We start from the raw sequence: 57,208 nt of genomic DNA, 5'->3' as shown, positions 1-57,208 counted from the left end.
CAAGGTCAACGCCCTGTTGACCCCGGCCCAGCGCGCCTTGGCGCAGAAGCTGGAGCCGCCGCAGGGTCCCCCCCCGGCCCAGCCTCCCCTGTAAGCAGCGGATGAATCTTAAGGCAGGATATCGGCCGCCCCCCTGTAGGAGCGGCATTCTTGTCGCGATTTCCCGGGAGCAGCGGCAAATATGCCGTTTCTGGCATCACTGCCGGCGACTCCTTTTCCCTCTGTGGGAGCGCTATTCCTGGCGCGATCGGTCGCAGGCGGCGATCTCTAATCGCGGTCAATCGCACCGGGAAAGGCGCTCCCACCGGGTAAGTACGCGCCTCACTCCGAAGGAAGGACCCTCCTTGCTCCCCCCCTTTGCCAAAGGGGAGCGGAGGGATTTGCTTCTGAGATTGCGACCTTCGTTTCCGGGGGATCATTCCGCTACGGTACCGGGAGCGCACCTCCCCTGTCATTGCTAACGCCCATACATGAAAAAGGATGACGGGCAAGCCGACAAAAAAGCTCTGAAAACGATAAAGGCGCATCCCCGGGTTTCCCCGTCCCGGGTGATGCGCCTTTATCCGTTTTTTGATGATGCCGTGCAGCGTAAGGCAAGCCTTACGGGAGTTGGAAGCGCCGCACCAGGTCCTGCAGCTCGACGGAAAGACGCGACAGCTGCGAGGAAGAATCGGACGCCTCCTGGGAGCTGCGCGCACCGACCTCGACGGTTTCGGAAATCCGCTGCAGGTTGTTGCTGATCTCCCGGGTAGTCGCGGTCTGTTCCTCCGCGGCCGTGGCGATCTGGTTCACCTGCATGGTCACCTCGTTGATCTGGCGCAAGATCTCCTCCAGTGCCTCGCCGCTGCGGGCAGCCCCGACGGTGCCGGCCTCCGCCTCCTGTACCCCTTCTTCCATCGCGGCCACCGCCTGCTGCGTCTCATCCTGGATGCTCCGGATCATCTCCGAAATCTCCCGGGTCGCGGTGGTAGTCCGTTCCGCAAGGGCGCGCACCTCGTCGGCTACGACCGCGAAGCCGCGTCCCTGCTCACCGGCACGGGCCGCTTCGATGGCAGCGTTGAGCGCCAGGAGATTGGTCTGGTCGGCGATGTCCTGGATGGTACCGACGATCTCGCCGATCTGCTCCGAGCGCTTCCCGAGCTGTTCGACGACCCCCGCCGAATTGCGCACTTTTGCCGCGATGCGGTGCATCCCCTGCACGGTTTCCCGGACGATGTCGGCACCGTCGTTGGCGGTGGTACTGGCCCGGTTGGAGCTCTCGGCGACCCGGTGGCAGCTGTTCGCAATATCCGAGCTGGTTGCCGACATCTCTTCGGTTGCGGTAGCGACGGTAGCCGCCTGGCTCACCACTTCCAGAGCGCCGTCGGCGGTGTCCTGGGCATGCGAGTGGAGTTGCTTGGCCGATGCCGAGACCTCCCAGGAGCTGTGGTTCACCTTCTCGATCACCTGGCGCAGCGAATCGATCATCGCCCGGAGCGCCTCGTAAATCCCGGAACCTTTCTCCAGTTTCAAGGTAAGGTCCCCGTCGGCCACCCGGCGCACCAGATCCTCCATCTCCGCCGGTTCCCCGCCGATGTAGCGCAGCAGCCGCCCGGTGACGACGAAGACCATCACGCAGACCGCGGCCAGGATGGCCAAGGAGACCCCGAGGGCGAGCAGCGAGCCGTTGATCATCCGCTGGCGGTTCGCTTCGGACGCCTTGGCGACCAGGGCGTCCAGGTCGTCGATGTAGTTGCCGGTGCCGATCACCCAATCAAAGGGCTTGAACAGCAGGGAATAACTCCGCTTGGGCAGCGGCTTGTCCGAATCGGCACGCGGGAACCAGTAATCGGTGAATCCGCCCCCCTCCCGGCCCCCGGCATTGATGATTTCCCGGATGAAGAACTTCCCCTTGACGTCCTGCTTGTCGAAGCGGCTTTTCCCCTCCACCTCTTCCTTGCCGAGCATGGCGACGTTCACCCCTTCGCGGGTGTCCGCCCAGAGATAGCCGTCCTTGCCGTAGCGCATGCCGCGCAGCAGGTCGGCGCCGGCCGCCTTTGCCTCATCCAGGGTCATCTCCCCCCGCTGTTGCCGATCGGAGATGCGCTGCAGCATGCTGACCGCCAGCTCTACCTCGGCTTTGGCCTTGGCGTCGAAATCGGCGTAGAGGGCGCTGCGATAGGAATCAACAAAGGCATTGTGGCTGTCGTGGAACTGTTTCAGCGCAATGCCGCCCATCGGTACACTCAGGGCAAAGCAGCAGGACAGCACGAGGAGAAGAATTTTTCCTTTGAAGGAAATCCGAGAAAAAAGCGAATCCATGCAACCACTCCTTCAATCAGCCTCAATGAGCGCTAGGGAATAGACGTATAAAGCAATGCCGACACGGAAACGAGGGCGCTGCTGAATGCGGAAATGACGATATTGGATAAACCGAAATGGGAGGAGTTTATGGCAGGAAAGCGTGCTGGATGAAATAAAGCGAGCTGACCATCTAACACCAAATGCACGAGCTGTTCAGATACCCTCACCTTACCGACCTGTACAAAAAACCCAATAACGGCTGATACAATGTAACAGCTCGAAATTAAATATCAATGAAATAAATAGCAACAGGGTTTTGCCGTGATGCGGGAAATAAGAAGGAACAACAGGATCAGACCAGCGGGAGTTCTCGTTATGCCAGTTAATGAACAGTTCATAGGCGTAGACAACAAGATAAAACCGTTTTTGTTTCCTTTTTACAAGCTTCGAAATTTACCGGGGTGTCGTGATGGGAAAAGCGGGGTGCGAACAGGAAAGGATAAGCATTCCGGCAAGAACTGCCGGGAACCAACGAGTAGGAGCGACATTCCTGTCGCGATTCACCCTCTCTGAACAGGCAAGAACAGCCGCCTACCCGGTGGGAGCGCCTTTCCAGGCGCGATTGCCATGTGGGCCCCAAGGACACCCTCGGCGTTTCAGGGCAAGGCTGGCATCCCCTGTAGGAGCGACATGCCTGTCGCGATCGAGTCTCCTTGAATGGGCAAGACAGCCGCCTACCCGGTGGGAGCGCCATTCTTGGCGCGATCCGCCGAAGGCGGGGACCCCATTGGGAGTATTCGCGACTGGAAAGGCGCTCCCACGGGAAAAAATGCCTCCACCAGCCGATTGACGCTCCACCCCTTCCGGCTCAGCCCCACCCCGATGGAAACGCTTACCGGGACAGGGACCATAACCTACTTCTCCGTCAGCCGCACCACCTTCTCCGGGTCGCAGTCAGTGAACACCGCCCGCTCCCCGGCCGCCAGCGGAGCCACCGAGTACATCCCTACCGGCGTATCCTTCCCCTTCACGATCACCCGTTCCAGCCCGGTGATCGACACCCCGGTCAGCGACCCGGCGGCAATTTCGCCGCGCAGTTTCGCCACCGTGTACTCGGTCATCAGGATCGGCGTCTCGTAGCGCCGGGTGAGCCCTTCCACCCGCGCCCCCAGGTTCACGTGGTCCCCGATGACGGTGTAATCCATCTTCTTACCCTCGGCACCGATGTTGCCGACGATGGCCTCCCCGGTGTTGATGCCGATGCCGGAGTCGAGCGGCGCCCGCCCCTCCGCCTCCCATTTCCGGCGCAGTTCGGCCAGCCTTTCCTGCATGGCCAGCGCGCAGCCGACCGCACGCCGGGCGTGGTCCTCCTGGAGCATCGGCGCCCCCCAGAAGACGACGATGGCGTCGCCGATGAACTTGTCCAGGATCCCGTCCCAGGCAAGGATCACCTCCGTCATCGCCCCGAGGTACTCGTTGAGGATGGCGACGACCTCCTCCGGTTCATGGCTTTCCGAGTAGCTGGTGAACCCCTTCACGTCCGAGAAAAGGACCGTCACCTCCCGCTTCTCCCCCCCCAGCCGCGCCATCTCCGGATTCCTGATCATCTCGTCCACCAGCCGCTCGGTGACGTAGCTCGAGAACATGGCGCGGATCCTCCGGGCGCTCGCCTCCTCCATGAATAGGCGGCTGATCGAGCCGGCGGTGAGGATCACCGTCATCGCCACCCCCGGATAGACCAGGTTCACCCAGATCTCACGGTACGCCAGGAGATAGAAGCTCAGCAGCGCATAGCAGAGGATGACGCCGAAGCCGGCCGCGACGCCACGTCGGGCGCTCAAGCGGGGAAGGAATACGATGAGGATCAGGCAGGCCGCAACCATCATGGCCGCGTCGAGGACCATCGGGCACTTGCGGATGAAGTTGTTGAGGATGATGTTCTGGACGACGTTGGCGTTTTTCTCCACCCCGGTCAGGTCGGCGGAAAGCGGGGAGACCTTCTGGTCGTAGGTGGCCAGCGCCGAGGTGCCGATCAGGACGATCTTGTCCCTGAGCAGCGACGGGGCGAGGCGCCCCTGCATCAGGTCGGCCGCGCTTAAATGGGGAAAGCTGTGCTCCGGGCCGCGGTAGTTTATGATGGCCCGCCCGTTGAGGTCGGTGGGGATGAAACGGCTCCCCAGCTGCACGCCGCTCCCTCCCTGGAGGATCATCTCCTTCATCGGGATCCCCAGCGCAATCCGGGCCACCTGCAGCGGCATCGACGGATAGCAGTCGTCGCCGTAGTTGACCGAAAGCGCCTCCCGGCGCAAAACGCCGTCCATGTCGGGATGGGTGGTGACGCTTCCCAAAACGCCGCTGCGGCCGATCTCGTCGACCGGCGGGTTCACCTGGTCGGTGTGGACGGCAAGCTGCTTCCAGGCGATCCCCGGGACGCTCTTCACTTCCATGAAGGCCGAATCCCACAGAAAATCGGGGGCCGCCTTCTGCCGCGCCGGTTGTCCCTTCTCCTTTTCCATGAACAGGGTCGCCAGGACGACGTTCCCCGCCTCCTTGACCGCCCGTCCGAAATCCGCGTCCGCCCCGGGGTTCTCCCGCTCGCTCAGCATGATATCGACGCCGACCGCCTTGGGCTTTCCTTCCGAGACCTTGCGCAAAAGGCGCGCCTGCTCGTGCCGCGACCAGGGCCAGCGCCCGATGGCGGCGACGCTCGCCTCGTCGATGGCGACGATGGCGATTTCCTTCACCAGGGGCTGGGGCAGGAGCCGGTCGCGCAGGTGCAGGCGCAGGTCGTAGCTCTTGCTCTCGACGTGGTCCCGGATCAGCTGCGGATCGAGCACCTCCAAAAGCGTGAAGAGCACGAGCGCCAGGAAGGAGACGGCATAGAAGACGCGGTTTTGCTTCATGCTACCGGGCGCCGGTCGGGATGGTGATATTCACGTTCACCTTGGTCGGAGTCGCCGGTGGCGGTGGCGGCGGTGGCGGCGGGAGAGTTACCGGATTGTCGCTCCCGGTCCCGGTCCCGGTACTGGACCCGGCACTGCTTCCACCGCTGCTGCCACCGTCCCCGGAGGTACCGCTTTGCGAGGTCGCCTGCCGGGCGTTATCCAGCTCGCTCTTCGGCGCCGGGGCCGGTGGAGGCGGCGCCTCCCCTCCCTTCACGACCACCATGTGCCCCGGAGTCAGCAGCACGCTCCCGGTGATGCCGGGAAGGATGCTGCGGACCTCGACCTTCCCCTCCAGGCAGATGATTTTGGAAAAGGCCTGGTTGTTGTGCTGGCCGACATCGAAAAAGATGATGGTGCCGCGCGCCGAGGCGACCGCGGTTGGCGTCTTCACCTCGAACTTGGTCTTGCCGACCACCGAGCGCATCTTTCCGTCGAGCAAGTTATAGATCGAAGTCCCGATCTTCCCCTTCTCGTGGATGAATTCCTGGACCACGAGTTGCGACTTCTCCCCGAGAGTGAGCACGCTGTCGTCGATGAACAAAAGCTTCGCCCGCGCCGCCGCGCCGGTCTTCACCGTGTCATGGGCCAGGATCGGGCTCTTCACCTTCGCCTCGACCGAGGAGCCGCCCCGGGCGATGGTCACCCCGCCCCGCAGCGCCACCACCTTCCCCGCCTCCGGGTCCGCCGCCAGCGCTATCCCGGCGCTCAAGCCGAGCATCAAAATGGCAGTCGCAACTTTTCCGAGCGCCTTACCCAGGCGTCCCCTCCCCTTCAAGGACCGCGTGCGAAAGCACGAGCTTGCGGCGGACAGCTTGCCCGCGGAAGCTTCCGCGAAGGCGGGGGTGAGGATGGGGGTCGCCGGCCGTACCCGTCCGTTGCCAGTCAGAATCTTCATCAGAACCTCGCGTTAACCATGAGGGTGGTGACCCACCGCGTGTAATCGAAGCTGTCCATGTTCGACTTGTTCCGGGTGTACGTCTCGTCCAGGGTGACCGACCACCGCTCCCCGAACTTTCTCCAGAGAAGAACCGTTCCGGCGTACTCGTTTTCGATCCTCGCTATGGCCGGATAACCGTTGTTGCCGGTTTCGTACTCCCGGTGATGGATCTTCGCGGAAAGGTCCGCACCCAGTCCCAGCGGAAGCCCCAGCCGCATCCCGATCGCCCCCTTGTTCCCGCTGTAGTCCCAGAAGCTTTGCCGGGACCGTTCCTCGTCGTGGGCGTAGAGCCCCCACACCGAAAGCCGCTCCGACACCGGGTAGAGCTGGCTGAGGGTCCCCGATTGGTTCCAGCCGGTACGGTCGGAGTTGGCGGGGAGTCGGGTGGAGCTGCGGAAGGAGACGTCGCGGTAGCAGTATTCCACGGTGGTAGTCCCCCACTTTTCCGATTGATAGCTCAAAGAAGGGGTGACGTTATGGGCGGAATCGAAGGGGTCGTCCCCCATCAGCACGTACTCGTAGTTGTAGGACAGGGCCGTCGAAAATTTGGGGGTGAACGCGTAGTGGCCGGCAAGCTCGACGATCCCCTGCGTCACGTCGTAGTCATGCAGCGAGCCGTGAACGTTGCGGAAGGCGTTCGCCCCCACGGTGATGTCCCACTGTTCCCGTTTCACCGGGGTGTAGAGCGCGCGGAGGTTGAAAAGCCCGGCGTAGTCCGACTGGTGCGAAATTCCCTGGGGAGTAGCCAGATTCCCCCCCAGGAGAATGACATTGCTGTCGTACTGAAACCCTGCGGTCGCGGTCAACAGCCACGCCTTCTCCTTTTTCTGCACCGCCATCTTTTCCAGGTACTGACGCGCGGTTGCCGCGAGATCGCTCGTCGGCGCGAGAGTGATCGTTGTTTCGAAGTAATCCTGCGCCTCGGCGAAGGCCTCCTTGTTGAAATAGTGCACGCCGAGTTCGAGGTTCACGTTCGGGTTCTCCGGATCCTGGCGCAGCGCCTGTTTCAGCCAGGACTCGGCCTCCTTGCCGCCGCCGTTGCGGTTCAGCGCCATCCCGAGATAGAGCGCCGCCTGGGGGTCTTCGGGGGCCTGCTCCAGAGCCTTGCGCAAAATCGGCTCCGCCGCGGCAAAGTTCCCGTCGCGCACCAGGGCCTTTCCGTCCGAGAGGTACGGTTCCGGCGAACCTGCGGCGAGGGCCGTCCCGGCCATAAAGAGACCGCAGGCAAGACCCGCCAAGTGAATCAGTATTTTCATGCGCTTCTCCGTTTCAGATGCGTTTAGCTGTAGGAGCGGCATTCCTGCCGCGATCCAAATATCCCTTCTTCGAGTTGGCCCCGAAAAAAGCTTGTTGCTGCGTAACCTGTGGGAGCGCCTTTCCAGGCGCGATTAACCGCAACCGTTGTCACCGCCTCCGGCGGATCGTTTAGCTGCAGGAACGGCATTCCTGCCGCGATCAGATTTTTCTTCGAGTTGGCCCCGAAATAAGCATATTGCTGCGTACCCTGTGGGAGCGCCATTCCTGGCGCGATCCGCCGGAGGCGGCGACGGTTGCGGTTTATCGCCTGGAAAGGCGCCTCCAGGATGCTGCGCCAGCAAAGACCGCTGCAGGGTATCCCTACTCGAAACTCACCGTGTAATCCTGGTTGTAGACCATCGGAATCACGACCGTCTGGTACGAGCCGTCCTTATATACCAGCCCGAGATAGGGGATGCTGAAGTCGGCCGGGTTGGGCGCCACCCCCGCCCCGACGTCGAGCTGCACGTCGATCTCCTGTCCGGGCGTGAATCCCTGTGGGTTCACCACTTCGAACTTGAACTTGGCCGGGTCGGTACCGTTGGCCGGGAGGTAGCTCCCCCCGACCATGGTGCCGGTCCCCCCCCAGTTCCCGACCAGCGTCACCGGGGCGCCGGTCCCGGAGAACTGGGCGGGTTCGGTGCCGCTGATGCCGGGGACGGTGACCCCGGTGGGAAGATTGATTTCGACGTCGACCGCGCCCAGCAGCGGCCCGGAGTAGTTGCTGAAGCTCACCATCTTCATGGCGGCAACCGCCTTGCGGTGGGTCGAGCCCCCCTGGTCCCCGCACCCGCTAAAAGCGGCCGCTACCGCCAACGTCCCCAGCAGCAAAAAAATCCTTTTCAACATGCGCTATCCTCGCTGATCCCGTCCGGGATCCTCATGATCCATCACCCAACTTCAACCAACCGCATCGTAGGGCGGGCACCCCGTGCCCGGCGAAACTCCTGGAACGCCCCCCTTTGACAAAGGATGTTCGGGGAGTCCGACCAACTACCGTAAATTTCCACCGAGGTCTGCAGGACACCCGTCGTCCCCACAAAGGGGGGTCAGGGGGGATTTGCCTCCACCCATGCCCCGCGTGGACGGGGTGAGTCGGCCACGCCGGCAGCCCCTCTCCTCCATCTATGCAAGGAACCCTTTGGCCCCTTCAGGAACCAGGCTGCCTGTTACGTCCCCCCCTTTGACAAAGGGGGGGCAGGGGGGATTTGCCTCTAACCATGCCCCGGAAACGCAGGGGGCACCCACCCTGCGTCGGCCATCCCGTCCTACTTCCCCTTCCTGGCCACCTTGGGCACGCCACCATTTCCAACCGTGATCGGCGAGGTCTGGTTCACCGCCTTCCACAACACGAACAACACATCCCCCACATCAACCACCCCGTTGGGTGCCGACGCCAGGTTGAACACCGGGGCAACGTCCGCGTGCGCAAGCTGCGCCGCCGTCCACTTCTTGCTGAGCGACAGCTTCATCGTCAGCCAGGCGTCGGCCACGGTGGGAATGCCGGTGGTGTTGGTCGGATCCAGGACCCCGTCCGGGACCACCGCTGTGCCGCCGATGGTGAGCGCCTGGGTGATCGCCCCCGCGCTGAAGGTATAGCTGTAGCTGTTGTTGCTGTTTCGGACCGCCTTGCCGTAGACGGTGCCGTCGATCACCGATTTGCCGTTCACCGTGATGTCGGCAACGCTGGTGCCCGCCGCCGGCGTGAAGGTGTAGGTCGTCACCGCGCCGTGGTCCACCTGGGTGGGGCCGCTGATCTGCACGTTCACCGCGTTGGGATCCAGCGTGATCTGATAGCTGTTGACCGCGAAATTCGCGGTGTAGGTCACGTCGGCGGTGACGTTGCTGACGATGAGCGGGTTACTCGTGGAAATGGAGTCGTTGCTCCCGGTCCAGCTCACGAAGTGATAGCCGGTATTCGCGGTGGCGGTAACCGCGCCGGTGCTCCCGTTGTAGTTGACCGTCGCCGAGGTGGCGCTGACCTTGCCCCCCGTTCCGGCGGCGAAGGTGACCCGGTAGCTGTTCGGGGCGAAGTTGGCGGTGGCGATCAGGTCGGCGTTGACGTTACTGATGGTGATGCTCTGGGTCGTGACGGTCTGGCCGCCGGAGACAGTCCAGCTGACGAAGTGGTAGCCCGGGTCCGGGGTTGCCTGCACCGGGCCGGCGGCGGCATTCGGGGTAACGGTAAGCGACGGCTGGCTCACCGAACCGCCGCTGCCGGCCACGAAGGTGACCGTGTAGCTCGACGGGGTACTGAGGGCAAAGACCGCCGTCAGTGCCAAGTTTCCGGTGACCGGGGCGACGGTGAGCGGGTTCGCGGTGCTGGTGAAGCCGCCGGTGCCGGTCCATCCCACCAGGTGGTAGCCGGTGTTCGGATAGGCATAGAAAGGACCTGCGCTGCCGTTGGCGGCGACGGAGACCGAGCCGCTCGGGGAGACCGTGCCGCCGCTCCCCGCCGTTACGCTGACCGTGTAGCCGCCGGAGGTGTTCCCGCTCAGGGCGAGGTTAGTTGCCGCCGCCCCGTTGAGGGTCCAGTAGGTTCCCTTGGGAAGGGTGGCGGAGACGTTCACCGGCCCCGCCGCCTGGGGATAGAAGATGAGGGAAAGGGTGCAGCTCCCCCCCGGCTGCAGATCGGTGGTGCAGGTATTGCTCGCCGGAATGAAGTTGTTTCCCGCCACGATCGACGAGGTAGTCAGCGCGAAGTCGAACACCGAGAAGGGGGCCGAACCGTTGTTGGCAAAGGTTATCGTCTTGGGCGCGGAGAAGGAGCCGACCGGGGTATCGGGGAAGGAAAGCCCGTCCGGTGCGCTGATATCGACCCGCGGCGCCACGTCGATGATGCGCGCCTCGCTCGGAATCCCGTCCCTGGTGACGGTGACCCGGTAGCTCCCCCGCGCCAGGCCGTCGGGGAGCTTCACCCCGTAAGAGGTGGCGCTCCAGGCCGAGCCGGCACCCAGTGCCAGCGGGACGACCTGCTCGTTGTCCACCCGCTGCAGCTGGGCCACCGGGTAGTTGCTCGCCGAGCTTGCCGTGCTCCCGCTCCCCCCCTCGCTCCCGCCGGCAAACTTGGTGCCGGTGAGCAGCGGCTTGACCGCCGGGAAGGGAACCGGGTCCAGGGTCGGCCGCCGGGTGAAATCGACGTCGGCCTTGTAGTAATACTCCGGCATGGTGGCCGAGGTGCCGCCGACGATAAGCATCGCGTCGGGGCCGACCAGCACTGCGCGGTGGCCGGAGCGCCCGGTGAGCATCGGCTCCGAGGAGGAGAAGCTCCGCAGGACCGGGTCGTAGACCTCCACCGAACTCAGCGCACCGAGGCTGCCGGTCCCGCCGGAGATCACGATGATACCCGAGGGGAGCAGGACGGCGCTGTGGAAGGCGCGCGGCTCGAGCAAGTCCCCGGCGTAGGAAAAGCTCGCCGAGACCGGATCGAAGATTTCGCAGCTGGTAAGGGGGACCCCGTTCGCACCGAAACCTCCGGAGATGAGCACCCTCCCGTCCGGAAGCAGGGTCGCGGCGTGCCCGGAGCGTGCGACGTTCATCGAGCCCGAGCCGGTGAAGCTCCCGGTGCTGTTCGCGCTGCTGGTATCGGGGACGAAGATCTCGGCGGTGGCGGTGGCCGCGTTGTCCCCTCCCCCCGCAATGAGGACCCGGCCGTCGGCAAGGAGGGTGCTGGTATGCCCCTCCCGAGGGATGCTCAGCGCCGGCCCGGGGATGAAAGCGCCCAGCGGCCGGATATAGATCTCGGTGGTGGAAAGGGTGGCGGTGTCGTTCTTGCCGCCGCTGATCAACACCCGGCCGTCTTTGAGCGCGGTGGCCCGGTGCAGGCGGCGCGGCTCGGAGAGCACCCCGGCAGGGGCCCAGGTGTTGGTGCCGAAGTCGTAGGTGGAGAAGGTCTGCTGGGTGGAGGCTTTCGTGGCATCGTAGCCGCCGACGATGAGCGCCGTCGTGGGATCGAGCGCGGTCGCGGTGTGCTCGATGAGGTCACGGGGGTCCCCGGTGACGATGACCGCCGAGCCGGTGGTCAGCTCGGACCAGACCGGGTTGCCGGAAAAGGGATTGAGGCGATAGCTGTTCACCCCGCCGTAAATCAGGACCTGCGGCACCCCGCCGGCCGACCCGACCGCCAGGGCCGGATGCACCGGCGCGGCGGTGAGCGCGGTCACCCACGCCGCCCCGCCGCGCCCGACGCTGAAGAGGTCCGCGCTGTCCAGGGTGACGGTGCCGTCGATCCCGCCGGCGATCAGGACGCTCCCGTCGGCGAGCTGCGTGGCGGTGTGCCCGGAGCGAAGCGGGCTGGAGGGGGTCTGCTTCGCGGTGAAAGCCTTCGCGGCCGGATCGTAGATTTCCGGAGTCCCCCCGCCGCCGAAGACAAAAACGGTGCCGTCGGTAAGCAGGGTCGCCGACGGCGCGCCGTGCTGCTGCGCCGGCTGCCCGTAGGGAGTGAAGCTCGGCCCGGCCGGATTGAAGACCTCCGCGCTGGTCGCCGATGCCGCATCCCCGCTCCCCCCGACGATGAGCACGGTGCCGTCGGGAAGCAGCGTCGCACTGTGGGCGGACCGGGGGTGGGTCATTATGGCGGCAACCGGGGAAAAGACACCGGTGGCCGGATCGTAGATCTCGGCGCTGTTCAGCGTCCCGTTGCTGCCGTTGCCGCCGACGATGAGCACCCTCCCGTCGGCAAGCAGGGTAGCGGTGTGTCCGTAGCGCGCCGCGGTCATCGTGGCGTTGAGTGTGGTGAAGGTGCCGTCGGCCGGATGAAACAGTTCCGCGCTGGCAACCGGGCTGCCGACGGAGGGACCGTTCAGCCCGCCGGCGATGAGAACGGTTCCGTCGTTGAGCAGGGTCGCCGTATGGTTGTAACGCGACGTGCTCAGGGAACCGGCCGCAGCGGTGAAGGCGCCCGTCGCGGGATCGTAGAGCTCGGCGCTGGAGATGCTTCCCACCCCTCCGGTTCCGCCGACGACCAGCACGGTGCCGTTTTGCAACAAGGTGGCGGAGTGCCTCGACCGCGCGGACGCGAGGGAGGCACCGGCAACGCTGAAAGTCTGGGTGACCGGATTGTAGATTTCCGCACTGGCGGTAGCGCCCTGGGAAGAGCTCCCGCCGACGAGGAGGACCTTGCCGTCGTTGAGCAGCGTCGCGGTGTGAGCGGTGCGCGGAACGGTCATGGAAAAGATCGGTATCGTGGCGAAATTTGCGGTGCAGTTGAGCGGGGCCGAGACGGTGGGAGTGATGCTGATGGTGGTCCCGAAGCTGGAGCAGTCGCCGCCCCACCCGGTAAAGTTCGATCCGGGCGAGGACTGGGCGGAGAGGTTGATGTTCCCCCCGGAAGTAACCTGCGTGGTGCAGAAGTTGCCGCAGTTGAGACCGCTGGGGCTGGTAACGACACCGGAGCCGGTGCCGAGCCGGGTGATGGTGACGTTGTAGTAGTTGGCGGTGGTGAAGCTCCAGCTGAAGTCGGCAGGCAGCGGGCTTCCCGAGAGGTCCTTGACGGCGGTAGTCAGGGTCGCCGTGTAGTTGGTGCCTGAAGTCAGGGCTGCGGTCGGGGTCCAAGTGGCGGTAAGAGAGGTCGAGTTGTAGACCACCGAGCCAGGCATCACCGCCTGGGTGGTGCTGTCCTTGACGCTGAAGCTCGTGGAATTGATCGTGGTGACGTCAACGGCGGCGGAGAAGACGGCGAGCACCTGACCACCGGGAGCAACCCCGGTCGCGCCGGAGAGCGGCACCGTCGTCGAGACGACCGGGGCAGCCAGCGCCGCCGCCGGTAAGAGGAAAAGCCCTGCGAGCAGCAAGGAGACCAACAACAGCGAGGCAGTGGAAGAGAGCGAGAAAAGAGGCTGCTTTACCATGACATTCCCCTGGAAAGAACGATTGCAAAAAATGGCAGTAAGGAGGTGGACGCAGGCTTCGGAAGGAAGTACCCCGCCGGCAAGGCAAGTTGAGCGTAGCCGGATCGGAAAACCGGAGAAGCGGACTGTCTTAGCGTCCCTTAGTGAGGAAAATTGTGGTCGCCATTGTAATGACGGCAAGGACTTTGTCAACAGCTATTTCAGTGAGTTGCAAGATTTTTGCGCCGTCAGGTTAGCAATTTCCAATAGCGTATACACATAGTCGTTTCAGTAACAGTCACCAATGGAGGTCTGAGAGCAAACAGGAATGAGTGTAACAAATAAATTAGAGGCCACAATCAATACTGATCCATTTATGACAGTAAGAAGTGCCCTTGAACTCCCCCCTTTGACAAAGGGGGGACGGGGGGGATTTGCCTCTGAGGGATTTCGGCTCTCAAAGAAAAAAGCGCCGGCGGGCATCGAGCCCACCGGCGCTTATCATGTCGCAGCGATTGATTGGAGGGGAAGAGCTACCCCTTCCCCAGGAAATCCTTCAGAAGCTGCATCGCCCTTCCCCGGTGGCTGATGGCGTTTTTGATCTCCATCGGCAGCTCGGAGAAGGTCTGCCCGTACTCGGGGACCATGAAGAGCGGATCGTACCCGAAGCCGCCGCTGCCGCGGGGAGCGTCGAGGATGACGCCGGGGAGCGCCCCGTCGAAGCTATGGCAGGTCCCGTCCGGATAGCAAAGCGCGATCACGCAATGAAAAGCCGCGGTCCGTTGCTCCGCAGGCACCCCCGCCAACTCCTCAAGCAGACGCGCGTTGTTCTTCGCGTCGTTCGCCCCCTCGCCGGCAAAACGCGCCGAGTAGACTCCCGGGCGCCCCTCCAGGAAGTCGACGCAGAGCCCGGAGTCGTCGGCAAGCACCGGAAGCCCGGTGAACTGGGCCGCCGAGCGCGCCTTCTTGATGGCGTTTTCCTCGAAGGTAGCCCCGTCCTCGACGACATCGGGGAGCCCGGGGAAATCAGCCGGGGAGAGAACCCGTTCCACCACGCCCTTCAGAAGCTCGGCGAACTCTTTCAGCTTTCCCTTGTTGCCGGAAGCGACCAGAAGATCCTTCATCCGCGCAGCGCCTCCTGCTGGATGTCGAAGAGCTGCTTCAAACCGCCCATGGCATGGGCCCGCATGGCATCCATCTGCTCGAGGGTGAACGGTTCGGCCTCCGCGGTCCCCTGCACCTCCACGAAGCGCAGCGACGAGGTCATCACGAAGTTCATGTCCACCTCGGCCCCGGAGTCTTCCGGATAGTCGAGATCGAGCAGCGTCTGCCCTTCAACGATCCCGACGCTCACCGCGGCGACCGCCTCCCGCAGCGGGTTGCCGGCGATCTGGCCGCGCTCCTGCATCAGCTTGATCGCGTCGGCAAGCGCGACGTAGGCGCCGGTGATGGAAGCGGTACGGGTCCCGCCGTCGGCCTGGATGACGTCACAGTCGATGAGGATGGTCTTCTCGCCCAAGGCGGGGAGGTCGACAACGGCGCGCAGCGAACGCCCGATCAGGCGCTGGATCTCGTGGGTGCGGCCGGTGAGTTTCCCTTTGGCCGATTCGCGCTGGTTTCGGGTGTGGGTGGCGCGGGGGAGCATGCTGTACTCCGCGGTGACCCAGCCGCTCCCCGATCCCTTGAGAAAGGGAGGGACCCGGTCCTCCACCGTCGCGTTGCAAAGCACCTTGGTGTCGCCGAACTCGATGAGGACCGAGCCCTCGGCGTGTTTCACGAAGTTCCTGGTAATTTTGATGTCCCGTAAGGCGTCCGCGCGCCGCCCGTTTCTGCGTTCCATGTAATGTCCTTTAGTGTTTAGTGATGCAACAAAGTCTGAGCGCCAGCTGGTAAGGCAAGGGCGCCCAGAGGCAAGATAACCCGTGGGAGAACAGCCGAAGAACCTCGTGACCGGAAAAAGACCCAACAGGAGTCGCAAAGCCGGAGCCTCATGACCGGGAAAAGACCCAACAGACGCAGGGGCGCAGCACGCTGCGCCCGCAAGACCAACCAACTCCCCCAGCTGACCGACCACCCCACCCTGTCGACCAACCAACTCCCCCCTTTGGCAAAGGGGGGCTGGGGGGGATTTGCTTCAGCGAAGGCGGATCAATTGTCCACTGCCTTGGGTTTTACGGCCAAAACCGGCGCCACGGCCACCGTCCCCCGGCCCTTGTTCTCGCAGATCTTCGGGGTGCTCCCGCCGTACCAGTTCCCGGGGGCGCGGAACTCCTCGGTCCCCAGGTTCGCGATGTCGCAGCCGCCGTTGTCGCTGATCGCGTTCGACCACGCCACCGCGGCGCCGTCTTCGACCATGATCCCCGCATCGCGGTTTCCCACGATCTCGTTGCCGGTCACCCGGACCCGCGCCTGGTTCAGCGACAGGCCGTAGCGCCCGTTTCGGGAAATAGCCGCCCCGGTGACGATCCCCTCGCCCCCGGCAAGTGCGATCCCGGCCCCGTTCTCCCTAAACTCGCCCCCTTGCACCTTCACGCGGCTCGCGTCGGCGTTGAGTGCGGTCCCGTTCCCGGTGAAGCTCCCCTTTTGCAGGTAGAGCGAGCTGGTCCGCGCCTGGAGCCCCCGCGCGTTCCCCGTCCCTGCCACCCCGGTGAGGTTCACCTCGCTGTTGTAAAGGTCCACGCCCGTACCGCAGCCGGTCGCCCCTCCCCCATCCATGGCCAGCAGCGCATCCTGCAGCTTAAGTCCGGTCCCGCTCTTGGCCGCGGTCACGTCTTTAAGGGTCAGCGTGGAGAACAGCACCTCCAGGGCCGCCTCGGCCCCCTCGATCCGGCAGTGCTCCAGGGTATTTTTCTTGTCGGTGCCGAGCAGCAGGATCCCCTGCCAATCGCCCGGAGCCGGCTCGACGAAGGGGGAGCCGAAAAGGACCGGCTGTTCGTGGGAGCCCTGCACCACCAGGCGCCCCTGCACCATGATCAAGGGGAGCTTTCCGTTGCTGCGCCGAAAACGGATCACGGCACCCGGAGCCACCGTCAGCGTCGTCTGCGGCGCTACCACGACCACCCCCTCGACCAGCAACTCCCCCTTCCAGACCGTGTCCTGGGTGAGGGTACGGTCGCCGACGATCTCGGTCGGATTCAAGGCAAGCGGGGTACGGGGTACGGGAACCGAGGCGGGGACGGTAACGGGGACGGACACCGCAGGTACCGGTCCCCCTTTAAGCGATGCCGGCAGCTCCGCCGGAGCCGGTCCTACATTGGGAACCGCCGGCAGCTCCGCCGGAATCGCCGCCGTCCGCGCCGGAGCCGAGGTGGCCCGGGCGGCGGGAACGCCCGGCACCGAAGCCGCCGAAGCCGGTGCAGCAACCGGTACGGGTGCAGGAACCGCCCCGGCCAGGGCCGGTGCCAGCGCTCCCCAAACAACGAGCGCGCGGATGATAAGTAAAGGAGGTATCAAGGCGTTTTCCTTGTTGTGTCTAGAGTTGCGGGGAGGCCGTTTCCTCCCTCTCCCCTGGGAGCTTGCTCACTGCTCATTGCTCTTTGCTTTGCGGCAAAAAGTGGACCGCATCCTTTCCCTGCCGCTTGGCCCGGTACAGGAGCTGATCCACCACCTGGAAGAGGTCGTTGCAGCTGCTCGCGTTGTCGGGGAAGCTCGCGACCCCGAGGCTCACCGTCACCCCGCTCGTCCCGTGCTCCTGCATGGCCCCCGCGCTCAAAATCCGCACCTGCTCCCGCAGCCGTTCGGCGGCAACGATGGCGCTCGCCAGCCCGGTGTCCGGCAGGAGCACCACGAACTCCTCGCCCCCGTAGCGAAAGGCGATGTCGATGGAGCGGATGCTGGTCGGTATGATCTCCCCCAGCGAGCTCAGCAGGACGTCGCCGACGGCGTGGCCGTAGGTGTCGTTGAACGCCTTGAAGTTGTCGATGTCGAGCATGATGATGGAGAGCGGCTTCTGGTAGCGCTTGGCCCGGACCATCTCCTGCTCGAAATATTCCTTGAAATAACGGTGGTTGTGCAGCCCGGTCAACTGGTCGGTGATGGCCAGGAGCTTGGTCTGGTTGTGCAGGGTGGCGTTTTGGATCGACATCGCCGCAAAGGAGGCGAGGACGGAGATGAGGTCGATCCGGGACTGCTCGAAGCAGCGCGGGGCAAAGTCATCCAGGTAGAGGATGCCCACCAGGCGGTTGCGGAACTTGAGCGGCACCGCGACCAGCGAGCGGATCCCCTCCTGCTTCAGCGCCGGATTGATGAAGTAGTCGGTGTTGTCGACGTCGCCGATGGAGACGATCACCCCCTCGGCGAGCACCCGCTCGGTGAGCCCCCCGGGGGTCACCTCCCAGCGCTCCTTGTGGACGAATTCCGGTGTGAGCCCGGCATGGGCGTGCAGGCTCAGTTCGCGGCGACGCGCATTGTAAAGGGCGATGCTCCCGGCGGGGGTGTCGGCGAACTCCATCGCAGAGGTGAGAATGGTCTGCAGCACCGCGTCGAGATCGAGGGTCGAGACAACCGCCTGGGCCACCGAGATCAGGTCCTGCAGCGCTTTAACCTGCTTTTGGCAATCGGTATGGGAACTGTTTTGGCTGGGCATGTCGGTCCTGATTCGCGGGGAAGGATCGCTATTGAATAGCACACCCCCCGCTTCCTTGTAAAGGAGCAGCGGCCATCTTCGGCCGTCTCCCCGATTTTTGGTTCATCCGCGAATTGTGGCGGGCTTGGGTGTTCCTTCAAAAGAAGCGGGCCCTTGCGTTCCCCCTTTTGCGGAGGGGGGACTTCACACCCTGCATTAGCCGCCGATGAACGCTGATGAACGCAGATAACATCCGACACTCCCCCCTTTGCGAAGGGGGGCTGGGGGGGATTTGCTCTTTGCTTGCTCATCCGAGTTATCTGCTTCCACAGACGCACGAGGCGCTACGTCCCCCCTTTGCGAGGGGGCCCAGGGGGGATTTGCTCTTTGTAGGCCTATCCCAAATCCGCACTTCTTGCCTCACGGCTCATTGTACGCAATCGCGCTGCCCCGCGCCATACATCTTGTATCCGGCACGTCACCTCCCACCATATGCGGTGGGTTACTGAAGACACCGCGTCCATCTCCGCTTGCCACCGAAGTTTTTCCGGAGCGCCGCTTTTTTCGGCGAAATACCTCTTGACCTCGCCATACATCTTGTGGTTTATAGAGACCCGCCCCACAAAATGTGGTGGCCCAGATAACATAAGTTTAGAATGACATTTTGCGGAGGAGACGAATTTTATGAAGAAAGCGGTGGAGAAAGGGGTCATTCCGGGTCTTTCCAAGAATGCAACGACGGTTCTCGAGAAGCGCTACTTGAGGCGCGACCTGAACGGCAACGTGCTCGAGGGTCCGGCCGACATGTTCCAGCGGGTGGCGAACACCATCGCCGCCGCCGATGCCAAGTTCGACAAGAAGGCTGACGTCGCCAAGGTCGCCGAGTCGTTCTACAACATCATGACCAACCTGGAGTTCCTCCCCAACTCCCCGACCCTGATGAACGCCGGCCGCGAGCTCGGCCAGCTCTCCGCCTGCTTCGTGCTCCCCATCGGCGATTCGATGGAAGAGATCTTCGACTCCGTCAAGCATACCGCCCTGATCCACAAGTCCGGCGGCGGCACCGGGTTCTCCTTCTCCCGGCTGAGACCCGCCAACGACGTGGTCATGTCCACCACCGGGATCTCCTCCGGTCCGCTCTCCTTCATGAGGGTCTTCGACATCGCGACCGAGACCATCAAGCAGGGCGGCACCCGCCGCGGCGCCAACATGGCGATCCTGCGCGTCGACCACCCGGACATCATGGACTTCATCATGTGCAAGGCCGACCAGCACCACCTGAACAACTTCAACATCTCGGTCGGGATCACCGAGGAGTTCATGCGCGCCGTCGACGCCGACGAGGACTACACCCTGGTCAACCCGAGAAGCGGCGAGCCGGTCAAGACCCTGAACGCCCGCAAGGTGTTCAGCCGCATCGTGAAGCAGGCCTGGGAAAACGGCGAGCCGGGGATCATCTTCCTGGACCGCCTCAACAAGGATAACCCGACCCCGCACATCGGGACCATCGAGTCCACCAACCCCTGCGGCGAGCAGCCGCTGCTCCCCTACGAGTCCTGCAACCTGGGCTCCATCAACCTCTCCAAGATGGTCGCGGGCGGCAAGGTGAACTGGGACCGGCTGCGCGAGGTGGTACATGCCGCGGTCCACTTTTTGGACAACGTCATCGAGGTGAACTGCTATCCCTTGGAGCAGATCGACCAGATGACCCGCTCCAACCGCAAGATCGGCCTGGGGGTCATGGGCTGGGCCGACATGCTCATCATGCTCAACATCCCCTACTCCTCCGACGAGGCGGTCGCGCTCGGCGAGCAGGTGATGAAGTTCATCAACGACGAAGGCAAGGCGGCCTCCCGCGAGCTCGCCAAGGTGCGCGGACCGTTCCCCAACTTCAAAGGCTCCATCTACGACCGCCCCGGCGCGCCGGCGATCCGCAACGCCACCGTCACCACCATCGCCCCGACCGGCACCATCTCGATCATCGCCAACTCCTCCTCCGGCGTTGAGCCGCTCTTCGCGGTCTCCTACGTGCGCCAGGTGATGGACAAGAACATCCTGGTCGAGGTGAACCCGTTCTTCGAGAAGATCGCCCGCGAGCACGGCTTCTACTCCACCGAGCTGATGCAGAAGATCGCCGAGCACGGCAGCGTCCAGGGGATCGACGAAGTCCCCGAGTGGGTGCAGCAGGTCTTCGTGACCGCCCACGACATCACCCCGGAGACCCACGTCCAGATGCAGGCCGCCTTCCAGCGCCACACCGACAACGCGGTCAGTAAGACGGTCAACTTCTCCTCCGACGCGAAGGTCGAGGACGTCGAGAAAGTGTACCGTCTCGCCTACCAGACCAACTGCAAAGGGGTGACCATCTACCGCGACGGCTCCCGCGACCAGCAGGTGCTCTCCACCGGCAAGAAGGAAGAGGCGCCGGCGCCGGCCCCCACCCCGACCCCGGCCCCGGCCGTCCACCTCGACGAGAAGCGCCAGATCAAGCGCGAGCGTCCCAAGGCCCTCAAAGGGTGGACCTACCAGATGCAGACCGGCTGCGGCCCCCTGTACATCACCATCAACGAAGACGCGAGCGGGCTTTTCGAAGTCTTCACCACCATGGGCAAGGCCGGCGGTTGCGCCGCCAGCCAGTGCGAGGCGATCGGGCGGATGGTGTCCCTGGCCTGGAGATCCGGCGTGCAGGCGAAGAGCGTGGTCAAGCAGCTTCTGGGCATTTCCTGCCACTCGCCGAGCGGTTTCGGCGACAACAAGGTCCTGAGCTGTTCCGACGCGGTTGCCAAGGCGATCCAGAGCCACCTGACGCTGACCGGCCATGCCGAGGCCGTCGTCGAGGTCCCCGCCTTCGAGCGCGGAGCCTGCCCCGAGTGCGGCGGCGTAGTAGAGCACGAAGGCGGCTGCGCCGTCTGCCGCGTCTGCGGCTACTCCGAGTGCGCATAACAGTCACAGCCGAATAGATAGCAGTCACTAAAGGGCCCCTCAGCGATAGTTGAGGGGCCCTTCTCGTTTCTAATCACGGACACAGTTGCCAACGGATCCCCTCCCCTTCAAGGTTGCGTGCGAGAGCACGGTTTGCAACGGACAGGGTGAGGATGGGGTTAGCTCTGGAACTTCAACAAATGTAGGTCTCACAGTCAATGCCCTATGCAATAATTAGCCACAGCCAACATTTCTGTAACAAAATGGACATGTCCATTTTGTTACAGCTACGCCTTAACTGGCTGATTGTCCGGAGGATACGCCTCGTATTCCGACGACAGTGTAACAAAGTGGACAGTAGCAACAATAAAGTGACCGTACAGAGGCACTACAACACTCTGAAATATCGACAAAAGCACAACAACAATCATGGCATGATCTTTGATAGTCGAAACAAGATTCACTGGGGCGACCTGCCGTGACAGAAAAATGTTGGCGCGTGGCACGACAGATACACTGAAATGAAATTACTGAGGAGGAAGGATGAAGACAGTTTTGCTGTTGGCCGTTTTGTCGTTTTTGATGGTGCAACCTGCGCTGGCGCAGGACGAAAAGGTGACCTTAGGACAACGCGGCGACAACGCCATAGCTCTTGGCGTCAACGAAGGTACCGCCACTATCGGTTACTGGCACAAGCTCAGTGGTAGCGACGACTTGGGAGTGGACTTCGGCATCCAGTATCGGGACCACGAGACCTTTAACAATCAAACGTACCAAGTCATGCCGGCAATCAAGCACTACCTGTTCCCGGAAAAATCATTCTCACCCTATCTCTACGGCGGCCTCATAGCCTCATACGGCAACAACGATACTCGCGAAACCACCCAGCAGAGCGGGTCGCGTACGGAGAGCTATACGGCGGGCGCCCTGGGTGGCCTCGGTATGGAATGGTTTCCGATCCGCAACCTCAGCATAGGCGGTCACGTCGGTGTCCGCGCACAATACGAGTACAACAAGACCACGTATTCCTCTTCTAACTTCGTCGTCCCCCCCCCGAACAAAGATGAGGGATTCACCATCGGCACCTTCAACTCCGGGATCAGGCTGAATCTCTCCTTCTGAGAGGTGTCCCAATTTTTCCACTGGCCAAACACGTATTGCCGGAGCGGTCTCGCGCTCAATCGCCTCAATGATGACAAGCCCCGGCATCCGTCCGACAGTCCACAGGAAAAGGAGCAATGAATGAAAAGTATCCGGAGCATCGTCGCAATCGCGCTATTTCTTGGGTGTGCGAGCCCTTGCTTTGCTGAAGACAAAGTGTCTCCGGTTTTCGATCAGCTTGATGACCTGATGACTCGTGTAGAAAGCGGGATATCTCTCAACAGCTATGCAGAGGCATTGGCACAACTGAAGATCGACTACAAGAAGGCGTTGGAGAACCCCGATACCGTGGACAACCCGCTGCGATCCGACCGAATGAAGGTGGTTCTAAACCATATGGACGGTTATGCAAAGGTTTGGCGTATCAGGGAGATAGACGGCTACGGAGCAATTTTAAGGTATCCCGACTGGGCAAAACAAGCAAATCAGTGCGTCGTAAACGTGAACGGACGGGTCGTCTATGAAATTTCCTGTCTGAAAGCAAAGATGCTCGACGTACTAAAGGAAGAAGTAGCAAACGCCAAAAGCGCCCATGTAAACGGGTGGTAATTCTGCAAAAGCTCTCAGTGGCACTTGAAATGTCGCCTTGTATTTACTTTTCAAGACCGGCCAAACTGTGGCATTTCCAAACTGCCACTGCCATCCTCGCCCGGAATTGCTGTGTCAATTGTGTAGGCCCGGCCCCAGAGCCCCCCTCGAATACGAATGATCCATGCGTCCCCTCTCCTTCAAGGAGAGGGACAGGGTGAGGATGGGGTTAGCACCGCCAATAGTTTTCGACATGCCCCCAAAGAAAGTCGCCAAGAATACCATTAACGTAACCCAATGTTTCTGTAACAAAATGGACATGTCCATTTTGTTACAACAGGAGCTTTTGCCCTGTATTTTTAGCTGGTTAGCAGATAGCAATTCTTCAGGTGTAACAATTTGGACAGTCGCCGCCAATCTCAACGGCTGCATCCAAAACTCAAACAGTTGAATTTTAGATCTTATTGCCGCCCGCTCGTTTGGCATGTTAATTGGGTAAGGCGAAGCATTGTCCAATTGTGTGCTGATCCACCGATTTCCGGGCAAGGATGGAAGCCCTGGCGGCAAACAAGATCCCCAATGTAGTTTTCAATGCAATATTTATCCTTTTAGCTGGAGGTACCAAATGAAGAAGAGTTTTTTTTACTGGCTCCCGGTCTTTTTTGCGCTGTTCCTGGTCGGCGGATGTGGCCAGAGTGGTTCCCTTGAAAAGGGGACCACGACCCCGGGGGCTATAAGTTTCAATTTGAACTTCACGGACCTGGTAAAGAACAACGCGAAAAGGGTCTATTCCACCTACAGTAGTAACGGTACCCCTCAGGCCATCACCGCCGTCTCGGTGACCCTTTCGCGTAGCGGCCACAGCGACATCACTCAAGACCTCTCGGTTTCCAATAACATAGCAACCGGTACCGTTACCGGGCTTGATTCCGGCTACTGGCACATCGTGGCCAATGTCTACCACAACAACGCTTCCATCTACACCGGCGCGGTCGATGTTGACGTCATCGCAGGAGCGCAGGTCACCGCTCAGATCCTGTTCGACCCGGCCGACACCTCCACCTCCCCCCCGTCAACCGGAAGCGTGGCATTGACGGTCGGATACAACAAGTACCCCGGCTACTCCAAACTGAACCAGACCGTCAGCACCATCCTTCAGGATTCGGTCAACCAGAAAATTTACATCTACGACAGCAGCCTCGGAGTCATTGCCGTCTACGACGCCGGAACCATGGTACGGGAAAAAGACCTCCAGGTGTCCGGGACACCGCAGGCTATGGCCGTGGCCACAGAAGGAGGCTCGATTTTTTTGGGCTATTCCACCGGCAAGATTTACCGTCTGAACGTCAGTGACGAGAGCTTAGTCCAGGTGGCGGACTCGTTGATGTCGGTTAACGCAGTGGTGCCGATATCGTCCAAATACCTGCTTGCAATAAACGCCACCACCTGGGGACCGTCCAACACCTACAAGTCAATCGATGTTACCTCCGGGCAGGCAGTGTCGACCAAAAGTGATTGGTATCCCCTATATAGCTTCGCGTTCAACCAGCAAAACGGCATGACCTACGGTCTGGATACCGGGCTGTCTCCGGCGGATATCCACCGCATAGCGGTAAACAACTCGACCGGAAGTATTGACACTATCTCCGACTCGCGCTATCACGGCGATTACAATTTCGGGGGCCCAATATCGGTAATAAACCACGGCAGCCGCATCGCCACGGCTTCGGGAAACATGTTCGTTTCCTCGGCACTCTCCAGTGACGACATCACCTATGCCGGTAATTTGGGACATCCGTACCTGGATCTCGCATCGGATGATACGCTGGACAACCTCTACATGTTGAACCGGGACAACATCACGAAACTGTTGGTACTGAGCCAGAGCACGTTCTTTCAGACCCTGGCGGTGGATCTTGTCGCCCAACCACAACGGGTCTTCAATACCCCCAACGGTATCGTGGTCTTCGTTAAAGACGACAGCACCTACTACGTGAAGGTGTTCAGCAAGCATGCCTTGGGCCTCTCCTAGATTGGGGTGAAAAAAGGGGGACGCCCATGCAATTATGCGTTTTTCCCAGGTAGCAACGCATAATTGCATGGGCGTCCCCTTCCCTCCGTCCCCTTCCCTCCCCCAAAAAATCAACATCTATAGCGAATCGCTTTTCAATCCGGATGAGACGGTCAGAAACTGGCGGAAGATAATTGAAGCCCTTGCTTTAACCGCGTTAGAAACATACGGCTCTAGATATTAAGAGGTTTGATATGAACATATCCGATTATGTTGGAATTGTTGGGACCTTGTTTGGAGCGGTAAGTACGTTTATAGCCATATGGGAAGCGAAGAAGAACCGGACCCTAAAGCAATATCTGAAAATAGAAGCGATGGGTGATTATCACCGTGCATCTATCACTCTCGGCTGTGCTCAACTATGCTTGGAGGCATTACAACGAGGAGAAATTATGGTTGGAGTACAGGAAGCTGGCAAAGCTCAAGGTGCAGCACAAACAATTTTTTCAAAGTCAATAGAGAATATTCAGCATCATTGGCATTACACTTTTCAGGACATTGATGACTGGATAAAAAAAGATAAGGTATTCGAACATCATCGAGTCGATTTTAACAAATACGCTGAGAGCTAAAGGTGCCTTGGTTCAACGTGACTTGGACTTTCTCGCCGTTTTGGGGGAACGTCGTGGGAGGGGAAAGTCCCTCCTGAAGCTCTTTAATGGATCGTGGCCTATTGTCTTTCAGCGTACATGTCGGAGTAGCAACGCCAAAGCACCAAAAAGCTTACTAAGCCCCCCTGAGTGATGTATATTGGCACCGTCTCAACCATCCCACGAACACCAGTTCACTCACGGCGGTACAGAATGCCCCAATACCTCTATCGTTATCGGCCCTTCAACCAGAACGCCCTCCTAGAGCTCATCCACGGAGAACTCTACTTTTCCTCCCCAGCCAGTTTTAATGACCCCTTCGACGGCAACAACATGTTCAGCTTCGACGGTGCCACTGATGACCACTGGCGGACCTTTCTTGAAAAATTTTCCATACGAAGTTATCCCGACCTCTCCCCGGAAGATCGCAAGGAACGTATCGACACAATTATTCGGTCAGGTGCCCATCGTGAGAAAGAATTTCATGCCCTCCAGCAGGAGAGTTGGGGACGTATCTTGACGAAGCTGAATGAGGGCTATGGAGTTGCCTGCTTGTCCTCGAACCCCGATGACATTCTGATGTGGTCTCATTACGGTGGTTGCCACAAGGGTTTCTGCCTTATCTTTGATAGGGCTCCTCTACAGCAGGTTTTTCTGTGCCAGGAGGTGACATACAGTGTTACCTATCCCGTATTCGGCGAATTTGTAGGCCAGGATTTCAACGGGATAGCAAAAAGCTTCCTCTTTACCAAGTCCGATCACTGGGCGTACGAGAGCGAGTATAGGTTGCTGGTTGACCCTAGGACACGGGCGGACAAACCAGGAGACCGTCTATATCCGATTCCAGAAGGCGCCCTCCTTGGTGTTATTTTTGGTTGTCGTATGCCGCAAAAAGATAGGTTGACTATACGTGAGGTCGTTTCGAGGAAATGGCCAAAGATTTTGATTTTCGAAGCAAAAAAGTCGCTGAATTCCTATAGCGTTGAAATTGAACCGATAGGAAAAAAGGAACAAGGAGATGGGGTTTGAAGATTTTTATCAGCCATATAACTGAAGAAAAAGCTTTGGCTATGACGCTAAAGGATTGGATTGAATCGACTTTTACCGGGAATTGCGAGGTATTCGTAAGTAGTGACTCGAAGAGCATCCAGCTTGGCGACAGGTGGCTGGACAAAATCACAGAGTCCCTTGTTGGCGCACAGTTGCTGTTTATACTGTGCAGCCCCAGTTCCGTTGCCAGGCCATGGATCAATTTCGAAGCCGGTTGCGGTTGGGTAAAGGGTATTCCCGTCATACCCATATGCCACTCCACTCTCCTGGTCCAGAATCTTCCGGTACCCCTTTCAGCCTTACAGGCCATCGGCTTGGAAGACGCAAAATTTTGCGAACGACTTGTCGAAAGGATCGCTGGAATGTTGGCACTTCCGAGGACACCGAGAGTGCACCCTGACATGATAGATGACCTTCTGAGAGCACTTGGGGAGATTGAGACGAAGACAGAACGTCATTCCGCGCCTCAGCCTTCTATTGGCCTCCTTGATGAAAACGACATCAAGAATTCTTTGACTTCGTGGTTCAACGAATTGAAACATGAAGAACGACTAAAAGCCGTCACCTTTGCCGCAGTCGACGCTCAACTCAACATCCCCACCGGGTCAACTAAAACCTACCTGAAAGATATCGTGACTTCACGGTGGTCTTACAAAGTCGTGAACGAGGGGGCTAATACGATATTGTTCCAGGATGGAGAACCATTTATCCTCTCCGCTCCCAGAAGAAGCAAATGGGATTCTTTCATATAGCAAGATGAGAGCGTCACAGCTGTGAGTCCAACGCCTATGGGAAACAAACGCTGGAATGAGAAGAAAAATCAGCACTACGTGCCGCAGGGCTATTTGAGGAAATTCACCATCCCCAACCAAAAGTCGCTGGTCTGGTCGTGTGACAAACCCGCTGCTCAATTTTCAAAGACCACGTCGTCTGTCAATCGTATCTGTGCCAGAGACTACTACTATTACCAGATCGAGGAAAACGGCGACGTCGACCACGTCAGGTTCGAAGACTCCCTTTCCGAGGTAGAACGTGTCGGTATGGCTGCTCTCAATAAAATCATTGGCGCCTCCGCTATGCCGTACGCTGATCCCGGAGGAGAGCAGCAGGGACATCTCGCGTTTTTTCTTGCCTTACTGCTTACGAGAGGTCCTTCTTTTCGGGATGCGGTAAATGATCTCCACGGGTGGTGGGTGCAGCATTCTCTACAGCAGCTTTATCATAGCGGAGAGTTGCCAACTGCACCGCCCCCTTTGCATAAACTGATCGAAGACCAAGGAATAAACAACGTAATAAAGACCCACATTTACTCGTACGCGAGCCTGGAACCACTGGTAAAGATGGCCGAGGACATCGCCCTCACCATGCTGAAAAAGGGATGGTTGTTGTACCGACCGCCCGAAGGGCATTATTTCGTTACCTCAGATACCCCTGTCGTATTCAGCTTGGCAGCAGGGTCTCCGTATTCCGATGTTGGACCGGCACATCCTTCAACGGAGTTTACTATCCCGCTTTCGAAAGGTCTCATGCTGATAATTTCGCCTGCCATCAGGGCTGAGGAATCCTTCATGATAAAGACAGCTACCGTGGAAGAGTGGTACCTGATGAATACAAGGGTCATTGCGGCGGCCAACGATTCTATTTTTTCCTCGGAAAGAGCTGAGTGGATCGTCGACCTCGCTAAGCGCTTCGGCAACGTAAAGCAGACTCTGGTCATTGAAGCTGGTGCAGCAAGGTCTTTCCAAGTCATTGACCACCCCTTCCGGTCAAAGGTATAGCGAAGAATCTGGAGGGCATCGGGACCGGGTCTTGACATTTGATAGCAGTCAATTGTCAAGACCCGGTCCCGGAAAGTTGTCGCTCAACTCTAGTTCGGACTGACCATGAAAAAGTTCCTCAAATGGATGCTTTATATCGATGCTGCTGTGGTGGTCCTATCGGCTTTTATCGCTGTTGGAGGGTCGGAGAGGTTCGGCACCGTTCTTGTCTGGGGTGGTTTCCTCACCATCATCATTGGCGGGATGGCCGCGATGGGAGCCGGTAACGTCGGCCCCGGAGAATATGATCTAAGGCTTGATCAGAAGTTTCCTCAGCTTAACTTTGCGCGAACACCGGAGAAATGGCAGGAAATGAATAAAAGCTACGACATCTGCCTTCTTTTGGGAGCAGCGGGCGGCTCCTGCATTCTTCTGGGGCTTGCACTTAACCTTCTGTTTTACGGCGAGTTATAAATAAGATTCGTCGCAGAGGGCATCGGGAAAGTTTTATACTCCGCCGATTCCGGCTCAAAACTCCCTCCTCATCCTTTTTGCGGTGCCTAAACCGAATGCCATTGGCAAAGTGACATTGCCTGTAGCACGTGCTAACCTATGGCACTCTTTGATGTAGGGCTCTAAGAGCGTGCATTGCGGATAGAGGAGCAATGATGAAAATCATCGGATTTACCGGAAGTCCGCGGCGGGAAGGCAATACCGCGTGGACAATAGACAAAATACTCGAAGGTGCGAAGGAAAAGGGCGCGCAAACTCAATCCTGGTATTTCAGCGATCTGGATATCAGACCGTGCGGCGGGTGTTTGGGCTGTCACAGGGGGGACCATGATCGGGGCAAAACAGGGGGACGCCCATGCAATTATGCGTTTTTCCCAGCTAGCAACGCATAATTACATGGATGTCCCCCTTCCCTTCCCACTCAGGACCGTCGCCCCCGCACTAGATAGCCGTGCCGTATGTTGCCGGCGTAGCTCAGCAGAAACACCAGCAGCGGAACCACCGCCCGCAGCCACTGCTCCCCGGTCAAGGTGCCGGAGAAACCGAAACCCAGGGAGAGGTTGCCGGAAACGTAGGCGCCAGGTCGCAAAGGGGGGGCGATGCTCAGGCTGGCCACGGCCAAGGCTCCTCCGATCGAGAGCATCGTCGCGGCAACCGCGCCCCACTTCATGCTCCGGACTCGTCGCGAGCACAGTGTTACGAAAACAAGCGACATCGGTATCGAAAAAATCGCGGTGTACGCCTGAAAAAACCTCTGATCGAAATCCTGGATCTGCAGATAGGAATAGGTGATCCCATGCAGTTGCAGGTAGTCGAGCACCAAGTTCCCAAGCTTGCCCACCCCGATGGTACCAATCGGAATCAGGGCAAAGGAGAGCGCGGGCAACAGCACGAACGTGAGCAGCGGGAACCTCCCGAAGACGGAGGCCTCGGCGAAGCTGCGGCAGAAGGTGTCGACAAGCTCTCCCGCATTCCCCAGCCGCACCCTCGCCTTACGGCGCGCCTCCTCGGGCGAGGCACCGGAAAGGAGCAACTCTTCCTCGATGTCCTCGGCGTGGGCGGCCAACTCCCGGGTCAGGCGCCGCGCCTGCGCTACCGGGACTCCCCTGCGGATCAGGGTTCGGGTCATTTGCTGCAGTTCGTCCGCCGTCATGACACTGGCTCCCAGTTCAGGGCCTGGACCACCCCCTGTCGCACGCGATCCCATTCCCGTTCCATTTCCGCCAGCCGCTGCTCCCCCTTGCCGGTGAGCAGGTAATAGAGCCGGGTGCGGCCGTTGATCGCCTGCTCGCGGCTGCTGATGCAACCTTCCTCCTCCAAGACGTGCAGCAAAGGATAGATGCACCCCTCGGCGAAGACGAGCGCCTCCCCGGAAGCCTGCTGGATCGAACGCACCAGTTCATAACCGTACATCTCCCGCCGCGAAAGGAGCTTGAGGATCAGCAGATTCGGTACCCCGTTCAGGAAAGACGCCCCTCTTTTCTTATCAGATTTTGCCATTTGCCACCTTTACCGTCTCCTGTTTCAAAATTGATTCGTGCCGTCCCACCCCGACAATCCCCAGCCACACCTCCCAAAGCGGGTTCTCCGCCGGCACCGGTTTGGACAGATCGCTCAGGTAGGCAACATCAGGAGAATTCAGGTTCTTCCGCTTGTCGTTGTTGTGGAAGCTCAACAGCGAAAAGAGGGAAAAATTGGTACTCGCCTTGAGGTCGATCTCGGGGGAGAACCGGAGCCCTATGCTGAGGGTGCCGATTTTCCGGTAGGTCTCCCGACCAACCACCACCTCCCGCTGCAGTTCGCTCCCCTTCCGGTATATCGACAGCTGCACCGTGGTGCCAGGGGCCACCCGGTCGATTTTTTCCCGAAGGTCCGCCGCATCGGTAACCGAAACCCCGTCGACGCGGGTGATGAGGTCACCCGGCACGATTCCGGCTGCGCCGAGCGGGGTCTCTCCGTCGAGCCGCACCACCAGCACCGCGCCGCTTTGCGCCTGACGCACCGACTCGGGCAATACCGGGATAGTGGTATCTCCTTGGAACGGGTCCGGCTTGAGCCACCCCGACCGGGCATTTTCCAGCTCGCCCCCCATCCAACCCCGTTGCAGCTGGGAATGGCCGGCACAGCCGGCCAAGAACCCCGCCATGATAACAATCGCCGCGTACCTTAGCATCGTTGTCATGCCCCCTCCATACCTAAAGTTGATAGGCATATTTATACCTAAAGCTTTTAGGCATGTCAACCACTCTTACGCGACGCAGAGCTGGTTGAAGCTGCAGACCCACTAGGAGTTGGAAAAGGCCGAATCGCGACATCTAACCTATCGTGATCGGTACTTACCTGCATACCCAATTGCTCTTTCAAGGTTCATCGGGACCGGGAAGTTTATTTTTGCAGGGGCAAACCGAATGCCATAAACAAGGTGACTTGACCAAGTGACATTGCCGGTAGCACGTGGTAACCTACGGCACTCTTTGATGTAGGGCTCCCATCAGCTTGCGTTGCGTATAGAGGAGAAATGATGAAAATCATCGGATTTACCGGAAGTCCGCGACGAGAAGGCAATACCGCGTGGACAATAGACAAAATACTCGAAGGTGCGAAGGAAAAGGGCGCGCAAACTCAATCCTGGTATTTCAGCGATCTGGATATCAGACCGTGCGGCGGGTGTTTGGGCTGTCACAGGGGGGATCATGATCGGGGTTGCGTCATCAACGACGACATGCAGAAGCTTTATGGCGCGCTAAAGGAGGCTGACGTCCTTATTCTTGGCTCGCCGATTTACATGGGGCAGATGAGCGCCCAGGCGAAGATGTTCACCGATCGGCTGTTCGCCCAAATCTCCCCGCGCTTCTCTCCGCACTTCAAAGAAAGCGCCGTGAAAAAGAAGCTGATTCTCGTCTTCACCCAGGGCAATCCTGATTCCGCCATGTTCCAGGTGTATATCGATTACACGAAACGCATGTTTGAGCTGCTGGAGTTCGACGTACAAGGGGTGCATGTGGTGGCCGGAATGCGAAACGAACCGGCCCGCGAAAGAAAGGATCTGCACGCCGCTATGAAGGAGATCGGTTCATCCCTGGTTGGTACCTGATCGCCCCCCACCGTTTCAAGCACGTCCTCATCACGTCTGGACCGTGCGAAACGGACGCCCCCTACACCGCTCAAGGAGCATGCATCTTTAAGTTCAGTCCGCAGATGAACGCAGATAAACGCCGATGAAAGCGGTAATACCCTCGCGATCTGCATCCACTCCTCGAATACCCTGTCGACGGCCTCCCCTTGTTCCTATAAACATTTTTGTATATAATCTTTAGATGAACAGCAAGGAATTCAAGAAATGGCTGGAAAAGCAAGGCTGCACCTTCGAGCCCGGCAAGGGTAGCCACCTCAAGGTGTATCTTGGCGACCGTTTCTCGATCCTCCCCATGCACAACTCCGACCTGAAAAAGGGTCTGGTTGAGGCAATCAAGAAACAGCTCGGCCTGAAATAAGGAGCCATGATGATACTAGCCTACCCTATCCACCTTGAACCCGCTGAAGAGGGTGGCTTTGTGGTCACCTTCCCCGACATCCCGGAAGCCATCACCCAGGGTGAAGATCGGGACGATGCCCTGGCATGGGCACAGGAGGCCCTGGAGTCGGCACTGGAGGTCTATCAGGAAAAGCGGCTTCCGGTTCCCAATCCGTCTCCCCCAGAAGGTAGACCGGTCGTCGTTCTTCCGGTCGTCGCAACTGCCAAGCTCATCCTGCACAACACCCTCTTAGAGAGCGGAAAAAAGAAAGCCGATCTGGCTCGCCTGTTGAACATAGCCCCGACGTTGGTGGACCGGCTCCTATCTTTCCGCCATAAGAGCAGGATTGAACAGATCGAGGCGGCACTGGCGGTCCTCGGTAAAAAGCTGGTACTCGATGTGATTAAGGGGGCAGAAAAACCGATTACCACTGAGGGTGATTGACCGTGAACAAGCCTGAACTCCCCCCGGTGCGATTACCTCCCTCTCCTTCAAGGAGAGGGTCGGGGTGAGGATGAGGTTAAGTTGCCGATTTTTTGGGCAAGACAGGGGGACACCCATGTAATTAAGCGTCCCCCTTCTGTCCCACTCACCCTACTGTCATGGTTGCGGATCTCTGAATATCACGAAGTGGATAAAGACGTCCGGACAGTTGCTGACCGGACTCCAAAATCTGACTCTACCGTCGGGCGCATTCATGCGCTGCCCCTGGTTCGAGACGAGCGCTTCGTTGGCACCGCACTCCTTGTGAAGTTCGGGATTGCCGAATGAATAACAGTGGACGCCTACCTCCATTCCCCTGCTTGCCGCAATTTCGTTGACGGCCAAAACCCTGCGGTCCTTGTGAATCAAACGTACCGGTTCCGGGAAACGTCCCCACATCATGTGGAATGCGTCGATTACGGTGCTATCTACCATCTCTTGTCTCCTCCATCTGGCACTCAGCTCTCCTGCCTGGGTTCATTTGCTGTTGCATGAAAAAAAACTTCCTTTGATACCTTGGCCTTGCAATTCCCGTTTTTTGAAGGCAGAGTAAGCCCGCAACGAACTTATGGCAAGTAAGCACTATAAAGTCATATACTTACCGCGAGGTAACCAATGGGTGATTGCAAGGAGTTGTGGTGATGGCATGTCCAATTGAGGTAACCGTCAATCTGCTGGGTGACAAGTGGAAGGTTCTGATCGTGAGAAATCTGCTGCTGGGAGGGACACAACGGTTCGGCGAACTCAACAGGGGAATCGACGGGGTGACCCAGAAGGTTTTGACGCAGCAGTTGCGCCAGTTGGAATCTGACGGCCTGGTCGCCAGAAAGATCTATCCGGAGGTCCCCCCCCGCGTCGAATACTCTCTCACGGAACTCGGCCACACCCTTAAACCTATCTTCGAGGCGATGCATAGTTGGGGCACCAGCTATCTGGAGCTGCGCGGCGCCTGAGCGGCCGGACCTTAGATGAACAGCAAGGAATTCAAATCATCTTACGAACAATCCGCAGATGAACGCAGATAAACGCCGATGAAAGCGGCCACAACCTTGCTATCTGCATTTATCGGCGTTCATCTGCGGACTGTTTTTTTTATGCAACTACTATTCTGACCGGTGACTTACATGCATACCTACATCGCTCTTTTCCGGGGGATCAACGTCGGCGGGAAAAACATGCTGCCGATGAAGGAACTGGTCCACGTGCTGGAACGGTTCGGTTGTGAACAGGTAAAAAACTACATTCAAAGCGGCAACGTGGTGTTTCAGAGCAGGGAAAACCTCTCCCACAGCTTCGCGGATGTAATCGGCTCCGATATCGCGGAAACCCATGGATTCAAACCGAAGGTGTTCCTGCTCGGCCTTGACGAGTTGCAGGCTGCGCTCGCCAATAATCCCTTTAGCACCGAGGATGGAAAGGCGTTGCATTTCTTCTTCCTGGATGCTGTTCCGAGCCATCCCGATTGGGAAACCTTGGCGGCGGTCCAATCGAAGTCGGAGCAATTCAAGGTCATCGGGAAGGTATGCTACCTCTATGCTCCCGATGGGATCGGCCGATCCAAATTGGCGTCCAAAATAGAGGGATGCCTGGGCGTTCCGGTAACCGCCCGGAACTGGAACACTATGCAAGAGCTGATTTCCATGGCAACAGAACTAAACCAACATAGCCGCATATGAACGCAGGTAAACGCCGATGAAGGCGACCATAGCTTCACAATCGGCGTTAATCGGCGTGCATCTGCGGACTGTTCCAGATTTTTTCCAGCCCCGTCGTATACCTCGTTTTTTCCCTTGCCCCCCCACCTGCCGTACTATAACCTGCCTGGATCTTTTGCTTGTCTCCGGAGGAGTCCGCGCGTGTCCGCTTTGCTCACCTTGCTTTTTGCTGTGACCTGTGGTGGGGTCGTTGCCAACATCTATTACAGCCAGCCGCTGCTGGCCGAAATCGCCGCCGCATTCCATCTGCCGACCGCCCAGGCGGGGCTTTTGGTAACCATCACCCAGATCGGCTACGCCTCGGGGCTGGCCCTGCTGGTCCCCCTGGGGGATGCGCTCAGCCGGCGCCGTCTGACCATCGGACTTTGCCTCCTGACCTCGGCCGCCCTGCTCGCCGCCGCGTTCAGCCCTTCCTACTACCTTCTCTGTGTCGCCATGGTCTGCGTCGGACTTTCTTCCTGCGCGGTCCAGGTACTGGTTCCCTTCGCGGCATCCCTGGCGCCCGATGCCATTCGCGGCAAGGTCGTCGGCACCGTGATGAGCGGGCTTTTGCTCGGCATCTTGCTGGCGCGCACCGTCTCGGGCCTGATCGCCGGAACCTTCGGGTGGCGCGCGGTCTACCTCTTCGCCTTTGGCGCCATGACGGTGCTGATCGCCCTGCTGGTAAAGTTCCTGCCGGCGGACCCCAGCCGGCCCCGTACCCCTTACCTTAAGTTATTGAGCTCGGCCGGCAGGATGGCGCTGACCGATCCGGTGCTGCGGGAGCGCTCCTTCTACGGCGCGCTTGCCTTTGCCGCCTTCAGCCTCTTCTGGACCGGACTCACCTTCGTGCTCAGCGCCCCTCCCTATTCTTACAGCCAAAGCACCATCGGGCTTTTCGGCCTGGCCGGCGCGGCCGGCGCACTGGCCGCCTCCGGTGCCGGCCGTCTGGCCGACAGCGGCGGCACCCGCCTCGCCACCGGGCTCTTCGGATCGGCCATATTGGCATCCTACGGGCTCATCTGGCTTGGGGGGCACAGCCTCGCGGCGCTGATCGGCGGCGTGCTGGTACTGGACGTTGGGGTGCAGGGGCTGCACATCACCAACCAAAGCGTGGTCTACCGCGGCAATGCCGAGGCCCGCAGCAGAATCACCACCGTGTATCTCACCTCCTACTTCATCGGTGGCGCCGCAGGCTCCCTGCTCGCCAGCACCTGCTATGCCTGGGGAGGCTGGGGTGCGGTTTCCTGCTGCGGCGCCGCCATCGGCGCCATCATCCTGCTGCGCTGGCTCCCCTGCGCCCGGAAGCATCGAGCGCTCTCGGCGGAGAGCATATAGAGCGGCTGGGCCGCTAGATAGACGCAGGTCGAAGCCCCATCCTCACCCTGTCCGTCGCAAATCGCGCCCGGGCCTTGACAGGAGGGGGGGACGTTGGATTTGCTATCTGCGCTCATCGCCGTGCATCTGCGGCCAAAATAAAAAAGCCTCCCGCTTCTTGGAACGGGAGGCTTTTCACATGCCATGGGCGAAAGCAGGGTCAGTGTGCCATCAGGGTGCAGGGGACGGACCAGGGGCCGCAGGCGGTGCCGGAGATACAGCGCATCCGGACCCCGTAGGTCTTGCCGGGAGTAAGCCCGGCGATTTCGATCGCGAAGCAGGTCTGGTAGGTCCCGTTGTCGCTCCACCCCTCTTCCACCGAAGGGTCCCCCGTGGTCACCTGGACCTGGTAGCTGGCCGCGGCAGAGACCTTCCGGGCCCGAACCACGATCACCCCCGCTGCACCGTGGGTCAGCCGCACTACCGGTGCCGGCAGCACGGTCAGCGGCACGAGCTTCGCCCCCCTTCCCTTCACCTTCAGGTCGAAGCCGGTCGTCCTCAACCGGGAGGGATCGCCGTTGCAGGCAAGATCCACGTAGCGCCCCACCCTCCCATACTTGAGGTTGAGGTCCGCGCGGGCTTCCTTGCGGGCTCCGGCTTTCGAGAGGTCCATGCTCTTCACCGCCGCGTACAACTCCTCCAGCCGCTGGGCACCCTCCTCGAGGTGAGCCAGGGTTGGAATGAAGTCCGGCGGATCCTTGAAGACCTCGTGGTTGACGAGACAGGTGGCAACCAGCCGGACTTTTGCAATGAAGACAGGATCGCTCAAGTTACTGGTATCGACTACGATATCTGTGGTCATGGCCCCTCCGACTCAACGGGTTAATTAGCGTCTTCCAACCTAATCTAGCCCAAGGTTTGGCTATGTCAAGAAGCGGAAGTAGTGGCAAGCCGAAAAACATCTCCGGCCGCGGGGGGACCAGGTGACCCCTCCCCGGGAACCAGGTGGGACCTCGCCTGCTTCCTGGTAGCCCCTCGACATCACTACCGATTTCGCCCCCCGGCGAAAAAGGGAAGCTGTCGCCCCCCCGGAGGAAACCCAAAGAGCCCCCTCCCCGTGCCTGGCGACACCGCGTGGCATCACCTTCCTCAGTACCCCGATCCAGTGCTCGCAGCCCATTCCAACGAGCGGTCCCGATGAGGTTTTCAGATTTTTTCTATGGTTTGAAGCGATTCCGCCGATGTTTTATACAGGTGTCCGAACCTGAATCAGACGAAGGAGTCAAACCAGATGGATTACCGCGCCATTGCCAAGAGACTTTTACAGGAACACCCGCAGACCATCGCCGTCGTCCTGGCCCGGCTCAAGCCGGAAGATGCCAGCGAGATCATCAAGCTTCTCCCCGGCTTCGTCCAGGCCGACCTTTTGAACCGGATCGTGAATGTCGATCAACTGCCGGACGAGGTGCTGGAGGAGATCGAGGCGCTGATCAAAACCCTGATGCGGTATCGTTAAGAGCGGATCGGTCCGCAGACGAACGCAGCTGCACGCCGAGGAACGAGGGTAACCAGCATCGATTTTGCCGAAAAAGCCTCCTGCCGCAGGGACACAAGACCTGTCGCAGGAGGCTTTTTTCCCGGAATTATGCCCCATCCATTGCTCCCCCCCTTGGCAAGGGCTTTGTTTTGAGGTTCTCGGTGTTAACTCTCTAAGGCCTGAACCTTACAGGAAAATCCCCCTAAATCCCCCTTCGCAAAGGGGGACTTCATCGGGCTTTTGCCCCCTCACGTCCCGATCCACGCCCTCGCGCGTGACCAACAAGGAGAGCCAAAGTTCGCGGCAATGGCCCTTCATGGACCCTGATCCTGGCGGAGTCTAAAAGCTGGGGATGAAGATCTGCACTTCCATGGGACGCAGGGTGAGATCGAGCACGGCAGCATCGCCGGTCCCGGTCAGGTTGCCCCCCTCCCAGAACCTGGCCTGGCTGACGATCCGGGCGGTTTTCTGCCCGGCGGTGCCGGCGTTGCTGTAGGCCAGGTTAAAGGTCACCGGGGGCCGATTCAGATCGATATCCATCAGCACCTGCCCGTTGAACTGGCAGGTGGGGCTGGTGTTGGCCACAAAGACGACCTCGTGGTCGAAGAGAATCCGGGAGAAGGCGAGCATCCCGCCCTGGCCGGTCGAGTAGCCGAAGTCGGCCCCGTTGCCGGAAACCTGCCGAAAATAGATCCTGCCGTAGCGCAGGGCCGCCTCTTCCCGGCGCAGTAGCGCGATCTTCTGCACCTGCTGATAAAGGGGATTTTGCCGGTCGAAGGCGCCCGGCTTTCCCCACAACGCCTCGCGCACCGACTCCAGCGAGGAGAGGTCCGGCTTCCCGTTGGCATCCACGGTCCCGGTCAACCCCTGCTCGGTGCCGTAGTACAGGCAGGGGATCCCCTGGACGCAGAAGAGCGCCGCCAGGCCGAGGGTGATCTGGTCCTGCGGGGTCGCCGGGTTGTTGAAACGCTCGTTCTGGTCGTGGTTGTCCAGGAAGGTCACGAAGTACTTGCCGGCCTCGCCGTGAGAACTGATCAGGGCCCGTTCCACGTTCTTCCGGTTCTCGAAGACCGCCCGGACCGACTCCACCTCTCCCCCCCCGCCCCCGCCGCCGGCCTTCGCCGCTTTCGGGAGGGAGTAAAAGGTGGGGAAATCCAGGGCGGCGTCCAGGCCGAACCCGTCGATCGCGGGGCTGTGCCGGCCGATGAAATCGTCGATCACCCCTTCCTGATCGTAGACCTCGCCGTAGGTGAAGAAGTTCTTCTTGCCGATGCTGCAGGCGAATTCCCGCATCGCGTTGCCGAAGGTCTGCACCATGTCGGGGGCCACGTACTTGACGGTGTCGATGCGGTAGGCGTCGATGTCGTATTTCGCGATCAGGTGCTCGTAGGCGCGGATCAGGATGTTGAGCACCGGGGTCCGGCCGTATTTCTCCAGCAGGGCCTCCTGGGGGGGATGCGCCGCATCATACTCCACCACGAACTGGCGCATGCTGCCGAAATCGCCCCGGACGAACCCGTCGGGGGGCGGGGCATCGGTCAGTTTGGACCCTCTCCGGCGGAAGAATTCCTTCAGCTGCAGGTCGGAAGGCCAGATGACGTCGTCGGGGGAAAGGGGGGTGCCGGCGGGGAGGTCGTTCACCCAGTGGTCGTGCGGTGTCCCGGAGGCATCGATCCAGTCGATGGGTGGCTCCTGCCCCAGGGGGGCGTTCATGATGTTCCAGTTGGCGAAGTCGCAGGTGAGGTTGCCGTTGAGGATATAGTCGAAGACCCGGGCGGAATGGTTCAAGACGATGTCGACGATGACGTAAAGGCCACGGGCGTGCGCCTCGTCGACCAGTTCCTGGAATTCCCGCTCCGCGGTGGCGAGTTGGCCGTCCGAGGCAAAGCGCGGGTCGAGGTTCAAGAAATCCTGGATGGCATAGCCGTGGTAGTTGTACTCCCAGTTGGCCGGCATGGCGTTTTTCAGGATCGGGGTGAGCCAGATCGCCCCGGCGCCGAGGTCCCGGATGTAGCCCAGTTGCTCCTTCACCCCTTTGAAGGTGCCCCCCTGGCGGAACCCGAACTTCCCGTTCCAGGGAACGGCATTCTGGCGGGTCGAGTTCGGAGGGGCATCGGGGTTGTTGAAACGGTCCAGCATCAGGAAGTAGATCCAGCAGTCGCGCCAGTCTTCGGGGGAGGGAAAGGGATAACCGATGGTCTTCGTGGCGCCGTCGAGAAAAACCGACTTGGTCTTTCCGGTCCGGGCCGCTTCGCGCGCCTCTTTTACCGCCTGGCCTAACTCGGGACTTAGGATGCTCGTTATCGCCATGTAGTACCTCCTTGCGAGGGTTTTTGCTCATCCTCTCCCCAGTACCAAAACCATGCCAGCAGTTAACTTTTTCCTATATTGCCCTGTTCCCGGATACTTGCGGGGACCGATATGGCATTAATATGCGCCCCGCCCTCCCTTCATGTGTCCATATTGTTACGATCGGGGCCGTAGCTATCGGTGATCCTTGAGGATGTAACAAAATGGACAGTCCATTTTTTTACAGCGGTATAAGCCCGACAAAGTCCCCCTTTGTGAAGGGGGATTTAGGGGGATTTGCCTCTGAGGTTCAGGCCTTAGAGAGTAAAACAGAGAACCTCAAAACCAAATCCCCCCTGCCCCCCTTTGCCAAAGTGGGGATCAAAGGACGGACCTTCTTTCGGCGAATAATTCCTTACGGACCCGATTACCCAAGCCGCCTCCCGCGATATCCCGTATAATGTCGGGAAACGATACCAGCGAGGTTACTCATGCCACCTAGGGCCATCATCTGCCCTCATTGCGGAAAAATCATCGCCGGCGACGAAAGCGCCTGTTCCTGGTGCGGCACCGCCCGGTCCCATCCCTGGTGGCGTCTGCTCAAGCCTACCCGCGACACGGCGCGCACCGATTGGGTAGCACCGGCCCTTTTGGCGGCAAACGTCGTCTTTTTTGCGGTGTCGCTGATCCTCAACTTCGTGAGCCACTCGGGAAGCATCCTCACTCCGGGCAACAACGTGCTGCTGCTTCTGGGCGCCAGCGGCACCATCCCCATCGACCGTTACGGACGGATCTGGTCCCTGGTCAGCGCCAACTACCTCCACGGCGGGGTACTGCACCTCCTGTTCAACATGCTGGCCCTGCGCCAGATCGGTCCCTGGGTGGTCCGCGAGTTCGGTGCCAGCCGGATGTTCGTCATCTACACGGTGGGCGGAGTCTTCGGGTACTGGGTCTCCTACGTGGCCGGCGTCCCGCTGACCGTAGGTGCGTCGGCCTCCCTGTGCGGCCTGATCGGGGCGCTGCTCTACTTCGGCAAAAACCGGGGGGGAAATTACGGGAACGCGGTCTACCGGGAGGTAAGCGGGTGGGTGATGAGCATCTTCATCTTCGGCATCATCGTCCCCGGCGTCAACAACTGGGGGCACGGCGGCGGGTTGGTCGGCGGGATCGCCATGGGAATGCTTCTGGGGTACAACGAAAAGCGGAAGGAGACCCCGGTGCACCGCGCCTTGGCGCTCGCCTGCGGGGTGATCACCGTTGCGGTGCTGCTGCGGGCCTTGTACGGCGTCTTCCCGGGGTAAGGCACCCTCTCCGCTCCGGGCTCCCTCACCCCGGCCCTCTCCCGGAGGGCGAGGGAGCCGAGGTCTTAAAGAAGACGAAAAAAGCCTCCTGCCGGGCCCTCGGGCCTTGGAACAGGAGGCTTTTTTCGTCGTGGTGGAAGTTTTACCCGCGATCAGCGCTTGTAGTTGTCCGCGAGGTACTTGACCAGGGTCTTCTTCTCGTCGGGGCTGAGTTTCGCCCCTTTTTTGACCATGCCGGTGACGATGGCATCCCACTGGGCGGGGGTGCGTTTCAGCACCTTCACTTTCGAGGTCGGGTGGCATACGGCGCAGCGCTGTTCCAACAGCGCGGGACCGCTCGAGAAGGCGCCCGCAAAGGCGCTTCCGGATAGCAAAAGGGTGACGGCGACGACGGTTGCTGCTGTTTTCTTCACTTGTTCCTCCTCCTGGGACGGAAACCCCGTCCGATCTTCAAACTGCCTGACGGAAATGTCATATCATAAAAACCATATGAATGCAGCAAAACCGTGACCGAGAAGAAGGCTCTCCGCAGGGGACGCGGAAAAAGTAAGCTCTCAACCGTCCCCGCCCGCTCCGTTTTTCTGTAACAAAATGGACATGTCCATTTTGTTACAGTTTCTCGGCAAGTCATTAGTTCATCAGCAGAAAAACTGACCGATTCGCTGTGACTGTAACAATATGGACAGTCAGTGGTCTGGGGACCGGCACAAAAGGCTCAAGTTAAGCAGCTGATTTATCGCGCATTCCGTTTCCGGGCCTGCTGGCACGTAATTTGTACAATTCCCGGTTCATTCTTACCTGTCAATGACACAGGGACCCTTACACCAGATGACGGTGAATACTCAAGGAGGATTGTTATGTTTCACAGGTTTTCCAAGGCAGTTGCATTGATGGCGCTCGTTTCCCTTACCGGTTGTGCCAGTATCGTCAGCAAGTCGGAATGGCCGGTGACTATCCAGTCGAACCCGACCGGGGCGAAATGCGTCATCAGCAAGGAAAATGGGGTTTCCATCCAGGTCGGCGAGACCCCGATGACGGTAACCCTCTCCTCCTCCAAAGGCTATTTCTCCAAAGCGGAGTACAAACTGGTGTGCAACAAGGAAGGGTACCAGGCGTCGGAAGCGGAGTTCAAGGCGCACATCAACGGCTGGTACCTCGGCGGCAACCTCGTCTTCGGGGGGCTGATCGGGTACCTGATCGTGGACCCCGCCACCGGAGCCATGTGGCGGCTCGATGAGACCACGACGGTGAACCTCCTTTCCGCGGGGGCGAAGACCGCCGACGCAAGCCCGGCACCGAAAGCGATCCAGTAGACGCGGTAACAGCCGGAAACACCCCGGGACCCGGGAAATACCAGGGCCAGGACTGTCAGAACCCCAGCTCAAAGCAGGCTGGCTCCGGCTGTTCTGGCTTTTTTGCGTTTCCGCCCCCACCGGTCACTGTGCATCGGCCCCGCGCAGGCGGCAATCGATCTGAATCAGCTGCGGCTAAGAGAAACGAAAAACCGACCGTCGCACCGCGTTGACTTCTGCCTGAGAGCTGCACATAGTTACTGGTGTCATCTCATACACAAGAGGAGGTTCCGCCATGTACCTTGCCCGAGACAAGAACAACGATCTCTACCTCTTCGCCGACCTCCCCACCCGCGGCAGGGACTGCTGGTGGGCCGAGGCCGGTATCGACGGAACCTACCTGCGGCTCAAGAACTCCCTCTACCCGGAAGTGAGCTGGGAGTCGGAACCGCGGAAGGTTTCGATCGTCATGGACACCGAGTCTGGAGAGTAGAAAAAAGGGATTAGCCAGCTGGCTAATCCCTTTTTTCGTCATTCGGTTAAATTATCCGCGAGTTCCGGCCGACGAGCGGGTCGACGCTCTGCTCAGGCCACCTTAGTATCTCTCGAATTCGGCGTCCGAATCGGAGGCAGCCACGTTGAGATCAAGGGCCAACCCCGCCGTTTTCTGCGGTTTGGGAGTAAGACCACTTCGTCCCAAGACGTTGACCTTCTTTCCCTCGGGGGGATTCCCGCTTCTTACCCCGATGCGCTTTGAGCCACCGACCTCGCTCAGCCGGAAAAACGCGATCACCTGCTGCAGCTGCTCCGCCTGGGAGGAAAGCTCCTCCGCGGTGGACGCCATCTCCTCGGAGGCGCTCGCGTTTTGCTGGATCACCTGATCCAGCTGCTGGATCGCCTTGTTGATCTGCTCCGCCCCGGCATCCTGCTCACGGCAGGCCGCGCTGATTTCCTGGACCAGTTCCGCGGTCTTCTGAATCTCGGGGACCATCTTTTCGAAAAGCTGCCCCGCCTTCACCGCCACGTCTACGCTGACCGAGGACATCTCGTAGATCTCGGCCGCCGCCTTCTGGCTTCGTTCCGCGAGCTTGCGCACCTCGCTCGCCACGACGGCGAACCCTTTCCCGTGTTCGCCGGCACGCGCCGCCTCTATGGCGGCGTTGAGCGCCAGCAGGTTGGTCTGCCGGGCGATCTCCTCGATGATGGAGATCTTGTTGGCGATGTCCTTCATGGCGACGACCGTCTCGCCGACGGCCTTTTCCCCGGTTTTGGCGTTTTCGGCCGATTTCACGGCGATTTTCTCGGTCTGGGAACCGTTGTCGGCGTTTTGCCTGATGTTCGAGGACATCTCTTCCATCGACGAGGAGGCCTCTTCCGCCGCGGCCGCCTGTTCGGTAGCCCCCTGCGACAGCTGCTGCGACCCCGCGCTGAGCTGCTGGCTCCCTCGGGCAACGTGGTCCGCCGCCGCCTGGACCTCGCAAACCACGCTCTGCAGCTTGGTCACCATCGCCACCAGCGCGCGCATCAGTTCGTCCCGCTCCGAGCGCTCCGTCAGTTTCACCTCCAGGTTCCCCCGGGCGATCTCCTGGGCGGCGGCGGTGATCCGGTTCATGGATTCCCCGAGCAGGTTCAGGTTCTGCTTGATGAGGTTGAAGTCGCCGTTGTAGGTCTCAACGATGGCGGGGGGGACGTCGCCTTTGGAGATGCGGTCCACGTAGTCCGCCGCCATGTTCAGGGGCAGGATCACGGCATCCATCGCCTGGTTCACCCCCTCAACCACGCTGCGGTATCCCCCCTGGAACCGAGCCGGGTTGCCGCGGTAGGAGAGGCGTCCCCCGACCGCCGCCTCGGTAAGCAGGCCGACCTCGTTGATGAGGGCCTGGATCGTCTCCATCATGTTGGTAAAGGCGGGGAGCAGCTTGTCGTTTTCGCAGCGCCGCCCGATCCTTCGGAACTCGTCCAGCCGGCTGATGTCGCCCCCCGCAAGCCGGTCCGCGATGTCCTGGAGGTTGAGCAGCCGCTTGCGCACGTCTCCCATGGCGCCGGCCAGGATCTGGAACTGCCCCTGGTAACCGTCCTGCATGGTGGTCGTGTAGTCGTTGAGGGCGATCCGGCCCAGGACCGAAACCGCTTCGCTCAAGGGCTGGGCGACCGCATCCATCATCCGGTTCACCCCGACCACCACCTCACGATAGCTCCCCGGGAAGCGATCCGCGTTGCTGCGGCTATCCAACTCGCCGCGGGCCGCGGCCGCCGCCTGCCTTTCGATTTCCGCGATCAGCTCGGCTACCCCGTCCATGGTGGCGATGACCGAGGGGATGATCTGGTCGTTTTCGGACCGCTTCCCTACCGCCTTCATCTCCGCCAACCGGGTGAAGTCCCCCTGGGCCAAGCGCACGAAGAGGTCCTGCACGCTCAAAAGCCTGGTGCGCACACCGTTCACCTTCTCGGCAAAGAGTTCGAAGTCTCCCTGGAACTCGCCGGTCATCCCCTGGGTGAAGTCGTTCACCGCCATTTTCCCCAAGATCTGCTGCGCCGCAGCGATCGGGGTGGTGACGTGGTCCAGGGTACCGTTGAACCCGGCGATGATCTCGCGATAGCCCCCGCCGAAACCGTCAGTGTTGCCGCGAACCTGCAGGTTGCCCGCCTTGGCCGCCTCGGCCAGCCGTCCCGATTCGGCCACCAGCCCCTGCAGGGTGGCGAGCACCTGAGCGAGGCTCTGCGCCAGGACGTCCGACTCCGATTTCGGCTGCACGGAAACGTTCAGATCCCCGGCTGCCACCGCCTGGGCCACCTGCGCCGCATCCCGGATGTTTTTGGCCATGTGGGAGAAGGAGCGGGCCAGCTGCCCCACCTCATCGGCGGAAGATACCTCGACCTCGACACCGACGTCCCCCGAAGCCAGCCGGTCCGCGCTGGCGGTGAGCCCGCGCAGCGGCAGGCAGATGCTTCGGGTCAGCAGCAGGGCGATGCCGACCGTCAGACCCAGGGCAAGCAGGGCAAAGCCGACTTCAAGGGTGCGGGCCCGCTGGGAAATCGCGGTCGCCTGTTCATGACTATTCTGGATCTGCCCCTCCTCGTATTTCACAAGTTCCCCAAAGCTCGCGAAGAGCTTCGCGTTGAGGGTTCGGGCATCCCGAACGAAGAGCTGCCCGGCACCGGCGGTGTTGCCGGCCAGACTCAACTCCATCACCTTGTTGTTCACCTGCTTGGCATCGGCGATTGCCTGATGGGTCTGGGCGAGGAGCTGTTTCCCTTTTTCGCCGGTCTCCAGGCGTTCCAGCTTCTCCATGGCAGCTTTGTACCGGTCGCGTTTTTCCTCGATCGCCCGCTTCTCTTCCTGACGGGAGGCGGGATCCGGGGTGATGGTCATGGCTTCGATGCTGGAGATGATCGAGCCGAAGGTGATCATGGACTCGTTGGCGAATTTCGTTTTGGCGTAGCTCAATTCGACGATGTCGTTAAGTCGCGCGTCGATCCGGTTCAAGCTCCGGTAGCCGATCGCACTTACCGCGACCAGTGCGATGAAGATAATGCCGAACCCCAGACCGAGGCGTGTGCCGATGTTCATGTCACCAAGCTTCATAAAATCTCCGTCTCCTTTTCTCGAGGGAAAATGGTTGCCGTGGACGTAAACGTTCGGCAAGAGGCGGGACAACTTTAATTCCCGCAGTGATTACGCGGGTTTAACCGGCATAGGAAATGGGTCGGGCAAGGGGGATCCGTGCGGTGGGTGAGGCTGCAGCAATGCTGCAAGTGGCGTTTATAACGTGGGAAAAACCGATGCGTCAAAGATGCAGAATTTTCGAGGGGGTAGAAGCACCGGCTCGCCCAAGCCAAGGGTGGTCTGCAAATAGTATGTTTCATTTCAACCATTTGTCTCACCAGCCAACCGAAATTGAAATTATTTTTGTGTAGGGAAAGTCGGACAAGGGATGAAATTACGCACAAACTACGAGGAAATAGTTGCAGTTAACGGACGGGGAGCTGACCTTATTTCGTGGGGGAGCGCGCGGTTCCCGGCACGATCAGCCGGAGGCGGCGATATCGGGTGCGGTCGTTCGCGCCTGGAAAGGCGCTCCCACAGGGTAGGCAACATCCTTCCTTAATCCAACAGACTTGATCGCGGCAGGAATGCCGCTCCTGCAAGGGAGGCGCCGTTTCGGTGTGGGGCGCCATTGCGGGCGAGATCCGCCGGAGGCGGCGATATCGGTTGCGGTCGTTCGCGCCTGGAAAGGCGCTCCCACAGGGTAGGCAGCTTCCTTCCTTAATCCAACAGACTTGATCGCGGCAGGAATGCCGCTACTACAAGGGAGGCGCCGTTTCGGTGTGGGGCGCCATTGCGGGCGAGATCCGCCTGAGGCGACGATATCGGGTACGGTCTTTCGCGCCTGGAAAGGCGCTCCCACAGGGTAGGCAACATCCTTCCTTAATCCAACAGACTTGATCGCGGCAGGAATGCCGCTCCTACAAGGTCCGTAGGGTAGGCAGCAAGGTCGGAGAGGGGTTTTTTTATGCTATCTGCACCATCTCATCAGTCATAGCCAAACTTGGTTACTGACATAACTTCGCTGTTTCATGTCCGTTCTTGCTATAATGGTTGTTTAGGAACTTACCTTGTCTAGCGGAGGTGAGGAGATGATGACACAAAGACGATCGTTTCTCTTTTACTGCCTTGGGCTGTCACTCATAGTGGGCATCGGGTGCGCGGCCCCGACTCTTGGCGCCGAGGCGATGCTGTCCACCGATGCGTCCAAGCCCCTCCAGGAGATGCCGGTTCTGACCGGCGTCGAGTGGCAGGGGATGAGCCCGGACACCAAACTGGCGTTCGTCCTCGGCATCGGGCACGTGGTGACCATCGAGGAAAACGTGATCAGCAAGCATCCGGAACTGAAACGTAAGGGATTCTCGGCAAAGCTTGCCGAAGGGCTGGCGGGGGTGCCGATGGATACCGTCATCGGGACGGTCGATACCTTCTATGCCGCGCATCCCGATGAGGCAGGTCTTCCGGTCATGGGGGTGATCTGGCAGCAGCTGGTGCGCCCCAAGCTGAAAACCGGGATCGCGGACAAGCCGCTATCGAAGTCGGACGCTCCGTAGCGACATCATGGTGTCCGACAAGGAGGCCATTATGAAGATGTTGAAATATACGGCAGTGGTAGTAGTGACAACGTTGACGCTGGGCTGCGTCGGCATGACGCGACAACAGCAAAGCACCTTGAGTGGCGGTGCCATGGGCGCCGCAGGCGGTGCCTTCCTCGGCGCCATCTCCGGCGGGAGCCCGGCGGTCGGTGCCGCAGTGGGCGGCGCCGCCGGTGCGCTGACCGGCTTCATCTTGAGCGACCCGGGAGACCGCCGCTACTATCGGCACAGATAACCGGGGGGATCAGGGTTGATACGTGATCAACCCCATCCTCACCCTGTGTTGCGAACTCGCGCTAACGCGCGCAACCCCCTTGAAGGGAGGGAACGTGGGGCTCCTCCACCTGTGATTTCCAACTTCCATTTCGACGCCAGGGCGCTTCAATCACCGTCTGCGTTCCTTTCGTTCAGTCATTCCTTGTGTTGCAGCAGTCGTTCGATTCGACGGTCGGGAATGAGCCAGATGAGCGCGACCAGAACGTAGAGGGCCTGCGCCATTGCTACGGATCGGAAGCTCACGGCTACGCCGAGCAGGTACAGAAGCGGGGAGCCCTTCCCCTTCCAGTCGTTCCCGATCGCCTTTTTCAGGAGGGATGCCGCTCCCTGGCTATGGATGATGGTCGCCTGGAGGACCCAGTAGGCGACCGCCGCCATCAGCAGGATCACTCCGTAGGCCGCCGTCGGTATCGGGGCGAAATGATTTCGTCCCATCCATTCGGTCCCAATCGGAAAGAGGGAGAGCCAGAAAAGGAGGTGGAGATTTGCCCAGAGGATGCCGCCGGTGACGAAATGGCTGGTATGCAGCATGTGATGGTGGTTGTTCCAGTAGATGCCGAGGTAGGCAAAACTCAGGACGTAGCTTAGAAAGATGGGGAGCTGGGAGCGCAGCGCTTCGAGCGTGGTCCCCTGGGGGGCCTTCATCTCCAGGACCATGATGGTGATGATGATGGCGAGTACGCCGTCACTGAAGGCTTCGATACGGTTCTTGTTCATCGGCACGGCCCTTTTCGGTCATCTTTCGATCAACACTCCTACCAAAGCAGATAACCCTCATTTTACAACGTACGCCGCTCTCAAGGAAATGGTGCAGTAGGGCCTGTTTTGGATTGACTCCAGGCGCGAAAAAAGCGATTTTTAGCAGCCTGACGTCATCAATGTTCCCCAGAAAGCACCGCATGAAGAATCCTTTCCAAAGAGCAATCGCCGTAGCCCTCGTTGCTTGTCTCACCACCGGATGCAGCAGCTCCCGGACCATTTCCTTCCTATCCTCTCCCCCCGGTGCGGTGATCTCGGCGGGGGGACGCACCTGCACCGCCCCTTGCGAGTTGGCAGTACCCTTGGAAACGGCCACGGCCACCGCCACCCTGCCCTCCGGCGCCCAGCAGGAGGTTGCGATCGGACAACTCACCGCCAAAAACGCCGCCACCCGCTACAACGTGGCCAAGGCCGGACAGTACACCTCGATGTCGATCGTGTATCCGCTTCTGGCGGTTGGCGGGATTGCGGCTTTGCTCGTTTGGCTGACCGGTGCGACCGATGACTTTCCTTCCGAACATCCTTCGCGGGACCGCGACATTGTCGTGTTTACCACCATCACCTTGGGAACCGCAGCCGGCTTCGTCTATATAGCGCGGAATCTGGAGGAAAACGCCGATGACGTTGCTCCCGAGGTGTATATCTCGTTTCCTCAATCGGAAGCGCCACCGCCTAAACCGGCCATCGAACCGCTGCCGTACCACAACCCGAACGGCACGTTGAAACTCTTCCCGGAGGGGCTGCCGGCCCCGCAAAATCGGCTTAAATAGCAACATACCAGGCTGAATACGATGAGGAGTCGCGATAGGGACCCAGGGAGGGCATGATGAGACAACCGGCAGCCATCTTCAGCTCGGATATGATTGCGCCCTGCGGCTTGAATTGTGGCGTCTGCCGTGCCTTTAACCGGGAAAGCAACCGGTGCCCCGGTTGCCGCGGTGACGACGCTGGCAAGCCGCCGACCCGCTGTTCCTGCCCCATCAAGAACTGCAGCAGCAGAGGACCGGGTTCGGACAACTGCTCCGGTTGCGTTGACTTTCCCTGTCCGCCGCTCCAGCGCCTGGACCGGCGTTACCGGAAAAGGTACGGGGTGAGCTGCATCGACAATCTGGCAGCGATCAGGGACGCGGGGCTCGCTGCTTTTCTTGCCGGCGAGGCGGCACGTTGGAGCTGTGCCGGGTGCGGCGGGTTGCTCTCCATGCATGAGGCGCAGTGCCCCTCCTGCGGGGCCGATCGGCGCTAAACGATGAAAGCGGCGTCCCGAACAGGAAGGCCCCCGACCGAGAGTCGGGGGCCTTTGTTTTTCCGGAGCCAGAGGACCTGCTTAATGACGGACGGTCGCGACCACGAGCGCCAGGTCGTCCTTTAGGGGAACCCCCTCAGTGAACGTGTTCAGATCGGCAAGGGCGCGCTGCAGCGCGGTTCCGGACTCTTCGCCCAGTCCCTCTTTGAAGGATCGGGCCAGCCGTTTCAGCCCGTACATCCTGCCCGCCCGGTTTTCGGCCTCCACGCTGCCATCGGTATAGAGAATCAGGCGGTCGCCGGGACAAAGCGGCAGGGACCGCTCCTCGAAGCTGATCTTCGGCACCACGCCGATGATCATGCCTTCGGTATCGAGGGCCGCGACCCTGCCGTCGGCATGCACATAGAGGGCGGGATTGTGGCCGGCACAGGAGTAGCTCGCCGTCATGCGCCGCTCGTCGAGCCGGAGATAGAACATGCTGAAGAAGAGCCCGGCGCGGGTCAGATCGTCATAGAGGGACTCGTTGAGCAGCGCCAGCATCTCCGCGCATCCGAGACCGGCCGCCGAGTGCGCCTGGAAGGCGCCGCGGATCTCGGCCACGATCAACGCTGACCCGACGTTGTGTCCCGCCACGTCGGCGATGACCACATCCATGATTCCGTCGCCGCGGAAGAAGACGTCGAAATAGTCCCCACCGAGGACGCCGGCCGGCCGGTAGTGGGTGGCGAAGTGGATTCGCCTGGTGCCGGGAATGAACTGCGGGATCAGGGCGGACTGGATCTCCTGGGCGATCTCCATCTCCTTGGCGAGCATGGCCTTTTCCTCCAGGTTTACCCGGATCTGTTCGGTCTGCTCCAGCACCTTCTGCTCCAGGTCCAGCTGGTAGGAGCGATGCTCCAGGAAAAGCTGGCGCTGCTCCAGGGTATTTTTCACCGTCACCCGGAGCCGCTCCGCATCGAACGGCTTCATGACGTAGTCCTTGGCCCCCAGGTGCATGCATTCCATCACGACTACCGGATCGGTGACCCCGGTCAGCATCACCACGAAGATGTCACTCATCGTGCTGACGATCTCCTTCAAGAGCACGATGCCGTTTTTGCCCGGCATTTCGATGTCGCACAGGACCAGCCCGAAGGAGTCGCGCTCCAGCTCTTCCAGGGCCTGGTCGACCCCTTCCACCGCGCAGCACTCGAAGCCGGCCTCGCGCAGGATGCGCGGAATGACCTCCCTCATGGCTCTGCTGTCATCGACTACCAGGATGTTTCGGTTCATGGCCCACCTGCCGGTGCGTTATTGCCTGCCTGTACCTTTTCGGCTGCTCCGGGACAACTCTTGAACCAATAGATCCCCCCGATCACATCGTCCCCCTCTCCTTCTCGTCAGCCGGGTGCAAAGCCGGAAGGAGGCGACTGTAACAAAATGGACATGTCCAAATTGTTACAGCGGGACGCAATGTCTTGATTTCGCTGGACGATTTCGCAGCAGGCGTGAGGGCTGTAACAATATGGACAGTGCCGGCACCTTACAGCGAGCCAGAGGCAGCCTCGGCAACCAGCTGAAATCATACGAAAACACGAGCCGGACTGGCACTGGCATGGTACTTGTTATCATCCTTTCACGCCGCAGCAGACATCGGATCACTGCAGTACTGTCATAGGCCGGCGGAAACGACCTGTTAAGCCCTGACTGAAATGATGCATTGACTGTGATTCCTGGGATAGATGCGCAATGGCAACAAGAGGAGACCAGAGATGAAACTGTCAAACCTGCTCGTCCTGATTCAGGTGCTTTCCTTTATCACATCTCCGGCATCGGCCGCGGTCGTGCATTTCAAAAACGGGGAAATCATCGAGTGCGAATCCTTCACCCGGCGGGGTGACACACTCTTCGTGAACATCAACGGGGATAAGCTGGTGGATTTTCCCGTGGACGAGATCGATCTCGGGAAAACGTCGCTGGCACCGGGGAGAAAAAAACCGGCCACAACCGCGCCGAGGACCAGGTCCACGGCCAAGGCAACCGGGAGTTCCGACAACGGTTCCTGGACCGGCTCGTTCGCGCTGCCGGTCCCGGAAGGAAGCACCCCCTGTCCCCCCGGGCTGCAAAACGAGCTGCTGGCCCGCTTCGCCAGATATAACCGGGCGGCCGAAGCGGGCGATTTCGCCGAGTGGGGCAGGCAGATCACCCGACTGCAGGCGGAAAAGACCCGGGAGAAACTGGCGGGTTTGAGCGAGCCGGAATATCAGAAACGGAAGCGCTCCCTCCAGGAGATGGCGGTGCGGAAATATCGTCCGGCCGCCTGCCTGGTCTCGCCGGACGCGGACACCGCGGTGATGGTGGGACGCGGCACCAAGCTCTTCCTGGGGACGACCAGCGAGACCAACGGAACCGTCCTATTCAACAAGGAAGACCAAAGCTGGAAGATCAAATCCGCGGTCTGGAACCATCCCCCGAAGTAGGGCTCATCAGCGCCCGCTTGCTACACGCGGGGAAGTGGGGTTGGCGACAGAGTCAAATCCCCCCTGCCCCCCCTTCGCAAAGGGGGGGACGTAATAGCCTCGCCTGGACTTCAAGGAAGCACCTTCCCCGAATTTCCGGAAGAACCTTCGCAAAGGGGGGAACGCGGGTTCCCGTGCAGTGCTCTGTGGCACCTTCCCCCCCCTCACCCCCTCCCGCCAGGGGAGGAGGGACCTCGAAGCTGAGATCGTCACAACGACGGCGGACACCTCATTTTTTCCCCTTGGTCGCGACGCGCTGGGTGAACTTGTCATAGTTGATGACGAAGCGCTCGTGGGTCCCCCGGCCGATCACGTCCACCTCGTCGCGCGCCTCGACTGCCCACACGGTGCGCTTGCCGTCGACTTCCACACAGCGCACCGTCGCGGTCACCTCCATCCCCACCGGGGTCGCGGCCTCATGGGTCACGTTGATCATGGTCCCGACGGTCCGCTCCCCTTCTTCCAGGTGCGGCGCCAGCGCCTCCATACAGGCCCACTCGATAAAGCCGACCAGGTAGCCGGTGGCAAAGACTTCCGGCATGATCCGGAAATGATCCGATTCCGGATAGAGAAACGGGACCGTTCTCTCCCGGGGAACGCGGTATTTCAGGGTCTGCTCCAAACCTGCCTGCAAGGTATCTTTCATCGCCCTCTCCTTTTCAGTTAACGCTTCCGGCCCGGATCACCAGCGGCCAAAAGACGTCCTTGGTCTCGGCACCTTCGCTCCAGGCGGCTTCCAGTGCCGAGCGCACCTTGGCCAGAGGATCCGCCCCTACCCGCGCCTGGTACTCCTTCACCGCCGACCAGGTCGCCAGGTATCCCATGAGGTGCGGGAACTCCCACCGCGCGCTCATGGCAAAGGGGGGCGCCTCGATCTCCCGGAACGGGAAGGGAAGGCTTCGGTACCCTTCGTCCACGTGGCACCGTTCCGGTGGCCAAAAGCCGCCGAGGATGTCGTAGTAAAGCTCGCCCACCACCCGGTCCACGGCCCGGTCCACCGTCATCAGGCCGTAGCTGAAGGCGGCGAAGATCCCCTCCGGCCGCGCCACGCGCCTGACTTCCGGATAGAAGCGCTCCAGATCGAACCAGTGCAGGGCCTGCGCCGCGATCACCAGGTCCTGGCTTTGCGGCGCCACCCCGGTCGCTTCGGCCGGGGCGACCCGGTAGGTTACCTTTGGGTCCGGGACCGCGTTCGCGATCTGTTCGGCACTGGGGTCGACGGCGACCACGGCGGCAAAGTGCCGGGCGAGCGCGAGCGCCGCCTGGCCGGTACCGCAGCCGCAATCAAGAGCCGAGTCCCGACCCGGCGCGAGCCCCGCCAGCCACTGGAACAGCGCATCGGGGTAGCTGGGTCGAAACGACCGGTAGCCGGCGGAAACCTGCGAAAAATGGTCCTTGAATCGATGGGTCACGGAGGCCTCCTCCTTTTTAATTGGAATCTAGCACACCCCGATGCTATAAAGAAAATATATAATTTATATCTATTCAATAGGTACAGCCTATAGAAAGGACCGTATGGAGTTTCGCCAGATCAGGTACCTGCTGGAAATCGTCCGGGGCGGCGGATTCACCCGCGCCGCCGAAAACCTGGGGATTGCCCAGCCCTCGCTCTCGGTCGCGGTGCAGAAGCTGGAGGACGAGCTGGGGGTGACCCTTTTGAACCGCCAGGAGCGCAAGATCACCCTCACCGCGGAGGGGCGGGCGTTTTTGCCGCGCGCGGCCCAAATCGAGGAACTGGTGCGGGGGGCCGTGCACGAGATGGAGGAATTTCGCGGCCTGGAGCGGGGTGAGATCCGGGTGGGGATCCCCGGGATGTTGGGAACCCATTTCTTCCCGGCGCTGATCGCGGAGTTCAGGCAAAGCTACCCCAACCTCAAGCTTTCGGTCTACTCCGACGGGGCGAACCGGATTCAGGCGCTGGTCGAATCGGGAGATCTGGATGCCGGGATCGTGGCGGCGGGGGTGTTTCCCGACTCACTGGTGTCCCGAAGCCTGATCCGGGAGGAGATGGTCGCCTGCGTGGCCCGGGGGCACGCGCTGGCTGGACGCGATGCGATCACCCTCGAGGAGATGGCGCAGGAGCCGCTGTTTCTCTTCAGCGAAGGGTATTTTCAGAGGCAGTACCTTGGGGAGGCGATGGCGCGGACCGGCATTACCCCCAACGTCGTCTTCGAGACCAACCTGGTCCCCCTGCTCAAGGAGGTAACGGCCCGGGGGGGCGGGGTGACCACGCTGCTCCGGATGGCGGTCAAGGAGCCGGAGCTTGTCGCGGTGCCGTTTGCGCCGCCGATGTACGTCGAGGCGGTGGTGGTTTGGAAGAAACACGCCTATCTCTCCAAGGCAACGCGGGCTTTTCTGGATTTTCTGGAGGGAAAGCAAAGCGGGGTCGGGTTCGCCGGGGAGGGTGGTGTGGCGTCTTAGCCACAGGGTGGCGAAGACCAGGGACCAAAGGGGCACCAGGGACAGGAGGAAAGGCAAATCCCCCCTGCTCCCCTTTGTCAAAGGGGCGGAGTAACGGTTTTCACAACGAAAAGCAGGCACCCAGTCGCGTGGACTGGATGCCTGCTTTTTTTCGGCCGCTCCCGAACCGGAGCGGGTTGGGGTTAGTAAGAGACGGCGGCGATGGCCGCGATCTGCGCGGAGGTCAGGGTCGAGAGCGATTTCATCGACCCGATGCTGGAGATGGCCGCGGTGATCTGGGCTGCGGTGCGCGGTCCGAGCGAGCCGTGGCAGCCCAGGCAGACGGAGTTGTAGTAAGAAAGGGCATCAAAGGCCGGGGTGGCACTTGCGGTGGTGGCGGTGGCTTGCGCCGAGGCGGCGCTCTCGCCGGTCGCGTTCACCGCGGTGACGATGTAGTAGTAGGCGGTCCCGGCGGCAAGGCCGGTCTGGACGTAGGGGGAGGTCACCCCGGTGAGCTTGGTCCCGTTGGCTACGGTCACGCCGGTGGCGGTCCCGTAGTAGAGGTTGTAGGAGGTCGCGCCGGATACCGCGGACCAGGAGACGGTCACCTGGTTGGTAGCGCCGACTGCGCTGACTCCGGTCGGGGCGGCCGGAGCGGCGGGTGCCGGGGCGGCGGTGGTGGCGGAGGCCTGCGCGGAAGCGGCACTTTCGCCGACGCTGTTCACCGCGGTGACGACGTAGTAGTAGGTGGTCCCGGCGGTGAGACCGGTCTGGACGTAGGGGCTCGTGGCGCCGGCAATGCGGGTTCCGCTGGTCTTGGTGACGCCGGTAGTGGTCGACCAGTAGATGTTATAGGAGGTGGCACCCGTTACGGCCGGCCAGGAGATGGTTGCCTGGTTGGTCCCGCCGGTGGCGCTCACGCCGGTCGGTGCGGCCGGTGCGGTCGGAGCCGGGACGGCGGCGAGGGTGGTGGCGGCGACCTGGACCGAGGCGGCGCTTTCGCCGGCGCTGTTTACCGCGGTGACGACATAGTAATAGGTGGTGGCGTCGGCAAGACCCATCTGGACGGCGGGGCTGGTGGCGTTGCTCAGCTTGGTCCCGTTGCTGACCGTCACTCCCGAGGTGGTGGCGTAGTAGATGTTGTACGAGGTGGCACCGGAAACCGCCGGCCAGGAAACGGTGACCTGCTTGGTGCCGCCGACGGCGGTCACGCCGGTCGGTGCGGCGGGAACGGTCGGGCCCGGGGCCGGAGCGGCCGTGGTGGCGGAAACCTGGGTGGAGGCCGGGCTTTCGCCGGCGCTGTTTAAGGCGGTGATCACATAGTAATAGGTGGTCCCCGCGGTCAATCCGGTCTGGACGTAGCTGGTTCCGGTCACCTGGATCTTGGTGCCGGTGGCGGTGGTCACGCCGGGAGCGGTCGAGTAGTAGACGTTGTACGCGGTGGCGGTGCTGGCCGCGGCCCAGGCAAGGCTCACCTGTGCCGTGCCGCCGGTGGCGGTGATGCCGGTCGGGGGGACCGGTGCGGTGATCGGCGGGGGAACGGTGCCGCCGGTGTAGACGCCGTTGGCGATGTCGGTGACGGTCCCGGAGAAGATGACCTGGCCGGTCCTGATGAAGGTGATGGAGAGGACGCCGTTACTCACGGTGATCTTCACGTTGTCGAACATCTCATCGAGGCCCAGGTGGTTGGTAATGTAACGCGAGGTGATCGGGTTGCTGTTCTGGGCGTTGTACTGCTGGAGGAGCGGCTGCAACTTGCTCAGCAGGGTGTTGACCACGGCCTGCAGGTTGGTGCCGATGTGGTGCAGACGGTCGGGGTCGGCATGGCTGTAGACGTCGGAGGCATCGCCGTCATCCGAGGCGCTCGCGACAATGGCCTCGGTGAGGGGGTTGACGTTTGCGGTGCCGGCCCCCTCGGCAAAGGAGTGCAGCTTGTAGTTCACCCCGGCGGCGGTTCCGGTCGCCTCCAGGATGAAGGGTGCCGTCATGTCGGTGACGTCGATGGCGAACGAGCCGTTGGCAGCGATCACCGTGGTTTTGACCTGGGGGGTCGCCGAGGAATCTTTCAGGCTTACCTGTCCGGCCAGGGGTGCCCCGACCGATGCGGTCCCGCTGACTACCTGGGACGAAAGTCCGCTGTTGCCGCCGCCGCAGCCGGCGGTGATGAAGGTGAGGACGAGCAGGGAAAGCAAGGTGATGGCGGTAGCGCCCCTTCTGATCAGTTCAGTCATGGATCCTCCTTGATGGGCTGTCGTTGCCTGCTGAGAGCGAGTTGCATGTTTGGAAGACTGCTTCTCCATTCATTTCTCCTTTTGATCTGCAAGGTTTACGGCAGTGGTGCCGCATGGGCCCCAGCCCGGGAGCGGGCACAAAAAAACCGGGGCCTCAATATCATGAGCGATATTTCGGCGACCCGGCTGTCTCAGAGAGACCCTGTAGGCTTTCCGTCCCATCCTCGCGGATGGTTTAGTATTGTCGTGTATCGACTGCTTCAGGTTGTCAGAAAACAAAAAAGCCGGGACCGATATCTCTGAATAGATAGTTCGGCATCCCGGCTGTCTTGGTTTTCAAGACCCTAGGCTTTCCGCCCCACCCTCGCGGGTGGTTTAGTATTGTCGCGTATCTCGGCATTTTTTCGTGTAACGCCACTTCACTTAGCAACGGGGATGCCAACCGTGCGAAAAAGGCCCGCCGCTATCATGAAGGTCTGATCATTGTTATCGGCACGGACGGTCGAACGGTCTGTTTTTACCGATACCTACCACAAAGGGGTGCTACGCGATTTAACTTCCAGCTCATGATAAAAAGGGCCGACAAAACGGCGTTGGCGCCGCCGCCACTGACGTGAAATCGCGGTTTTTGGCGGGTTGGTGTGGCAAATCAGCTACAGTGCCGTGGTTTTTGCGACACAGGTGGACACAGGTGGACACAGGTGGACTGGGTGGACTGGGTGGACTGGGTGGACTGGGTGGACTGGGTGGACTGGGTGGACTGGGTGGACTGGGTGGACTGGGTGG

The 57,208-nt window shown here is 60.4% G+C and carries 50 protein-coding genes and 2 riboswitches (1 of these 52 cut by a window edge); of the genes, 27 read left to right on the top strand and 23 right to left on the bottom strand.

Annotation, left to right across the window (positions count from 1 at the left end; translation table 11 throughout):
• Positions 1-94, top strand: partial view of a Spy/CpxP family protein refolding chaperone gene (locus JFN93_RS09605; RefSeq protein ID WP_199383857.1) — the end only. The gene continues 344 nt to the left of window position 1, outside the view; only the last 94 of its 438 coding nucleotides appear in the window; its start codon lies beyond the left edge, outside the window; it ends in the stop codon at positions 92-94.
• Positions 95-600: 506 nt separating this feature from the next.
• Here the strand turns inward: JFN93_RS09605 and JFN93_RS09600 are convergent.
• The 10 genes from JFN93_RS09600 to JFN93_RS09555 form a co-directional block, all read right to left on the bottom strand.
• Positions 601-2,217: a methyl-accepting chemotaxis protein gene (locus JFN93_RS09600; protein WP_199383856.1), complete on the bottom strand. Its 1,617-nt coding sequence runs from the start codon at positions 2,215-2,217 to the stop codon at positions 601-603.
• A gap of 980 nt (positions 2,218-3,197) precedes the next feature.
• Positions 3,198-5,186: a CHASE2 domain-containing protein gene (locus tag JFN93_RS09595; protein ID WP_199383855.1), complete on the bottom strand. Its 1,989-nt coding sequence runs from the start codon at positions 5,184-5,186 to the stop codon at positions 3,198-3,200.
• Between the two features lies 1 nt (position 5,187).
• Positions 5,188-6,123: a FecR family protein gene (locus tag JFN93_RS09590; protein ID WP_199383854.1), complete on the bottom strand. Its 936-nt coding sequence runs from the start codon at positions 6,121-6,123 to the stop codon at positions 5,188-5,190.
• Positions 6,123-7,421 (bottom strand): tetratricopeptide repeat protein, encoded by a 1,299-nt coding sequence (locus JFN93_RS09585; RefSeq protein WP_199383853.1) that lies wholly within the window; start codon positions 7,419-7,421, stop codon positions 6,123-6,125. Before JFN93_RS09585 ends, JFN93_RS09590 begins: the two co-directional genes overlap by 1 nt.
• A gap of 361 nt (positions 7,422-7,782) precedes the next feature.
• Positions 7,783-8,310 (bottom strand): hypothetical protein, encoded by a 528-nt coding sequence (locus JFN93_RS09580; protein ID WP_199383852.1) that lies wholly within the window; start codon positions 8,308-8,310, stop codon positions 7,783-7,785.
• A gap of 419 nt (positions 8,311-8,729) precedes the next feature.
• Positions 8,730-13,310, bottom strand: coding sequence for a kelch repeat-containing protein (locus JFN93_RS09575; protein ID WP_199383851.1), 4,581 nt, complete (start codon positions 13,308-13,310; stop codon positions 8,730-8,732).
• A gap of 512 nt (positions 13,311-13,822) precedes the next feature.
• Positions 13,823-14,413, bottom strand: a complete 591-nt coding sequence (locus tag JFN93_RS09570; protein WP_199383850.1) for an XTP/dITP diphosphatase — start codon at positions 14,411-14,413, stop codon at positions 13,823-13,825.
• Positions 14,410-15,129, bottom strand: a complete 720-nt coding sequence (rph, locus tag JFN93_RS09565; RefSeq protein ID WP_199383849.1) for a ribonuclease PH — start codon at positions 15,127-15,129, stop codon at positions 14,410-14,412. Before rph ends, JFN93_RS09570 begins: the two co-directional genes overlap by 4 nt.
• 308 nt (positions 15,130-15,437) lie before the next feature.
• Positions 15,438-16,742, bottom strand: a complete 1,305-nt coding sequence (locus JFN93_RS09560; protein ID WP_199383848.1) for a right-handed parallel beta-helix repeat-containing protein — start codon at positions 16,740-16,742, stop codon at positions 15,438-15,440.
• Between the two features lie 73 nt (positions 16,743-16,815).
• The gene (locus JFN93_RS09555; RefSeq protein ID WP_199383847.1) at positions 16,816-17,874 is read right to left on the bottom strand and encodes a GGDEF domain-containing protein; all 1,059 of its coding nucleotides are present in this window, start codon (positions 17,872-17,874) and stop codon (positions 16,816-16,818) included.
• A 663-nt stretch (positions 17,875-18,537) separates the two neighbouring features.
• On the opposite strand from JFN93_RS09555, the gene JFN93_RS09550 reads away from it, so the two are divergent.
• From JFN93_RS09550 to JFN93_RS26075, 10 genes are all read left to right on the top strand, one after another.
• Entirely contained in the window at positions 18,538-20,796 is a 2,259-nt protein-coding gene (locus JFN93_RS09550) for a vitamin B12-dependent ribonucleotide reductase (protein ID WP_199383846.1), read from the top strand.
• Positions 20,797-21,318: 522 nt separating this feature from the next.
• A complete protein-coding gene (locus JFN93_RS09545; RefSeq protein WP_199383845.1) occupies positions 21,319-21,897 on the top strand; it encodes an outer membrane protein in 579 nt (192 codons plus the stop codon).
• A 120-nt stretch (positions 21,898-22,017) separates the two neighbouring features.
• Positions 22,018-22,485, top strand: a complete 468-nt coding sequence (locus JFN93_RS09540) for a hypothetical protein (protein ID WP_199383844.1) — start codon at positions 22,018-22,020, stop codon at positions 22,483-22,485.
• A gap of 604 nt (positions 22,486-23,089) precedes the next feature.
• Positions 23,090-24,496 carry a hypothetical protein gene (locus JFN93_RS09535; RefSeq protein WP_199383843.1) on the top strand — a complete coding sequence of 469 codons (1,407 nt, stop codon included), beginning with the start codon at positions 23,090-23,092 and terminating at the stop codon, positions 24,494-24,496.
• A gap of 233 nt (positions 24,497-24,729) precedes the next feature.
• On the top strand, positions 24,730-25,107 hold the full coding sequence (locus JFN93_RS09530; protein WP_199383842.1) for a hypothetical protein: 378 nt from the start codon (positions 24,730-24,732) through the stop codon (positions 25,105-25,107).
• Positions 25,108-25,338: 231 nt separating this feature from the next.
• Complete coding sequence (locus tag JFN93_RS09525; protein WP_199383841.1) at positions 25,339-26,154, top strand: DUF2971 domain-containing protein; 816 nt, start codon at positions 25,339-25,341, stop codon at positions 26,152-26,154.
• Positions 26,151-26,927, top strand: coding sequence for a toll/interleukin-1 receptor domain-containing protein (locus JFN93_RS09520; RefSeq protein WP_199383840.1), 777 nt, complete (start codon positions 26,151-26,153; stop codon positions 26,925-26,927). The genes JFN93_RS09525 and JFN93_RS09520 overlap by 4 nt, the downstream gene beginning before the upstream one ends.
• Positions 26,928-26,963: 36 nt before the next feature.
• Entirely contained in the window at positions 26,964-27,953 is a 990-nt protein-coding gene (locus tag JFN93_RS09515; protein ID WP_199383839.1) for a DUF4238 domain-containing protein, read from the top strand.
• 105 nt (positions 27,954-28,058) lie between these two features.
• A complete protein-coding gene (locus JFN93_RS09510) occupies positions 28,059-28,406 on the top strand; it encodes a hypothetical protein (protein WP_199383838.1) in 348 nt (115 codons plus the stop codon).
• Between the two features lie 191 nt (positions 28,407-28,597).
• Positions 28,598-28,837 (top strand): NAD(P)H-dependent oxidoreductase, encoded by a 240-nt coding sequence (locus JFN93_RS26075; protein ID WP_199383837.1) that lies wholly within the window; start codon positions 28,598-28,600, stop codon positions 28,835-28,837.
• Positions 28,838-28,866: 29 nt separating this feature from the next.
• Here JFN93_RS26075 and JFN93_RS09500 read toward each other — a convergent pair whose 3' ends face one another.
• From JFN93_RS09500 to JFN93_RS09490, 3 genes are read right to left on the bottom strand one after another with little or no spacing between them, the layout of a single operon-like run.
• The gene (locus JFN93_RS09500) at positions 28,867-29,598 is read right to left on the bottom strand and encodes a permease prefix domain 1-containing protein (protein WP_199383836.1); all 732 of its coding nucleotides are present in this window, start codon (positions 29,596-29,598) and stop codon (positions 28,867-28,869) included.
• Positions 29,595-29,945 carry a PadR family transcriptional regulator gene (locus JFN93_RS09495; RefSeq protein WP_199383835.1) on the bottom strand — a complete coding sequence of 117 codons (351 nt, stop codon included), beginning with the start codon at positions 29,943-29,945 and terminating at the stop codon, positions 29,595-29,597. Before JFN93_RS09495 ends, JFN93_RS09500 begins: the two co-directional genes overlap by 4 nt.
• Positions 29,932-30,627, bottom strand: a complete 696-nt coding sequence (locus JFN93_RS09490; protein ID WP_199383834.1) for a PDZ domain-containing protein — start codon at positions 30,625-30,627, stop codon at positions 29,932-29,934. Before JFN93_RS09490 ends, JFN93_RS09495 begins: the two co-directional genes overlap by 14 nt.
• A 336-nt stretch (positions 30,628-30,963) precedes the next feature.
• On the opposite strand from JFN93_RS09490, the gene JFN93_RS09485 reads away from it, so the two are divergent.
• The 3 genes from JFN93_RS09485 to JFN93_RS09475 all read left to right on the top strand — a co-directional run bounded on the left by JFN93_RS09485 (position 30,964) and on the right by JFN93_RS09475 (position 32,404).
• Positions 30,964-31,539: a flavodoxin family protein gene (locus JFN93_RS09485; protein WP_199383833.1), complete on the top strand. Its 576-nt coding sequence runs from the start codon at positions 30,964-30,966 to the stop codon at positions 31,537-31,539.
• Positions 31,540-31,762: 223 nt separating this feature from the next.
• On the top strand, positions 31,763-31,939 hold the full coding sequence (locus JFN93_RS09480) for a type II toxin-antitoxin system HicA family toxin (protein ID WP_199383832.1): 177 nt from the start codon (positions 31,763-31,765) through the stop codon (positions 31,937-31,939).
• A 6-nt stretch (positions 31,940-31,945) separates the two neighbouring features.
• Positions 31,946-32,404: a type II toxin-antitoxin system HicB family antitoxin gene (locus JFN93_RS09475; protein WP_199383831.1), complete on the top strand. Its 459-nt coding sequence runs from the start codon at positions 31,946-31,948 to the stop codon at positions 32,402-32,404.
• Between the two features lie 156 nt (positions 32,405-32,560).
• Here the strand turns inward: JFN93_RS09475 and JFN93_RS09470 are convergent, their stop codons facing one another.
• Positions 32,561-32,878, bottom strand: a complete 318-nt coding sequence (locus JFN93_RS09470) for a hypothetical protein (protein WP_199383830.1) — start codon at positions 32,876-32,878, stop codon at positions 32,561-32,563.
• Between the two features lie 206 nt (positions 32,879-33,084).
• Between JFN93_RS09470 and JFN93_RS09465 the strand changes: the two genes are divergently transcribed.
• The 3 genes from JFN93_RS09465 (at position 33,085) to JFN93_RS09455 (ending at position 35,475) form a co-directional block, all read left to right on the top strand.
• Positions 33,085-33,396, top strand: coding sequence for a winged helix-turn-helix transcriptional regulator (locus tag JFN93_RS09465; RefSeq protein ID WP_199383829.1), 312 nt, complete (start codon positions 33,085-33,087; stop codon positions 33,394-33,396).
• Between the two features lie 171 nt (positions 33,397-33,567).
• Entirely contained in the window at positions 33,568-34,119 is a 552-nt protein-coding gene (locus JFN93_RS09460) for a DUF1697 domain-containing protein (RefSeq protein ID WP_199383828.1), read from the top strand.
• Positions 34,120-34,299: 180 nt separating this feature from the next.
• Positions 34,300-35,475, top strand: a complete 1,176-nt coding sequence (locus JFN93_RS09455) for an MFS transporter (protein ID WP_199383827.1) — start codon at positions 34,300-34,302, stop codon at positions 35,473-35,475.
• 199 nt (positions 35,476-35,674) lie between these two features.
• Here JFN93_RS09455 and JFN93_RS09450 read toward each other — a convergent pair whose 3' ends face one another.
• Positions 35,675-36,316: a hypothetical protein gene (locus JFN93_RS09450; RefSeq protein WP_199383826.1), complete on the bottom strand. Its 642-nt coding sequence runs from the start codon at positions 36,314-36,316 to the stop codon at positions 35,675-35,677.
• A gap of 429 nt (positions 36,317-36,745) precedes the next feature.
• Here JFN93_RS09450 and JFN93_RS09445 point away from each other — a divergent pair, with 429 nt between their 5' ends.
• Positions 36,746-36,970 (top strand): hypothetical protein, encoded by a 225-nt coding sequence (locus JFN93_RS09445; protein ID WP_199383825.1) that lies wholly within the window; start codon positions 36,746-36,748, stop codon positions 36,968-36,970.
• Between the two features lie 360 nt (positions 36,971-37,330).
• Here the strand turns inward: JFN93_RS09445 and JFN93_RS09440 are convergent, their stop codons facing one another.
• The gene (locus JFN93_RS09440; RefSeq protein WP_199383824.1) at positions 37,331-39,301 is read right to left on the bottom strand and encodes an alpha-amylase family glycosyl hydrolase; all 1,971 of its coding nucleotides are present in this window, start codon (positions 39,299-39,301) and stop codon (positions 37,331-37,333) included.
• Between the two features lie 470 nt (positions 39,302-39,771).
• Here JFN93_RS09440 and JFN93_RS09435 point away from each other — a divergent pair, with 470 nt between their 5' ends.
• Positions 39,772-40,581 carry a rhomboid family intramembrane serine protease gene (locus tag JFN93_RS09435; protein ID WP_199383823.1) on the top strand — a complete coding sequence of 270 codons (810 nt, stop codon included), beginning with the start codon at positions 39,772-39,774 and terminating at the stop codon, positions 40,579-40,581.
• Positions 40,582-40,733: 152 nt separating this feature from the next.
• Here JFN93_RS09435 and JFN93_RS09430 read toward each other — a convergent pair whose 3' ends face one another.
• Complete coding sequence (locus tag JFN93_RS09430) at positions 40,734-40,994, bottom strand: hypothetical protein (protein WP_199383822.1); 261 nt, start codon at positions 40,992-40,994, stop codon at positions 40,734-40,736.
• A 444-nt stretch (positions 40,995-41,438) separates the two neighbouring features.
• Between JFN93_RS09430 and JFN93_RS09425 the strand changes: the two genes are divergently transcribed.
• Both JFN93_RS09425 and JFN93_RS09420 read left to right on the top strand, forming a co-directional pair.
• Positions 41,439-41,894, top strand: a complete 456-nt coding sequence (locus JFN93_RS09425; RefSeq protein ID WP_199383821.1) for a hypothetical protein — start codon at positions 41,439-41,441, stop codon at positions 41,892-41,894.
• A 274-nt stretch (positions 41,895-42,168) separates the two neighbouring features.
• On the top strand, positions 42,169-42,366 hold the full coding sequence (locus tag JFN93_RS09420; protein WP_199383820.1) for a hypothetical protein: 198 nt from the start codon (positions 42,169-42,171) through the stop codon (positions 42,364-42,366).
• Positions 42,367-42,468: 102 nt separating this feature from the next.
• On the opposite strand, the gene JFN93_RS09415 is transcribed toward JFN93_RS09420, so the two are convergent.
• Positions 42,469-45,459, bottom strand: a complete 2,991-nt coding sequence (locus tag JFN93_RS09415; RefSeq protein WP_199383819.1) for a methyl-accepting chemotaxis protein — start codon at positions 45,457-45,459, stop codon at positions 42,469-42,471.
• A gap of 1,052 nt (positions 45,460-46,511) precedes the next feature.
• Between JFN93_RS09415 and JFN93_RS09410 the strand changes: the two genes are divergently transcribed.
• The gene (locus tag JFN93_RS09410) at positions 46,512-46,973 is read left to right on the top strand and encodes a hypothetical protein (RefSeq protein WP_199383818.1); all 462 of its coding nucleotides are present in this window, start codon (positions 46,512-46,514) and stop codon (positions 46,971-46,973) included.
• A gap of 31 nt (positions 46,974-47,004) precedes the next feature.
• A complete protein-coding gene (locus JFN93_RS09405) occupies positions 47,005-47,250 on the top strand; it encodes a glycine zipper family protein (RefSeq protein WP_199383817.1) in 246 nt (81 codons plus the stop codon).
• Between the two features lie 176 nt (positions 47,251-47,426).
• On the opposite strand, the gene JFN93_RS09400 is transcribed toward JFN93_RS09405, so the two are convergent.
• Positions 47,427-48,008, bottom strand: coding sequence for a TMEM175 family protein (locus tag JFN93_RS09400; RefSeq protein ID WP_199383816.1), 582 nt, complete (start codon positions 48,006-48,008; stop codon positions 47,427-47,429).
• 182 nt (positions 48,009-48,190) lie between these two features.
• Here JFN93_RS09400 and JFN93_RS09395 point away from each other — a divergent pair, with 182 nt between their 5' ends.
• Complete coding sequence (locus JFN93_RS09395; RefSeq protein WP_199383815.1) at positions 48,191-48,820, top strand: hypothetical protein; 630 nt, start codon at positions 48,191-48,193, stop codon at positions 48,818-48,820.
• 56 nt (positions 48,821-48,876) lie between these two features.
• On the top strand, positions 48,877-49,293 hold the full coding sequence (locus JFN93_RS09390; protein WP_199383814.1) for a DUF3795 domain-containing protein: 417 nt from the start codon (positions 48,877-48,879) through the stop codon (positions 49,291-49,293).
• 81 nt (positions 49,294-49,374) lie between these two features.
• Here the strand turns inward: JFN93_RS09390 and JFN93_RS09385 are convergent, their stop codons facing one another.
• Positions 49,375-50,565, bottom strand: a complete 1,191-nt coding sequence (locus JFN93_RS09385) for a PP2C family protein-serine/threonine phosphatase (RefSeq protein ID WP_199383813.1) — start codon at positions 50,563-50,565, stop codon at positions 49,375-49,377.
• Positions 50,566-51,044: 479 nt separating this feature from the next.
• Between JFN93_RS09385 and JFN93_RS09380 the strand changes: the two genes are divergently transcribed.
• Positions 51,045-51,752 (top strand): hypothetical protein, encoded by a 708-nt coding sequence (locus tag JFN93_RS09380; protein WP_199383812.1) that lies wholly within the window; start codon positions 51,045-51,047, stop codon positions 51,750-51,752.
• 268 nt (positions 51,753-52,020) lie between these two features.
• On the opposite strand, the gene JFN93_RS09375 is transcribed toward JFN93_RS09380, so the two are convergent.
• On the bottom strand, positions 52,021-52,437 hold the full coding sequence (locus JFN93_RS09375; protein WP_199383811.1) for a thioesterase family protein: 417 nt from the start codon (positions 52,435-52,437) through the stop codon (positions 52,021-52,023).
• 13 nt (positions 52,438-52,450) lie between these two features.
• Positions 52,451-53,203, bottom strand: a complete 753-nt coding sequence (locus tag JFN93_RS09370) for a class I SAM-dependent methyltransferase (protein ID WP_199383810.1) — start codon at positions 53,201-53,203, stop codon at positions 52,451-52,453.
• A 103-nt stretch (positions 53,204-53,306) separates the two neighbouring features.
• On the opposite strand from JFN93_RS09370, the gene JFN93_RS09365 reads away from it, so the two are divergent.
• A complete protein-coding gene (locus JFN93_RS09365; RefSeq protein WP_199383809.1) occupies positions 53,307-54,212 on the top strand; it encodes a LysR family transcriptional regulator in 906 nt (301 codons plus the stop codon).
• Between the two features lie 182 nt (positions 54,213-54,394).
• On the opposite strand, the gene JFN93_RS09360 is transcribed toward JFN93_RS09365, so the two are convergent.
• Complete coding sequence (locus JFN93_RS09360) at positions 54,395-56,422, bottom strand: fibronectin type III domain-containing protein (protein ID WP_199383808.1); 2,028 nt, start codon at positions 56,420-56,422, stop codon at positions 54,395-54,397.
• A 173-nt stretch (positions 56,423-56,595) separates the two neighbouring features.
• A riboswitch (cyclic di-GMP riboswitch) is annotated at positions 56,596-56,672 on the bottom strand.
• A gap of 61 nt (positions 56,673-56,733) precedes the next feature.
• Positions 56,734-56,812, bottom strand: a riboswitch (cyclic di-GMP riboswitch).
• Positions 56,813-57,208: the final 396 nt, after the last annotated feature.

Origin of the sequence: Geomesophilobacter sediminis, from assembly GCF_016458275.1 — a bacterium.
Classification (GTDB): Bacteria; Desulfobacterota; Desulfuromonadia; order Geobacterales; family Geobacteraceae; genus Geomesophilobacter; species Geomesophilobacter sediminis.
The sequence above is the reverse complement of the archived record's forward strand: the minus strand, read 5'-3'. Positions and strand labels throughout refer to the sequence as shown.

Excerpts from the sequence above, each read along its gene's own strand:
- JFN93_RS09360 (WP_199383808.1), bottom strand. The coding sequence starts at position 56,422 with ATGACTGAACTGATCAGAAGGGGCGCTACCGCCATCACCTTGCTTTCC.
- JFN93_RS09590 (WP_199383854.1), bottom strand. The coding sequence starts at position 6,123 with ATGAAGATTCTGACTGGCAACGGACGGGTACGGCCGGCGACCCCCATC.
- JFN93_RS09425 (WP_199383821.1), top strand. The coding sequence starts at position 41,439 with ATGTTTCACAGGTTTTCCAAGGCAGTTGCATTGATGGCGCTCGTTTCC.
- JFN93_RS09570 (WP_199383850.1), bottom strand. The coding sequence starts at position 14,413 with ATGAAGGATCTTCTGGTCGCTTCCGGCAACAAGGGAAAGCTGAAAGAG.
- JFN93_RS26075 (WP_199383837.1), top strand. The coding sequence starts at position 28,598 with ATGATGAAAATCATCGGATTTACCGGAAGTCCGCGGCGGGAAGGCAAT.
- JFN93_RS09585 (WP_199383853.1), bottom strand. The coding sequence starts at position 7,421 with ATGAAAATACTGATTCACTTGGCGGGTCTTGCCTGCGGTCTCTTTATG.
- JFN93_RS09490 (WP_199383834.1), bottom strand. The coding sequence starts at position 30,627 with ATGACAACGATGCTAAGGTACGCGGCGATTGTTATCATGGCGGGGTTC.
- JFN93_RS09480 (WP_199383832.1), top strand. The coding sequence starts at position 31,763 with ATGAACAGCAAGGAATTCAAGAAATGGCTGGAAAAGCAAGGCTGCACC.
- JFN93_RS09475 (WP_199383831.1), top strand. The coding sequence starts at position 31,946 with ATGATGATACTAGCCTACCCTATCCACCTTGAACCCGCTGAAGAGGGT.
- JFN93_RS09510 (WP_199383838.1), top strand. The coding sequence starts at position 28,059 with ATGAAAAAGTTCCTCAAATGGATGCTTTATATCGATGCTGCTGTGGTG.
- JFN93_RS09500 (WP_199383836.1), bottom strand. The coding sequence starts at position 29,598 with ATGACGGCGGACGAACTGCAGCAAATGACCCGAACCCTGATCCGCAGG.
- JFN93_RS09445 (WP_199383825.1), top strand. The coding sequence starts at position 36,746 with ATGGATTACCGCGCCATTGCCAAGAGACTTTTACAGGAACACCCGCAG.
- JFN93_RS09470 (WP_199383830.1), bottom strand. The coding sequence starts at position 32,878 with ATGGTAGATAGCACCGTAATCGACGCATTCCACATGATGTGGGGACGT.
- JFN93_RS09580 (WP_199383852.1), bottom strand. The coding sequence starts at position 8,310 with ATGTTGAAAAGGATTTTTTTGCTGCTGGGGACGTTGGCGGTAGCGGCC.
- JFN93_RS09440 (WP_199383824.1), bottom strand. The coding sequence starts at position 39,301 with ATGGCGATAACGAGCATCCTAAGTCCCGAGTTAGGCCAGGCGGTAAAA.
- JFN93_RS09550 (WP_199383846.1), top strand. The coding sequence starts at position 18,538 with ATGAAGAAAGCGGTGGAGAAAGGGGTCATTCCGGGTCTTTCCAAGAAT.
- JFN93_RS09400 (WP_199383816.1), bottom strand. The coding sequence starts at position 48,008 with ATGAACAAGAACCGTATCGAAGCCTTCAGTGACGGCGTACTCGCCATC.
- JFN93_RS09555 (WP_199383847.1), bottom strand. The coding sequence starts at position 17,874 with ATGCCCAGCCAAAACAGTTCCCATACCGATTGCCAAAAGCAGGTTAAA.
- JFN93_RS09380 (WP_199383812.1), top strand. The coding sequence starts at position 51,045 with ATGAAACTGTCAAACCTGCTCGTCCTGATTCAGGTGCTTTCCTTTATC.
- JFN93_RS09575 (WP_199383851.1), bottom strand. The coding sequence starts at position 13,310 with ATGGTAAAGCAGCCTCTTTTCTCGCTCTCTTCCACTGCCTCGCTGTTG.
- JFN93_RS09515 (WP_199383839.1), top strand. The coding sequence starts at position 26,964 with ATGGGAAACAAACGCTGGAATGAGAAGAAAAATCAGCACTACGTGCCG.
- JFN93_RS09395 (WP_199383815.1), top strand. The coding sequence starts at position 48,191 with ATGAAGAATCCTTTCCAAAGAGCAATCGCCGTAGCCCTCGTTGCTTGT.
- JFN93_RS09600 (WP_199383856.1), bottom strand. The coding sequence starts at position 2,217 with ATGGGCGGCATTGCGCTGAAACAGTTCCACGACAGCCACAATGCCTTT.
- JFN93_RS09390 (WP_199383814.1), top strand. The coding sequence starts at position 48,877 with ATGAGACAACCGGCAGCCATCTTCAGCTCGGATATGATTGCGCCCTGC.
- rph (WP_199383849.1), bottom strand. The coding sequence starts at position 15,129 with ATGGAACGCAGAAACGGGCGGCGCGCGGACGCCTTACGGGACATCAAA.
- JFN93_RS09460 (WP_199383828.1), top strand. The coding sequence starts at position 33,568 with ATGCATACCTACATCGCTCTTTTCCGGGGGATCAACGTCGGCGGGAAA.
- JFN93_RS09450 (WP_199383826.1), bottom strand. The coding sequence starts at position 36,316 with ATGACCACAGATATCGTAGTCGATACCAGTAACTTGAGCGATCCTGTC.
- JFN93_RS09495 (WP_199383835.1), bottom strand. The coding sequence starts at position 29,945 with ATGGCAAAATCTGATAAGAAAAGAGGGGCGTCTTTCCTGAACGGGGTA.
- JFN93_RS09435 (WP_199383823.1), top strand. The coding sequence starts at position 39,772 with ATGCCACCTAGGGCCATCATCTGCCCTCATTGCGGAAAAATCATCGCC.
- JFN93_RS09465 (WP_199383829.1), top strand. The coding sequence starts at position 33,085 with ATGGCATGTCCAATTGAGGTAACCGTCAATCTGCTGGGTGACAAGTGG.
- JFN93_RS09415 (WP_199383819.1), bottom strand. The coding sequence starts at position 45,459 with ATGAAGCTTGGTGACATGAACATCGGCACACGCCTCGGTCTGGGGTTC.
- JFN93_RS09530 (WP_199383842.1), top strand. The coding sequence starts at position 24,730 with ATGAACATATCCGATTATGTTGGAATTGTTGGGACCTTGTTTGGAGCG.
- JFN93_RS09405 (WP_199383817.1), top strand. The coding sequence starts at position 47,005 with ATGAAGATGTTGAAATATACGGCAGTGGTAGTAGTGACAACGTTGACG.
- JFN93_RS09410 (WP_199383818.1), top strand. The coding sequence starts at position 46,512 with ATGATGACACAAAGACGATCGTTTCTCTTTTACTGCCTTGGGCTGTCA.
- JFN93_RS09385 (WP_199383813.1), bottom strand. The coding sequence starts at position 50,565 with ATGAACCGAAACATCCTGGTAGTCGATGACAGCAGAGCCATGAGGGAG.
- JFN93_RS09420 (WP_199383820.1), top strand. The coding sequence starts at position 42,169 with ATGTACCTTGCCCGAGACAAGAACAACGATCTCTACCTCTTCGCCGAC.
- JFN93_RS09365 (WP_199383809.1), top strand. The coding sequence starts at position 53,307 with ATGGAGTTTCGCCAGATCAGGTACCTGCTGGAAATCGTCCGGGGCGGC.
- JFN93_RS09545 (WP_199383845.1), top strand. The coding sequence starts at position 21,319 with ATGAAGACAGTTTTGCTGTTGGCCGTTTTGTCGTTTTTGATGGTGCAA.
- JFN93_RS09595 (WP_199383855.1), bottom strand. The coding sequence starts at position 5,186 with ATGAAGCAAAACCGCGTCTTCTATGCCGTCTCCTTCCTGGCGCTCGTG.
- JFN93_RS09485 (WP_199383833.1), top strand. The coding sequence starts at position 30,964 with ATGATGAAAATCATCGGATTTACCGGAAGTCCGCGACGAGAAGGCAAT.
- JFN93_RS09525 (WP_199383841.1), top strand. The coding sequence starts at position 25,339 with ATGCCCCAATACCTCTATCGTTATCGGCCCTTCAACCAGAACGCCCTC.
- JFN93_RS09535 (WP_199383843.1), top strand. The coding sequence starts at position 23,090 with ATGAAGAAGAGTTTTTTTTACTGGCTCCCGGTCTTTTTTGCGCTGTTC.
- JFN93_RS09375 (WP_199383811.1), bottom strand. The coding sequence starts at position 52,437 with ATGAAAGATACCTTGCAGGCAGGTTTGGAGCAGACCCTGAAATACCGC.
- JFN93_RS09540 (WP_199383844.1), top strand. The coding sequence starts at position 22,018 with ATGAAAAGTATCCGGAGCATCGTCGCAATCGCGCTATTTCTTGGGTGT.